Source organism: Hydrogenophaga sp. GW101-3F08 (assembly GCF_059424585.1).
Map to the genome: position 1 here is coordinate 1,007,743 of NZ_JBWKZP010000001.1, position 56,562 is coordinate 1,064,304.

Here is a 56,562-nt window from a genome sequence, read left to right on the forward strand (position 1 = left end):
TGTTTGAAAACATGAGCTTCGCGCTCAAGCTCGCCAAGGTGGACCCGAAGGTCATCGCCGAGAAGGTGAACCGGGCGGCCGACATCCTGAACCTCACGCCCTACCTGCAGCGCACGCCCAAGGAGCTCTCGGGCGGCCAGCGCCAGCGCGTGGCCATCGGCCGCGCCATCGTGCGTGCGCCCAAGGTGTTCCTGTTCGACGAACCGCTCTCCAACCTGGACGCGGCGCTGCGCGGCCAGACCCGCGTGGAGATCGCCAAGCTGCACCGCGACCTGGGCGCCACCACCATCTACGTGACGCACGACCAGGTGGAAGCCATGACGCTGGCCGACCGCGTGGTGGTGCTGCGCGACGGCCTGATCGAACAGGTGGGCACGCCGCTGGAGCTGTACGACAAGCCGGCCAACCAGTTCGTGGCGCAGTTCATCGGCACGCCGCAGATGAACGTGGTGCCCAGCGCGCAGCTGCCCGCCGCCGCGATGCCACTGGTGCCGCCCGGGGCCCAGGGCGGCTCGATCGGCCTGCGCCCGGAAACGGTGGTGGTGCGGCAGGACGACCAAGGCCTGGTGCGGGGCCGGGTCGATCTGGTGGAGGCGCTCGGCGCCGAGACGCTGATCTACGTGCACACAGCCGAGGGCGCGCAGCTGGTGGCGCGCCAGAGCGAGCGCACCCACCTGAGCCCCGGCGACGCCGTGACGCTGGACGTGGCGACCGGCCAGGCCCACTGGTTCGACAGCAGCGGCCGCGTGGTCAACGCCTGAGCCGCCCCCTTCTTCCTCTCTCTACCCGCGCCTTCCCTTCGCCACCATGAGCACGCCTTCTTCCTCCGCCGAGCTGACCATCCTGCACCTGGGGCTGGGCTCGTTCCACCGCGCCCACCAGGCGCTCTACCTGCACCGGTTGCACCAGTTGGGCGACACCCGCTGGGTGATCGCGGGCGGCAACCTGCGGCCCGACATGCCCGAGACCATGGCCGCGCTGCGCGCCCAGGGCGGTGCCTACACGCTGGAGACCGTCACGCCGCAGGGCGAGCGCAGCTACACGCGCATCGAATCGATCCGCCGCGTGCTGCCCTACCAGGCCGATCTGGCGCCGCTGATCGCCCTGGCCGTGGCGCCGTCCACGCGCATCATCTCCTTCACCGTCACCGAAGCCGGCTACTACCTCGACGCGAACGACCGCCTCGACTGGCCCAGCTTCCCCGACCTGCGCGCCGACCTGGAGGCCGTGCGCGCCGGCCAGGCCGGCCACACCCTTTACGGCGCGCTCGCCACCCTGCTGCGCGCGCGCATGCGGCACCACGGCGGCCCCGTCACCCTGCTCAACTGCGACAACCTGCGCCACAACGGCGAGCGCTCGCGCGGTGGCCTGCTGCAGTTCATCGAAGCCCTGGGCGACACCGCGCTGGCCGACTGGGTGAAGACCCACACCACCAGCCCCAACGCCATGGTGGACCGCATCACGCCGCGCCCCACGCCCGACGTGGCCGAGCGCGTGCGGGCCGCCACCGGCTGGGACGACCGCGCCCCGGTCATGGGCGAGAGCTTCATCCAGTGGGTGATCGAAGACCACTTCATCGCCGGCCGGCCCGACTGGGCGCGCGTGGGTGTGGAACTGGTGGACTCGGTGCAGCCCTACGAGGAAGCCAAGATCCGCCTGCTCAACGCCACCCACAGCTGCATCGCCTGGGCCGGCACGCTGGTGGGTCACCGCTACATCCACGAGGGCACGCACGACCCGGCGATCCGGAAGATGGCCCACGACTACGTCAGCGACGACGCGATTCCCGTGCTGCTGCCCAGCCCGATCGATCTGGCGGCCTACCGCGACGTGGTGCTCGACCGCTTCGGCAACCCCGCCATCCAGGACACCAACCAGCGCGTGGCCATGGACGGTTTCGCCAAGATCCCCGGCATGATCGCGCCCACCATCCGCGACAGGCTCGCGCGCGCCGACAGCATCGCCAGCGTGGCCCTGCTGCCCGCCCTCTTCCTGGCCTGCCTGCAGCGCTGGCACCAGGGCACGCTGCCCTACGCCTACCAGGACCAGGCCATGGACCCGGCCGCGGCCCACGCCATCTGCGACGCCGCCGACCCGGTGGCCGCCTTCGCCGCCGACCCCACGCTCTGGGGCGAGCTGGCCAGCGATCCCCGCCTCGTCCAAGCCCTGCGCGATGCCTTCGCGCGCGTTCAATCCTTCATCCGCGAACACACCGCACCATGAGCCTTCGACTGACCCACAAACATGCCCTGCTCACCGGCGCCGCGGGCGGCATCGGCCTGGCCGTGGCCACCGCCTACCTGCAACAGGGCGCACGCTGCACCGTGGCCGACATCGGCAAAGCCGCGTCGCCCGAGCTGACCCGGCTGCTCCAGGCCTACCCCGACAGCCTGCAATACCAACCCACCGACGTGACCCGGCCCGAACAGGTGGACGCGCTGATCCACGCGGCCAGCGCCCGCTTCGGCGCCATCACCACGCTGTTCAACAACGCCGCCATCTTCGACATGGCGCCGCTGCTGGAAAGCGATGAAGCCATGTACGACCGGATCTTCGCGGTCAACGTCAAGGGCGCGTTCTTCGTCATGCAGAAGGTGCTGGCCCACATGGTGGCCAACCAGGTGCAGGGCGGCGCGGTGATCAACATGGCCTCGCAGGCCGGTCGCCGCGGCGAGGCGCTGGTGTCGCACTACTGCGCGAGCAAGGCCGCCATCATCAGCTACACCCAGAGCGCCGCGCTCGCCATGGCGCCGCACCGGATCCGCGTCAACGGCATCGCCCCCGGCGTGATCGCCACGCCCATGTGGAAAGACGTGGACGCGCTGTTCGCCAAATACGAGAACCTGCCGATCGGCGAGAAGAAAAAGCGCGTCGGCGAGGCCGTGCCCCTGGGCCACATGGGCGATCCCACCGACCTGTGCGGCGCCGCGATTTTCCTCGCCAGCGACGAGGCCTCGTACATCACGGCGCAGACGCTGAATGTGGACGGTGGTAACGTCATGAACTGAAGCATGACCACCAAGATGCACGCCACCCCGCGCCAGCTCAGGCCCGAGCTGGAACACGAGTACGCGCGCTCGCCCGACCTGGGCTATGAGTCGCCGACCGAGGTGGGTTTCGTGCGCTGCCTGGCCCACGGTTTTCCCACCCCGCTGGCACGCTGGCACTACCACGACGAATACGAGCTGCACCTGATCACCGCCACCAGCGGCAAGGTCTTCGTGGGCGACTGGATCGGGCCGTTCCAGCCCGGCCAGCTGGTGCTCACCGGCCCGCGCCTGCCGCACAACTGGGTCAGCATGGACCTGCCCCAGGGTGGGGTGCCGCTGCGCGACCTGGTGATCCAGTTTTCACACGAGCCGCTGGTGCGCGCCAGCGACACCATCCCCGAACTGGCCGAGGTGCTGCCGCTGCTGGAGCGCGCCAAACACGGCATCGAATTCTTCGGCCTGTCCGAGGCCGCCGAGGCCCACTGGCACAAGGTCAAGAACACACGCGGCCTGCGCCGCTTCACCGCGTTCTGCGACTTCATGTGCGACCTGGCCGCCTGCACCGACTACCGGCTGCTGTCGGCCGTGCAGTTGCAGAGCACCGACGACGATGCCTCGCTCGACCAGATCGACGCCGTCGTCAGTCGCATCACCGAGCACCTGTCGGAAGAACACTCCGCCGCCGCGCTGGCCGCCGAACTGGGCATGAGCGAGAGCAGGTTCAGCCGCTTTTTCCGCCGCGCCACCGGCAACACCTTCACCGATTTCGTCAACCGCGTGCGCATCAGCCGCGCCTGCCAGCTGCTGATGGACAGCGAGCAGCAGGTCACCCACATCTGCTACGAGGTGGGCTTCAACAACGTGGCCAACTTCAACCGCCGCTTCCTCGAAATCAAGGGCATGACGCCGAGCGAGTTCCGCAAGCAGTCGCTCACCCGGTTTCGTGGAGCTGTTTGACCCCCCTGCAGCGCTTCGCGCTACCCCCCAGGGGGCGGCACTGGCCGTCCGGCGGAGCCGGCCCGGCGGTGCCCTGGGATAAGTCCCTTCTTGCGTGGCGGGTCGCGCTCCCGCTCAGCCGTGCGCCTGGTTGAGCTGGCGGGCGATGATGTCGTGGTTGAGCCAGAGCACCGGGCCGCTGGGGGCTGAGCATTCGCGGAACATCAGGGCGCCGGAGGCTTCGATCACCAGGGCGCTGAGCAGGTCGGTGATGAGGGCTGTGCGCTCCTTGTGCATGGCCACGATGTCGTCGGAGGCGCCGATCATCAGGTCGGCCAGGCCCTGGCTGTTGGGCATGGGCCAGGCGGCGAAGTTGCCGTAGCCCTTCATCACGTCGGTGGCGTAGAAGTCGGCGATCTTCTGCATCACGGTGTCGAGCGCGCCAGCGTCGCTCAGCAGCTCGCGGCAGGCCTGCCACTGGGTTTCGGCCCAGGCGCCGCCGTTTTCCCGCTTGAGCGCGCGCAGCAGCGAGAACAGCGGCAGCTCGACGCCAACGAAGATGTCCGACGAATTGGTGCGGATCTCGGGGCAGTTGTAAACCGTGGCGCGAATGCCCTGCTCCCACGCGGCCTGGGCGATGCGCTCCAGCCGCATCTTGGCGTAGCCCTGGGTGTAGTTGCTGTAGGTCTGCCACAGGTACTCGTCGCCAATGAGGATGCTGGTGCCGTGGTAGCCGTAGGCGCTGTAGCGGACCTGGCCGCCGGTGCGCTCGGCGCGCTCCCGGATGGCCGCGCTGGCTTCGATGAGGTGGCCGAAGGTGTTGGCCGAGACTTCGTCGAAGTTCTGCAGGATCAGCTTGCCCAGATCGCTGTCGAGCAGCACCTGCGAGGACTGGTGGCGATCGCCCCGGCCCTTGTAGACGCGGTTGGCGATGGCGAGAAAGACCTTGGCCTTGGGGATGCCACCGGCCATGGTGTGGGCGAAAAAGACGTTGCGGCCGTCGGGGATCATGCCGTCGAGCGTGGCCATGACCTGGGCCAGCGAGGTCTTGAAGCGCTCCACGCCGACCTCGCGGCACTTCGCGATGTGGTCCCAGTCGAGCTTGTCCTCGGTCCAGGTCTTGAGGGTGAGCTTGCCCAGCATTTCCGTGGGCGTGGGGGTGCCGGCCGGGGCGTCCATGTCAAAACCGGCCATCAGCGGCACGTTGATGATCTTGCCGCCCAGGTTGGCTTCGCCCGCGGCGAGCTCTTCGTCGGTCAGCGGGCGCAGCGTGCCGTCGGCTTCGCGGCGGCCCACGGTAATGCCGATGACCGTCATGCCCGCCTGGCGTGCTTCGTTGACCAGGCCGTTGGCATAGCCGCGGCCGAACAGTTCACCGAACAGCACGAACACGTCGCCTGCGCGAAAGATGTTTTTCTGGGGAAGTTGAGTCAGGGCGATAGGACCGTTCATGTCGATTCTGTGGGTGTGTGAAGAGGGAGCACCGCGGCCGCAGCCGGGTCGGTCTCGCGGCAGTCCGGGGCCACCAAGGCTACCCCCAAACGTGCGAACCGTTTGAGGGGCGTACTCTACCGGAGAGCGGGCGCCGCCGTTTCCGCCCGGTTACAGGCCCGCCGGCACCGGTCCGCAGCCGGATCGCGCAATCGCCCCTCAAACCAGAAAGAAGAAAGCCGGCCTTGGGCAAGGCCGGCTTCACCGCAGCGCAGGGGCAGCGATTATTTGCCGCCGCGCGCCTGCGCCACGGCGCCCTGCACCTCTTTCCACAGGCCTTCACCCACGTTGGCGGCAATGCCGGTGTTCACCGCCTCCAGCTTCGCACGCATGCGGTTGGCTTCGGCGGGCGAGAGCTGGTTGATCTGCATGCCCTTGCCCTTCAGATCGGCCAGCGCCTTGTCGGCCTCGGCGCGCGTGTCCTGGCGCTCGAAGTCGCGGCTCTTTTTCGCGGCATTGAGCAAGACCGTGCGCTCGGCCTGGCTCAGGGCATCCCAGTACTTCTTGCTCACCAGCACGATCCAGGGGCTGTAGACGTGGTTGGTCACGGTCAGGTACTTCTGCACCTCGTAGAACTTGCTGGAAAGAATGGTGTTGTACGGGTTCTCCTGGCCGTCGACGGTCTTGGTTTCCAGTGCGGTGAACAGCTCGGAGAACGGCAGCGGCACGGCGTTGGCGCCCAGGGTCTTGAAGCTGTCGATGAACACTGTGTTCTGCATCACGCGCAGCTTGATGCCGTCCATGTCTTCGAGCTTGGTCACGGCGCGCTTGTTGTTGGTGAGGTTGCGGAAACCGTTCTCCCAGTACACCAGGCCGACCAGCCCCTTTTCCTGCAGCTTGTCCATCACCTTCTGGCCCACCGGGCCGTCGAGCACGGCGTCGGCTTCCTTGGCATTGTCGAACAGGAAGGGCGTATCCCAGATCGCCATCTCCTTGGTGATGCCCACCAGCGTGGCGGTGGAGCCCACCATCATTTCCTGCGCGCCGCCGATCAGGGCCTGCTGCATCTGCACGTCCGAGCCGAGCGCGGCCGCGCCGATGGCACGGACTTTCATCTTGCCGCCCGAGGCTTTTTCCACCTCGTCGGCGAACACCTTGGTGGCACGGCCCTGGTTGGAGATTTCGTTCAGGCCGTAGCCGAAGCGGATGATGCGCGGCTTGATGTCCTGCGCCCAACTGGCGGTGAACGGGGTGGCGAGCGCGGCCGCGGCGGTGGCGGCGATGAGGGTGCGACGAAACAGGGTCATGACAGTCTCCTTGGAGCAGTGGGTAAGGTTGAAACGTCAGCGCATCCAGGCCACGGGCGCGGTGACGATCTGCGGGAACACGATGAACAGGCCGAGAACGATGAGGTAGGCGAGCAGGAACGGGTTGACGCCCTTGATGACCTGGTGCATGGGCAGGCGCCCCACACCGGCCACCACGTTGAGCACCGTGCCCACGGGCGGCGTGACCAGGCCGATCGCGCCGTTGAGCACGAACATCAGCCCGAAGTACACCGGGTCGATGCCCGCCTTCACGGCGATGGGCAGCATCACCGGCGCGAAGATCAGGATGGTGGGCGTGAGGTCGAGCGCGGTGCCGATCAGCACCAGCACCAGCATCATGGTGACCATGAGCACGCGCGGGTGCTCCACCAGCGGCCCCAGCCAGCCGGTGAGTGTGGACGGCAGGTCGGCCAGCGTGATCATGTAGCTGGCCACGGCGGCACCGGCGCACAGGAACATCACCACCGAGGTGGTGCTCGCGGCGCGCACCAACACCCCATACAGCTCGGGCAGGCGCATCTCGCGGTGCACGAAGAGCGCGATCACCAGCGCGTAGGCCGCGGCCACCACGGCGGCCTCGGTCGGGGTGAACACGCCGCTTTTCATGCCGCCGATGATGATCACCGGCATGAACAGCGCCCAGACCGCGCGGCCGGTGAGGCGCAGACGCTCGGCCATGGGCACGGGCGGGTGGCTCTGCAACGCCATCTTGCGCAGCACCACGCGCCAGGTCACCACCAGCGCGGCGCCCATGATCAGGCCGGGCACGATGCCCGAGATGAACAGCGCCGAGATCGAGGTGTTGGTCGTCACGCCGTAGATCACGAAGGCCATCGACGGCGGGATGATCGGGCCGATCACGCTGCCCGCGGCAATCAGCCCGGCGGACGAGGCCACCGGGTAGCCGTGCTTGCGCATCATGGGCAGCAGGATGGCGGACATGGCCGCGGCGTCGGCCAGCGCCGAGCCCGACATGGCCGAGAGCAGCACCGCTGCGCCGATGGCCACGTAGCCCAGCCCGCCCCGCACGTGGCCGACCCAGGCCTGCGCCATGTCGATGATGCGGCGGCTGATGCCGCCCGTGTTCATCAGTTCGCCCGCGAGGATGAAGAAAGGCACGGCCAGCAGCGGAAAGCTGTCGACGCCGGCCACCATGTTCTGGGCCAGCAGCTGGGTGTCCCAGAAATCCATCACCCAGGCCATGGCGGCCCCGGTGAGCAGCAACGCGAACGCCATGTTCATGCCGATGCCCATGAGCACCACCATGCCGGCGATGAAGACCACGAAGGCCATTGCTTCAACGGTCATCGTGTCACTCCATCTCGGCCTGGTGGCCCAGGTCGAGCGGCGCGCGCCGCACGATCTCGATCAGCACCATGCACCCGATGGCCAGCGCGCACAGCAGCGCCGGCAGCGGCAGCAGCGCCACCGGGTAACCGAGCACCACGGAGTTGCTGTCCATGCCCACCACCACTTGCTGCCAGGCGCCACGGCCCAGCAGCACGCAGGCCAGCAGCACCAGCAGGCGGATGGCCAGCGTGGCGATGGCGAACACCACGGGCCGGTCGCGCAGCACCCCCACCAGACTGGTGAAAGCCATGTGCTGGCCCATCGGGTAGGCGGCGGTCGCGCCCAGGAACACCATCCAGACGAACAGCAGGCGCGACAGTTCTTCGGTCGCGTTGATGCCGCTGTTGAAGCCGTAGCGAAGCACCACGTTGCCGAACACGCAGACCACCATGCCCAGCAGACACAGCGCCAGCAGGGCCTCGGCCCCGTGTTTGAGCAAATGACCCGGTTTCATGGTTTGGTCTCCAGGGGTTGCGCCAGGGCGCTGGCCTCGGTGCCATGCATCCAGCGCACGACGGCGGCGCCCAGCTCGGGCAGCGGGCGGGTGGCGTCCAGCCGCAGCACACCGGGCTCTTCGCTCGGGTCTTCCAGCGTGGCGAACTGGCTCGCCACCAGGCTCACCGGAAACAGGTGCTCGGACCGGGCGGCCACTCGTTCGCGCGCCTGTTCCTGCGTGAGGTCGAGAAAGGCGAAGCGCAGACCGGGCGCTGCGGCGCGCAGCCGGTCGCGGTAGCGCTGTCTGAGTGCCGAACAGGTGAGCACCACCCCCTGCGGATGGGCCTGCAACTGTCCGGCCAGGGTGTCGAGCCAGGCGGCGCGGTCGTCGTCACTCAGCGGCGTGCCACTGCGCATCCGGCTCACGTTCGAGGGGGAATGGAAATCGTCGCCTTCGAGCAGCGGCAGACCGAGCGCTTCGGCGCAGAGCTGGCCCAGGCTGGACTTGCCGCAACCCGCCACGCCCATCACGACCAGGCTGCCGTTTTCGGGGAAATTTTTCATTTGGTAGCGCTATCCCATCGATTCAAAAAAAAAGCGGCGACAAGAGACCCGCTGCAGATCGGCATGGTGGATGTTTTGCGGCAACATACGGGGGAGCGTTCAGGGTAAGTTCGGGGGTGAAATCCATTGGACAGCGCTATCCTAACGCCAACGTCTCCTCCACACATACCGGGAAAACCCTTGGAACCCACCGAACGCAAGCGCCGCCACAGCGGCCGCACCACCCTGAGCGACGTGGCCCGCGCGGCCGATGTGAGCCCCATCACCGCCTCGCGGGCGCTGCGCGGCGAACGCGGCGTGGCCGCCGGGCTGGTGGAGCGCGTGAAGCAGGCCGCGCAGCAACTGGGCTATGTGCCCGACCCGGCCGCGCGCGCCCTGGCCTCGCAACGCAGCACGCAAGTGCCGGTGCTGGTGCCCCTGTTGTCCAACGCGCTGTTCGTCGATGTGCTCGAAGCCGTGCACCGCACCCTGCTGCCCCACGGCTACCAGATGCTCATTGGCGTGACGCACTACGAACCCTTGCAGGAAGAGCAACTGCTGCGCAGCTACCTGGCGCATCGCCCGGCCGGCCTGCTGCTCACCGGATTCGACCGCACCGAGGCCGCGCGGGCCCTGCTCGCCACCAGTGGCGTGCCCTGCGTGCACCTGATGGAGCTGACCACCGCGCCCGGCGTGCACTGCGTGGGGTTTTCGCAGATCGACGCGGGTTACGCCATCGCCGAACACCTGCTGCAGCGCGGGCGCCAGCGCATCGCGTTCGTGGCGGCCCAGCTCGACCCCCGCACCATGCAGCGCGCCGAGGGCTACCGGCGCTGCCTGCGCCAACACGGCGTGTACGACGCGCGGCTGGAACTGCTCAGCCCACAGCCCTCCTCCATGCGCCTGGGCGGTGAACTGCTTGAGGATCTGTTGCGCACCCGGCCCGAGGTGGACGCCGTGTTCTTCTGCAACGACGACCTGGCCCAGGGCGGCCTGCTCGCGGCGCTGCGCCTGAAGATCGCCGTGCCCGAGCGCATCGCGGTGGCCGGCTTCAACGACCTCTCGGGCAGCGATCTCATGGTGCCCCCGCTCACCACCGTGCGCACCCCGCGGCGCGCCATGGGCGAAGCCAGCGCGCAGATGCTGCTGGAGCTCATGCGGGGCGACTCCCCCTCGCCGGGTGCGCTCGACCTGGGCTTCGAGCTGGTGGTGCGCGGCAGCACCTGACCCGGACGCGCCCGCCAGGGCGGACACCGCCGCCGGATGGGACGTGCAGCGGCCCTCCTGCACGACAATCACGCCCGGATACCGGAAATCTCGGCCGCTCCTTATTCGCTTCACACACATCCCGGACAATTCCGTCCCATGTTCCAGTTTTTCCCGCACCGCGCATGGCTCGCCCTGGTGCTGCTGCCCACCGCGCTCGCCCTGCCCCCCGCAGCGGCGTCCACCTTCGAGCTGCCGCCCCTGGACCGCATCGTCCACTACACGCCCAAGCTGCCGCTGCAGGTGTTCACCGCCGACGGCGTGGAGATCGCGCAGTTCGGCGCCGAGCGGCGCGAATACGTGCCGCTGGCACAAACGCCCAAGCTGCTGCAGGACGCGGTGCTGGCCGTGGAAGACGCGCGCTTTCGCGAACATTCCGGGGTGGACCCCAAAGGCATGGCGCGCGCGGTGGTGGCCGCGCTCACGGGCGGGCGCCGACAGGGCGCCTCCACCATCACGCAGCAACTGGTGCGCACCATGCTGCTCACGCGCGAGTTCACCGCCGAGCGCAAGGCCAAGGAAATCGTGCTCGCGCTCAAGCTGGAGCAGGCCATCTCCAAAGACCGCATCCTGGAGATCTACCTCAACGAAATCTTCCTCGGCCAGCGTGCCTACGGCTTTGCTGCGGCGGCGCAGACCTATTTCGGCAAACCCATGGACCAGCTCTCGCTGGCCGAGACCGCCCTGCTCGCCGGCCTGCCGCAGAACCCCTACTACGCCAACCCGGTGAGCAACTTCGAGCGCGCCATCAAGCGCCAGCGCGTGGTGCTCTCGCGCATGCGCACCGTGGGTGTGATCACCGACCAGGAGCTGGCCGCCGCCCGCGCCGAAGAGATCGTGGTGCGCCCGCAGGGCCTGCGCAGCGTGCACGCCGGGCATGTGGCCGAAATGGCGCGCCGCGCGGTGGTGGAGCGTTTTGGCACCGACGCCTATTCGCGGGGGCTGCGCGTGACGACCTCGCTGCGCGCGGCCGACCAGCGCGCCGCCCACGAAGCGGTGCAGCGCGGCGTGCTGGCCTTCGACCGCCGTGGCGCCTGGCGTGGCCCGGAAGACCACGAAACCCTGCCCGACGACAACGACGGCCCCGAGCTGGAGCGCGCGGCCGCGCAAGCGCTGAAAGACCACCCCGACGACGAGACGCTGCGCGTGGGCGTGGTGTTGACGGCCAGCCCGAAGCTGCTGAAAGTGCAGCTCGCCAGCGGGGAACACATCAGCCTGCAGGGCGAGGGCCTGCGCTGGGCACAGGCGGGGCTCGCGCCCAAGGCCCAGGCACCGCTGAAGCTGGAGCGCGGCTCCATCGTGCGGGTGGTGAACACGGGCAACGGCAAGGGCAAGACCGAGCCGACGTGGGCGATCTCGCAATGGCCCGAGGCCGAGGCCGCGCTGGTGGCGCTGGACACGCACACCGGCCGCGTGCGTGCGCTCGTCGGCGGTTTCGATTTCACACGCCAGCCCTTCAACCACGTGACGCAGGGCTGGCGCCAGCCCGGCTCGGCCTTCAAGCCGCTGCTGTACTCGGCCGCGCTGGAAGAGCGCGTGATGCCCGCCACCCTGGTGGACGACACGCCCTACACCGCGGCCAACGGCTGGAGCCCGGACAACAGCAGCGGTCAGCACGCCGGCCCGATCACGCTGCGGGAAGCGCTGACGAAGTCGAGCAACCTGGCGAGCGTGCGCGTGCTGCAGCATGTGGGCACGCAACGCGCGCGCGAGTGGGTCACCCGGTTTGGCCTGGAAGCGCAGCGCCAGCCCGACAACCTCACGCTGGCGCTGGGCACGGGCAGCGCCACGCCGCTGCAGATGGCGCGGGCCTACGCCACGCTGGCCAACGGTGGCTGGCGCGTGGCGCCGGTGGTGGTGGAAAAGATCACCGACGCCCAGGGCAAGCTGCTGTTCGAGGCACCGCCGCCGGAACCCCTGACCGACGACAACCGCGCCATCCCCGCGCGCAATGCGTTCGTGATGAACAGCCTGCTGAACGACGTGGCCCGCGTGGGCACAGGGGCCAGGGCCCAGGCCACGCTCAAGCGCGCCGACATTTATGGCAAGACTGGCACCACCAACGACGCGGTGGACGCCTGGTTCGTCGGCCACCAGCCCACGCTGGCCACCGCGGTCTGGATGGGCTTCGACAACCCGCGCAGCCTGGGCGAGCGCGAATCCGGCGGTCGGCTGGCGCTGCCGATCTGGACCGACTACATGGCCGCGGCGCTCAAGGGCGTGCCCGAGGCCCCGCCCGCCGAACCACCCGCCGGGCTGGCGTACGCGGGCAGCGACTGGCTCTACAGCGAGTGGCTGGGCGGCCACTGGGTCAGCAGCATTTCCGACACCGGCGGCACGCAGTACGCCGCGCCCCCGCAGCCCCCTGAAACGGAGCGGCCCAAGAGCCTGCTGGAGTTGCTGCAGGGCGTGATCACGCCCTGAGCGCGCCAGCCGGGACCACCGCGCGGCCGACACGAAAAAGCCGGCCCAAGGCCGGCTTTTTCAAACGGTCCGCGACGCGCTCAGCCCATGCAGATGCGCGCCTTGGCCTCGGCGTATTCGCGCTTGAAGCGCACCACCAGATCGGCCGCCGGCATCACCTCGCGGATCGCGCCGATGCCCTGACCACAGCCCCAGATGTCTTTCCAGGCCTTGGCCGCGTTGGCGCCTTCGCCGGTGGAGAAGTTCATCTTGCTCGGGTCGCTCTCGGGCAGGTGGTCGGGGTCCATGCCGGCGTTGCGGATGCTGCCCTTCAGGTAGTTGCCGTGGATGCCGGTGTAGAAGTTGCTGTAGACGATGTCGTCCGAATTGCACTCGGTGATCATCTGCTTGTAGCCGTCCACGGCGCGGGCCTCCTCGGTGGCGATGAAGGCCGAGCCGATGTAGGCGAAGTCGGCGCCCATGGCCTGCGCGGCCAGGATCGCGCCGCCCGAGGCGATGGCGCCCGAGAGCGCGATCGGGCCGTCGAACCACTCGCGGATCTCCTGCACCATGGCAAACGGGCTCTTCACGCTGGCGTGGCCGCCAGCACCGGCCGCCACCGGGATCAGACCGTCCGCGCCCTTCTCGATCGCCTTGTGCGCGAACACGTTGTTGATCACGTCGTGCAGCACCACGCCGCCCCAGCTGTGCACGGCCTGGTTCACGTCTTCGCGCGCCCCCAGGCTGGTGATGATGATCGGCACCTTGTACTTGGCGCACAGGCCCATGTCGTGTTCCAGCCGGTCGTTGCTCTTGTGCACGATCTGATTGATGGCGAAGGGTGCGGCCTTGTTGTCCGGGTTGGCGGCGTCGTGCGCGGCCAGGGCCTCGGTGATCTCGGCCAGCCAGTCTTCCAGTTGCGCGGCAGGGCGCGCGTTGAGCGCCGGCATGGCGCCCACCACGCCGGCCTTGCACTGAGCAATGACGAGCTTGGGGTTGCTGATGATGAACAGCGGCGAGCCGATCACCGGGAACCGGATGTTCTTCAGCACCGGGGGCAGGTAGCGTTGGCGGGTGGTCATGGTGTCTCCGTGGTGGATCGAAAAGCTGGCTGGATTCTGGGTCAGCGAGCCCGAACGCCCTGTCACCGCAGCAACAGGGTGCAGGGGGTCTAGAACGCGTCGACCGCCATGGCCGTGACCGCGTCGGCGCCTTCGCAGATGCTGTCGCGCACGCCCGGAGCGCGGCTCAGGATGTGGTCGGCGTAGAAGCGCGCGGTGGTGATCTTGGCCTGCATGAAGGCTACATCGGTGCCGGCGGCCAGCTGGTCTTCGGCCACCAGCAGCGCACGCGCCAGCTGCCAGCCCGCCACCACGTTGCCCGCGAGCATGAGGTAGGGCACGCTGCCGGCGAAGGCGGCGTTGGGGTTGCTCTTGGTGTTGGCGGCGATGAACTCCACCACCTCCACGAAGGCCTGGCGCGCGGCCGTGAGGCGCTTGGCCACGGCCAGCGCGTTGGCACTGCCGCGGGCCGTGAGTTCGGCTTCGGTTTTCTCGATCTGCGCCGCGATGGCCTTGGCGTTGGTGCCACCGTCGCGCGCCGTCTTGCGGCCCACCAGGTCGTTGGCCTGGATCGCGGTCGTGCCTTCGTAGATGGTCAGGATCTTGGCGTCGCGGTAGTACTGGGCGGCGCCGGTTTCTTCGATGAAGCCCATGCCACCGTGCACCTGCACGCCCAGCGAGGTGACCTCCAGGCTCATCTCGGTGCTGTAGCCCTTGACCAGCGGCACCAGGTACTCGTAGAACGCCGCGTTGTCCTTGCGGGCATCGGCGTCCGGGTGGTGGTGCGCCGCGTCGTAGGCGGCGGCGGCCACGCTGGCCATGGCGCGGCAACCTTCGGTGCTGGCGCGCATGGTCATGAGCATGCGCTTCACATCGGGGTGGTGGATGATGGGCGCGGCAGCGCTGAGCGAGCCATCGACCGGGCGGCTCTGCACGCGGTCCTTCGCGTAGCCCACGGCCTTCTGGTAGGCGCGCTCGGCGATCGCGATGCCCTGCACGCCCACGGCGTAACGCGCGGCGTTCATCATGATGAACATGTATTCGAGGCCGCGGTTTTCCTGGCCCACGAGGTAGCCCACGGCGCCGCCATGGTCGCCGTACTGCAGCACGGCGGTGGGCGAGGCCTTGATGCCCATCTTGTGTTCGATGCTCACGCAATGCACGTCGTTGCGCGCGCCCAGCGAGCCATCGGCGTTCACCATGAACTTCGGCACCACGAACAGGCTGATGCCCTTCACGCCCTCGGGCGCGCCGGTCACGCGGGCCAGCACGAGGTGCACGATGTTCTGTGCCATGTCGTGCTCACCGTAGGTGATGAAGATCTTGGTGCCGAACACCTTGTAGCTGCCGTCCGGCTGGGGTTCGGCGCGGCTGCGCACGGCGGCCAGATCGCTGCCGGCCTGCGGCTCGGTCAGGTTCATGGTGCCGGTCCATTCGCCGCTCACCAGTTTTTCCAGGTAGATGGCTTTCAGGTCGTCGCTGCCGGCGGTGATCAGCGCTTCAATGGCGCCGTCGGTCAGCAGCGGGCACAGCGCGAAGCTCATGTTGGCGCTGTTGAGCATTTCGGTGCAGGCCGAACCGATGGTCTTGGGCAGGCCCTGGCCGCCGAAGTCCACCGGGTGTTGCAGGCCCTGCCAGCCGCCTTCGGCGTACTGCCGGAAGGCGTCCTTGAAGCCGGGCGTGGTGGTAACCTGGCCGTCCTTAAAGAAAGAGGGGTTCTTGTCGCCCTCGAAATTCAGCGGCGCGATCACCCCCTCGTTGAGCTTGGCGCACTCCTCCAGCACGGCCTGCGCCGTTTCAAACCCGGCGTCTTCAAAACCGGGCAGTTGCGCCACCTGGTCGATGCGCGCCAGGTGCTGGATGTTGAACAGCATGTCCTTGAGGGGTGCGGTGTAGCTCATGTGGTGCGTCTCCGTGGATATTCAGCAGATACAACAAGGGCATCGCGAACGATGCCCTCGCCGGTGGCGCGGTATTTACAGCGCCTTGATCAGCTCGGGCACGGCCTCGAACAGATCGGCCTCCAGGCCGTAGTCGGCCACCGAGAAGATCGGGGCTTCGGGGTCCTTGTTGATCGCCACGATCACCTTGGAATCTTTCATGCCGGCCAGGTGCTGGATCGCACCCGAGATGCCGCAGGCCACGTAGAGCTGGGGCGCGACGATCTTGCCGGTCTGGCCGACCTGCCAGTCGTTCGGGGCGTAGCCCGCGTCCACCGCGGCACGGCTCGCGCCCAGGGCGGCGCCGAGCTTGTCGGCCAGCGGGGTCATGACTTCGTTGAACTTCTCGGCGCTGCCCAGCGCCCGGCCGCCCGAGACGATGATCTTGGCGGCGGTGAGTTCGGGGCGGTCGCTCTTGGCGATTTCGCTGCCCAGGAACGTGCTCTTGCCGCTGTCGGCCTGGGCTGCCTGGGTTTCCACGGCGGCCGATCCACCGGTGGCGGCGGCCGGGTCGAAGCCGGTGGTGCGCACCGTGATGACCTTGGTGGCATCGGCGCTCTGCACGGTGGCAATCGCGTTGCCGGCGTAGATCGGGCGTTCAAACGTGTCGGCGGCGATCACCTTGGTGATGTCGCTGATCTGGCCCACGTCGAGCTTGGCGGCCACGCGCGGGGCGATGTTCTTGCCGCTGGCGGTGGCGGGGAACAGGATGTGGCTGTAGTTGCCGGCGATGGCCAGCACCTGGGCGGCCATGTTCTCGGCCAGGCCGTGCGCGAGGTACTCGGCGTCGGCGTGGATGACTTTGGACACGCCGACGATCTGGGCAGCGGCAGCGGCGGCCGGGCCAGCGTTGTGGCCTGCGATCAGCACGTGCACCTCACCCCCGCACTGGGCGGCGGCGGCGACGGTGTTGAGCGTGGTGCCCTTGATGGTGGCGTTGTCGTGTTCGGCAATGACGAGTGCGGTCATGACTTGAATTCCTTAAAACCAGATACGGATCAAATGAGGTGTCTTTTTCCAGGCGCCCGTGGAACCGGCTTTGCCGGGCCACCAGGCGCGCCCCCTGGGGGGTGACGCCGCAGGCGGCGCGGGGGGGCCGGTCCCGCGGCGCGGGGGGTCAAATCACCTTCGCCTCGTTTTTCAGCTTCTCGACCAAGGTCGCCACATCCGGCACCTTGATGCCAGCACCGCGCTTGGGCGGCTCGCTGACCTTCAAGGTCTTGATGCGCGGGCTCACGTCCACGCCGAGGTCTTCGGGTTTGACGATGTCCATCTGCTTCTTCTTGGCCTTCATGATGTTGGGCAGGGTCACGTAGCGCGGCTCGTTCAGGCGCAGGTCGGTGGTGACGATGGCCGGCAGCGACAGGCTCAGGGTTTCCAGACCGCCGTCGACTTCACGGGTCACGTTCACCTTGCCGTCGACCACTTCGACCTTGTTGGCGAAGGTGCCTTGCGGCAGGTCGGCCAGGGCGGCGAGCATCTGGCCGGTCTGGTTGCAGTCGTCGTCGATGGCCTGCTTGCCCAGGATCACGAGACCGGGCTGTTCCTTGTCCACCAGGGCCTTGAGCAGCTTGGCCACGGCCAGGGGCTGCAGTTCTTCGGCGGTTTCCACCAGGATGGCGCGGTCCGCGCCGATGGCCATGGCGGTGCGCAGGGTTTCCTGGCACTGGGTCACGCCGCAGGAGACGGCGATGATTTCGGTGACGACGCCCTTCTCCTTCAGGCGCACGGCTTCTTCCACCGCGATCTCGTCAAACGGGTTCATGCTCATCTTGACGTTGGCGATGTCCACGCCCGTACCGTCGCTCTTGACGCGCACCTTGACGTTGTAATCCACCACGCGTTTGACGGGGACGATGACCTTCATGTTGGGTTGCTCCAGATGGTTGTGAAAACAGGGTCCGAATTGACGTGCACGTCAATTCCAGGGATTGTATGACGCCCCTTTGTATGGGCACGGAAGGAACCGGTTGAAACCGCCCGCCGGTGCCGCCCATGCGTCAGCACCAAAAAACGAACGGTCGTGCTTTTTCAGGATTATAGGGGAACGCTGGCGCGACACAAAGCCCCTTGGTCTTCGCAGGTTCAAAACGGTGGCTTCGGAACACATTAACCAACCATTCGGTCGGCTAATTCGGGTAAGTCTGGAGTTGGAGCGCCGGGGTCTTCGCCTATATTGAATCGGACCATTCTATGGACGTCCCGCACGCTCGTTCCACCGCCCCGCCGATCATCGGAGACCCTGCATGAAACTTCGCCACCTGTTCGCCGCCGCCCTGTCCACCACGGTACTGACCAGCGGGCTCGCGTCTGCCCAGACCGTCTTCACCGTCTCCAGCTGGCTGCCTCCCACGCACACGCTGAGCACGGTGCAGAAGAACTGGTGCGATCTGCTGGAGAAAGAAAGCGCGGGCCGCATGAAGTGCAACATCCTGCCCAAGAGCGTGGCCGCGCCTCCCGGCACGTTTGACGCGGTGCGCGACGGTCTGGCCGACATTTCATACACCGTGGACGGCTACACGCCGGGCCGCTTCATCAACACCCAGGTGGCCGAGTTTCCGTTCCTGGGCGACAGCTCGGTGGCGACTTCGGTGGCCTACCAGCGCATCTACAGCAAGTACTTCGCGCCGCTGGGCGAGCACCGCGGTGTGAAGGCGCTGGCGGTGTTCACGCACGGCCCCGGCATCATCTTCAACAGCAAGAAGCCGGTGGCCTCGGCCGCCGACGCGGCCACGCTGAAGTTCCGCATTGGCGGGGGCAACATCAACGAGCTCTCCAAAGCCATGGGCTGGAACACCACGCTCAAGCCGGCGCCCGAGTCTTTCGAGCTGCTTTCCACCGGTGTGATGGACGGCACCTTTTTCCCCGACGAATCCGTGGCGTCGTTCAAGCTCGGCATGGTCAAACACGCCACCACCTTCCCTGGCGGTCTGTACAACACCAGCTTCGTGTTCATGATGAACGAGGGCAAGTACAAGGGCCTGTCGCCGCAGGACAAGGCCGTGGTGGACAGACTCTCCGGCGAAGTCGCCGCGCGCATGTTCGGCGAGGGTTGGGACAAGGTGGATGCGGCCAGCCGCGACATGCAGAAGTCCATGGGGGTGACCCGCGTCGCCGCCGACAAGGCGTTCGTGAAGGCGGTCATGGACAAGCAGGACTACCTGGAAACCAAGTGGGCCGCCGCCGCGCAGGTCAAGGGGCTGAAGAACCCCAAGGGTGTGCTGGCCGAGTTCCGCGCCGAAATCGCCAAGGCGAAATAGACAGACGTCGAGCACGTTTCTTGCATTGGCTCGCATCTGCAGGCCGATGGGACCGACAGCCCGAGCTGTCACCCATCGGCTTCTTTACATCCTGAAAGCACGACATGCTGAAAAAACTCGACCGGTTGCTGTACTGGTCCACCGGCATCATGGCCGCCATGGCGCTCTTTTCCCTGATGTGGCTCACCCTCGTGGACGTGATCGGGCGCAAGTTCTTTGACCACTCGGTCCCGGGCGGGCTGGAGATCACCGAAGTGCTGATGGTGATCGTGATCTTTGCCGCGCTGCCCCTGGTGTCGTGGCGCAACGAACACGTGGTGTTCGACTCCTTTGATGGCTACATCCCCGAATGGCTGCGATCGGTGCAGGCCCGTCTGGTCAACCTGGTGTGTGCCGGAGCCTTCGGCTTCCTGGGACGGCTCATGGCCATGCGCGCCGAGCGTTTCGAGGAGTACGGTGACACCACGGTGCACCTTCAGCTGTCAATTGCGCCCGTGGCCTGGCTGATGGCCGGATTGTTGGTGGTCACCGCCCTGATCCATCTGGTGTTCGTGTTCGCGCCTCATGTCCGCGAAAGTGCCGGCGGCCACCCGGGAGCGGCCACATGATCGAAGCCGGACTGGGGTTCATCGCTGTTTTCATGCTCGCGCTGGCGCGCATTCCGTTGGCCATCTCCATGTCCATCGTGGGTCTGGCCGGGCTGGGTATCCTGCGCGGCTGGCAACCCGCCTTCGCCAGCACCAGCCAGGTGATTTTCGAAACCGGCTTTCACTACGTGCTCTCGGTGATCCCGCTGTTCATCCTGATGGGCAACTTCGTGGCCCGAGCCGGCATGGCGCGCGAACTGTATTCGGCCGCCAACTCCTTTGTGGGCCACAAACGCGGCGGCCTGGCCATGGCGAGCATCATTGCCTCGGGCGGCTTCGGGGCCATCTGTGGCTCGTCCATCGCCACGGCGGCCACCATGACACGCGTGGCCTATCCGGAGATGAAGGCGCACGGCTACAAGGACTCGCTGAGCACGGGCGCCATCGCGGCCGGTGGCACGCTGGGCATCATGATCCCGCCGTCCACCATCATGGTGATCTACGGGATCATCACCGAGACCGACATCGGCAAGCTGTTCGTGGCGGGCATCCTTCCGGGCATCCTGGCCATCGTCTGTCTTTGCCTGGCCGTGGTGTTCATCACGTGGCGCGATCCATCGGCCGGTCCGCGTGCCGAACGCAGCACCTGGAGCCAGCGTCTCAAGGCGCTGAGCGGCATCTGGGGTGTGGCGGTGCTGTTCGGGCTGGTCATCGGCGGCATCTATGGTGGCGTGTTCACCGCCACCGAAGGCGCGGGCATCGGCGCCTCGGGCGCCTTCCTGTTCGCCCTGCTGCGTGGCACGCTGAGCCCGCGCGAGGTGCTGGAAATCCTGGTGGAAAGTACCCGCACCACCGCCATGCTGTTCACCATCCTGATCGGTGCCATGATCTTCAGCAACTTCGTCAACTTCACCAGCATGCCCGGCGATCTGCGCGATTTCATCGTGCAATTCAGCCCGAACCCCATCATGGTGGTGATCGTGATGATGGCCATCTACATCGTGTTGGGCCTGGCCATGGAAGAGCTGTCCATGGTCTTGCTGACCATTCCGGTGTTCTACCCGGTGATCACCGCGCTCGGCTTTGATCCCGTGTGGTTCGGCATCCTGATCGTGACCATCGTGGAGATCGGCATGATCTCGCCACCGGTGGGCATGAACCTGTTCGTCATCAACTCGCTGCTGCCGGGCGTTCGGTTGCGCAGCATCTTTCAGGGCGTGTGGCCCTTCGTGATGGCCGACGTGGTGCGGCTGGGCATCCTGATCGCGTTCCCGGCCATCGCCTTGTGGCTGCCCGGCTTCATGAGTCGCTAGCGGGCGGGATGGACGCCACCTCCGCCGCGGCCCGCGCCTGGATGTGCAGCACGCGCTGCGGGTACGGAATTTCGATGCGGTGGGCGCGCAGCGCCTGCAGAACGCTGCGGTTGATCAGCGAGCGGATGTTGAGCGTGCCGTTTTCGGGGTCCGCGATCCAGTAGCCCAGCGTGAACTCCAGCCCGTCGGCACCGAAGGCCGACAGCGCCACCGAAGGCGCCGGTTCGATCAGCACGCGCTGGTGGGCCATGGCGGACTCCATCAGCAGGCGCGAGACCAGCTCCACATCGCTGTCGTAGGCCACCGACACCACCGTCGACTGCCACAGGCGGCCGTCGGCCAGGGACAGGTTCTCCACCCGGTTGGTGATCAGGATCTCGTTGGGCACGATGGACTCGCGGCCCGTGGTCGAACGGATCACCGTGTAGCGCGCATTGATGTCGGTGATGCGCCCCTCGAAGCCATCCACCTTGACGTTGTCGCCGATGCGCATGCTGCGCTCGGCCAGGATCACGAAGCCACTGACGTAGTTGGCCGCCAGTTTCTGCAGGCCAAAGCCGATGCCCACGCCGATGGCGCCGCCCAGCACCGAGAGCGCCGTGAGGTCGATACCCACCGCCGACAGGGCCAGGATGAGCCCCAGGAACATGAGCAGCGCACGCGTGGCATTGCTCACTGCCTTGCGCAGCGAGAGGTCTCCGCCGACCGCCTTGCGCAACAACCGCCGCTCGATGGCGGAGGACACCCACAGCGAGAGGATGAGCACCGCACCGGCGGTGAGCGCGCCTTCGATCATGGTGCGCAGGCTGATGGTGGAGGCGCCGATCTTCCACTGGATCTGGTCCAGCTCGTTGAGGACCACCGGCAGCAGGCCGCTGACCCACAGGACCATCGCCAGCCAGGCCAGCCAGGAGATGGTGCGCTCCAGCACCTTCACCCAGGGCGCGCTGGCAAAAGCGACCTGCAGCACCTTCACGCCCACGCGGATCACCACCAGCGAGACCAGCACCGGAATGGCCACCTTGAACACCGCCAGCGGCACCGTCTGGGTGAGCAGGGCACGCGCGATGTACCCCAGCGTGAGCAGCAGCAGCGGAAACATCACCCCGTCAACGAGGTGCCGGCCAAACAGCACGGAGGTCTTCTCGTCCTGCATGACCAGCGAGCGGCGCAGCAGCCAGGTCAGGCCGCTGGCCAGGGCGATGCACAGGGCCAGGGCACCAAGCTCGATCAGCACGGTGGGCTGGGTGAAACCCGCGATCCAGAGGTCGAAGTCGTCGATGGGCTGGGGGGTGGTGGAAACGGTAATGGACATGAAGCAGGAAAACGGGAAATGTTCAGGCGCGCCAGCGGGGCGCGCGTTTGTCGATGAAGGCCTGCACGCCTTCCTGGGCCACCTCGTGGGCCATGTTGCAGGCCATGGTCTGCCCGGCGAGCTGGTAGGCCGACTCCATGCCGGTCTCCAGTTGGCGGTAGAACAGCGCCTTGCCCATGGCCAGGGCCTCGCGCGGTTTGGCCACGATGCGATCCACCAGCGTGGCCAGCTCCGCGTCGAGCGCGTCGGCGGCCACCACGCGGTTCACCAGGCCCCGGCTTTTCGCTTCCTCGGCCGAGATGAAATCGCCGGTGAGCAGCATCTCCATCGCCTGTTTGGGCAGCATGTTGCGCGACAGGGCCACGCTGGGCGTGGCGCAGAACAGGCCGACGTCGATGCCGTTCACGCCGAAACTGGCCTCGCTCACCGCCACCGCCAGATCGCACTGCGCCACCAGTTGGCAGCCCGCGGCCGTGGCCAGGCCCTGCACCCGCGCGATCACCGGCACCTCCAGTTTGCGGATGCTCATCATCAGTTTCGAGCAGGTGGCAAACAACGCCTGGTAGTACGCCACGTCAGGCCGGGCCTTCATTTCCTTCAGATCGTGTCCGGCGCAGAAGGCGCGGCCGTTGGCGGCGATCACCACCGCGCGCGCCTGCGGGTCGGCGGCCACCGCGTCCAGCGCGGCCTGCATCGCGGCCATCATGGCTTCGGAGAGCACGTTGAAGCTGCGCGGCGCGTTCAGCGTGAGGGTGTGCACGCCGCGCGCATCGTGGTGCGTCAACAGCAGGGGGGTATGGGTGGTGTCAGACATCGGCAAGAACCCTCAGGTGGGCTTCCACGCTGCGCGCCAGCGCGCTCAGGTCGTAGCCGCCTTCGAGGCAACTGACGATGCGGCCCCGGGCGTGGCGCTGCGCCACTTCCTTGATGCGCTGCGTGATCCAGGCGTAGTCCTGCTCCACCAGGCCGAGCTGGCCCATGTCATCTTCGCGGTGGGCGTCGAAGCCGGCGCTGATGAAAATCAGCTCGGGCCGGTGCGCGTCCAGCCGCGGCAGCCACATCGTGTCGATCAGCTCGCGGATGTCCATGCCCTTGGTGTAGGCCGGCACCGGCAGGTTGACCAGATTGCTGGCGGTGGAGTGTTCGCACACCGGGTAGAACGGGTGCTGGTAGAAGCTGCACATGAGGATGCGCTCGTCGCCGGCCACGATGTCCTCGGTGCCGTTGCCGTGGTGCACGTCGAAATCGACGATGGCCACGCGTTTCAGGCCGTGGCGCTCCAGCGCGTACTTGGCGGCCACCGCCACGTTGTTGACGAAACAGAAGCCCATGGCCTGGTTGCGGGTGGCGTGGTGGCCGGGCGGGCGCACGGCGCAGAAGGCGTTGAGCAGTTCGCCGGCGAGCACCGCGTCGGTGGCGTCGATGGCGGCGCCAGCGGCCACCAGGATCGCGTCCCAGGAGTGGATGTTGATGGAGGTGTCCGGATCGACCTGCGCGTGCGTCGGGCCGCCAGCGGCGATCTCGTCGCGCAGCCCGTCGGAGAGGCCGCGCAGCGACGCCAGGTGCATGCGCCCGTGGGCCAGTTCCAGGTCGGCCATGGAGGCGGGAGTCGCCTCGCGGCGCTCCAGCGCGTGGTCGAGTCCGGTGATGAGCAGGCGGTCTTCGATCGCGTCGAGCCGCTGAGGGCATTCGGGGTGCCCGTCGCCCATCTCGTGTCTCCAACAATTCTTGTGTGTGAAAAAGCCGGTGGCCTGACTCATGGTGGTTTTACGGTATGGTTCGCGGCATGCACGCCGACACAAAAATACACCAACTTCTGGTTCAGCTTAACACGGTCATTGTGGGCAAATCGGCCCAGGTTTCCGACTGCGTGGCCTGTCTGCTCGCGGGTGGCCACCTGCTCATCGAAGACGTGCCGGGGGTGGGAAAAACCACGCTCGCGCACGCGCTTTCCAGGTCTTTCGGGCTGCAGTTTTCGCGCGTGCAGTTCACCGCCGACCTGATGCCCAGCGACCTGGTGGGGGTGTCCATCTACGAGCGCGGCCGCGAGAATTTCGTGTTCCACCCCGGCCCGGTGTTCGCCCAGGTGCTGCTGGCCGACGAGATCAACCGCGCCAGCCCCAAGACCCAGAGCGCCTTGCTCGAGGCCATGGAGGAAAAGCAGGTCACGGTGGAAGGCGAGACGCGCGCCCTGCCGCACCCCTTCTTCGTGATCGCCACGCAAAACCCGCACGACCAGCTGGGCACCTACGCGCTGCCCGAGTCGCAGCTCGACCGTTTCCACATGCGGCTCTCGCTCGGTTACCCGGACCGCGCCGCCGAACGCGAACTGCTTCGCGGCGCCGACCGGCGCGACATGCTCGAACACCTGCAGCCGGTGCTGACCCCGGCCGACCTGGCCCGGCTGCAACAGGCCGTGGCCGAGGTGCACACCGCCGAGCCGGTGCTGGAGTACCTGCAGGACCTGGTGGCCGCCACGCGCTCGGGGCGCTGGTTCGCTCAGGGGCTCTCGCCCCGCGCCGCACTTGCCGTGGTGCGCTCGGCCAAGGCGCAGGCCTACCTGAGCGGGCGCGACTACGTGGCGCCCGATGACATCGCCTCCATCCTGCCCCAGACCGTGGCGCACCGGCTGATCCCCGTGAGCAGCGCCGGGCGCGGCGCGGTGGAGCAGGTGCGCGCGATGCTGGAAGCGACGCCGCTACCGTGATGTGGAACACCCCCGCCGCGCTGCGCGCGACCCCCTCAAGGGGGCAACACCAGCGGCCTGGCAAAGCCAGTTCCGCGGTGTTTCTGGGTTTGGACACTTCGCTCCGGCAGGGTGGCTGGCTTTTGAGTGCCTTTCCAAGAGATCGACATATGCGGCCTGGTAAAGCCAGTTCTGCGGTGTTTCTGGGTTCGGGCACTTCGCTCCGGCGGGGTGGCTGGTTGTTCCCTTTTGAACCGACATGAGCCCTGCCGCCCTGCGCCGTCCCGCTGCCGCTCCGGGCAACGCTGCTGTACCGGCTGGCTGGCGCCACCCGCTGCGGGCCTTGCGTGGGCGACTGCAACGCTGGTGGCACAGCCGGCTGCCGCTGACCGACACCCTGGTCCTGACCCAGCGCAACGTCTACATCCTGCCGACCCGGCCGGGCTGGATGCTGGCCCTCACCCTGCTTCTGCTGCTGGTCGCAAGCATCAACTACCAGCTCAACCTGGGCTACCTGCTCACTTTCCTGCTGGCGGGCTGCGCGGTGGTGGGCGTTTACGTGTGCCACGCCAATCTGCGTGGCCTCACCCTGCACCTGGGGACGCCCGCACCGGTGCACGCCGGCCAGGCCGCGGCGCTGGACATCCGGCTGTCCAGCGAGCGGCGCCGACCGCGCTACGGCATTGGCCTGGGGGTGCTGGGCGACCGCATCGCCGGCCCCGCCGACGCCCACCTGGCCTGGACCGACGTGCCCGCGCAGGGCAGCGCGCTGCTGCAGGTGGCCTGGGCGCCCCCCACTCGCGGGCTGCACCGCCTGCCCCCGCTGACCGCGCTCACGCTGTTTCCGCTCGGCACCTTCCGTGTCTGGACGGTCTGGCGCCCGGCGGCGCAGGTGCTGGTCTACCCGGCGCCCGAAGCGCACCCGCCGCCGCTGCCCCCGGGTGAACCGCTCGCCGGCAGCTCGGGCGCCGCGCGGGTACAGAGCACGGGCGAGTTCGACGGCGTGCGCGCCTACCGGCGCGGCGATCCGCTCAAGGCGGTGGTGTGGAAAAAAGCCGCCCAGACCTTTGCCACCGGGCGCGACGATCTGGTCAGCCGCGACGCCCTGTCCACCCAGCGCCAGCAACTCTGGCTCGATTTCGCCCACACGGGCGCGTCCGACGTTGAGGCCCGCCTTTCGCGCCTGACCGCCTGGGTGCTCATGGCCGAGGGCCTGGGGCTCGACTACGGCCTGCGGCTGCCCGGCCGCGAGCTTGCGCCCGACCAGGGCCCGGGTCACCGTGCCGATTGCCTGGAGGCGCTGGCGTTGGTATGAAGCACCCCCGCAGCGCTTCGCGCTACCCCCTCAAGGGGGCAAGCCGATGCGGCCCGGCAAAGCCGGTTCCGCCGGCTTCTCGGATCGGACACTGCGGCCCGGTGGTGTCCTGGGCTGGACCGCTTCATGCGTTGCGGGTGTCGCTCCGGCACCTTGGAAAACTGACATGAAATTCCCGCGCCGCTTCGCGTCGTCCCCCATTCGCCCGGCCTCGTCTCTGCCCCGGGACACCCGCGACACGCTGTTCCTGCTGGCCGTGATCGCCTGGGTCGTGATGATGCAGATCGGCCAGATTCCGTGGTGGTGCACGGCGCTCACCGCCGGGGTGCTGGCCTGGCGCACCACCTTGGCGCTGCGCGGGCTGCCGTTGCCGGGCTGGGCCTGGCGCATGGGTTTGCTGGCACTCACCGTGGCGGCCACCTGGTGGACCCACCGCACCCTTTTGGGGCGAGAGGCCGGCGTCACGCTCATCGTGGTGCTGCTGGCGCTCAAGACGTTGGAGCTGCGCGCCCGGCGCGACGCCTTCGTGGTGTTCTTCCTCGCCTTCTTCACCCTGCTCACGCACTTTTTCCATTCGCAGTCGCTGCTCACCGCGGCCGGCATCCTGATCGCGCTGCTGGGCCTGCTGACCGCGCTGGTCAACGCCCACATGCCGGTGGGCCGCCCGCCCCTGGCCCAGGCGGCCCGCATCGCCGCGGGCATGGCGGCCATGGGCGCGCCCATCATGCTGGTGCTGTTCCTGCTGTTCCCCCGGCTGTCGCCGCTGTGGGGCATGCCCGGTCAGGACGAGACCGGCCGCAGTGGCCTGTCGAGCAGCATGCGGGTGGGCCGTTTCGCCGAACTGGCGCTCGACGATGGCATTGCGCTGCGCGTGCGGTTCGACGACGCGCCGCCGCCCCAGGGCCAGCTGTATTTCCGCGGCCCGGTGCTCAGCGACTTCGACGGCATCGAATGGCGCGCCCTGCGTTCGGGGTTTCCAACCTCGATGGCGCTGCCGGCCGACCTCAGCGTCTCGGGCCCACCGGTGCGCTACGAAGTCACCATGGAGCCGAACCGCCGGCCCTGGCTGTTCGTGCTGGAGGCCGCCACGCAGGTCTCCGAGGTGCCGGGCACGCGCGCGCGCATGAACAGCGACCTGCAGTGGATCACCATGCGGCCCATGGACACCCTGGTGCGCTACCGGGCCGAGAGCCACGTGAACTTCCGCCACGGTCCGCTCACCCCGGTGGTGGCCCTGCAGGACCACATCGAACTGCCGGGCGGCTACAACCCGCGCACGCTGGCGCTGGCGCAGGCGCTGCGCCGCGAACACGGCAGCGGGCCGCAGGCCAACGCGGCGCTGATCGACGCCGTGATGCAGCGCCTGCGCACCGGCGGATACACCTACACCCTCGATCCCGGCGTGTACGGCCAGCACACGGCCGACGAATTCTGGTTCGACAAACGCGAAGGCTTCTGCGAACACATCGCCAGCAGCTTCGTGATCCTGATGCGCGCGATGGACATCCCGGCGCGCATCGTCACCGGCTACCAGGGCGGCGAGCTCAACGCCGTGGACGGCTACTGGACGGTGCGCCAGCGCGACGCCCACGCCTGGGCCGAGGTCTGGCTGCAGGGCCGGGGCTGGGTGCGCGTGGACCCGACCTCGGCGGTGTCGCCGGGCCGCATCGGCTCGTTCGAGCGCCTGCGGGCGCCCGAGGGCGCCATCGCAGGCGCCTTCCGCAACCTCAGCCCCACGCTCACGACCCAGCTGCGCGCGGCCTGGGAAGCGGTGAACAACCGCTGGAACCAGTGGGTGCTGAACTACACCCAGGGCCAGCAGCTCGACCTGCTGAAGAAGCTGGGCTTTTCTTCGCCCAGCTGGACCGACCTGGCCTATGTGCTCATCGGCGTGGTGGTGGGCGTGAGCCTGCTCGGCGCGGCCTGGACGCTCTGGGAACGCCAGCAGCACGACCCCTGGCTGCGCCTGCTGCAGCGCAGCCGCAAACGGCTGCGGCAGCTGGGCCTGGACAGCGGCGACCACCTGCCCCCGCGCGAATTGGCCGCCCAGGTGCAGCGGCACTTTGGCTCCACCGAATTCAGCAACCGCCTCGCACAATGGCTGCTGCGCCTCGAAGCGCAGCGCTACAGCCGCCACAGCCCGCTCACGCTGGCCGCGCTGCAACGCGAATTCCAGCAACTCACCTGGCCCCGGAAACCCCTCCATTGACCATCACCTTTCGCCTCTCTTCCGCCGCGCGGCGCGCGGCGTCGAGCGCGTCGGCACTGCTCGTGGCGCTGTGCCTGCACAGCGCCACCGCCCTGGCCCAGAACGGCAACCACGGCAACGCCAGCCCGCCGCCCCCCTTCACCTACGACCAGCACGAGGCCGCCATGGCCTTCGCCGACGACCTGGCCAGCCGCCGCAACCTTGACCCGGCCTGGGTGCGCCAGCAGATCGGCGCGGCCCAGCGGCTGCCGGCCGTGATCCGGCTGACCACCCCCGCCCCCAGCGGCACGGCCAAGAACTGGGCGGCCTACCGCGCCCGCTTCATCGAGCCGGTGCGCTTGCAGGCCGGGCTGCAGTTCTGGCAGACCCACCGCGAGCCGCTGGAGCGCGCCGAGCGCGAGTTCGGCGTGCCCGCGAGCCTGATCGTGGGTGTGCTGGGCGTGGAATCGCTGTATGGGCGGCACACCGGCAACTTCCGCGTGATGGACACGCTCACCACGCTCGCCTTCGACTTCCCCGCCAGCCACCCCCGGGCGGCCGCGCGCGCCGAGTTCTTCCGCAGCGAGCTGGAGCAATACCTCAGCCTGGCCCAGCGCACCGGCCAGGACCCGCTGGCCCTGCGCGGCAGCTACGCCGGTGCCATGGGCTGGCCCCAGTTCATGCCCAGCAGCTGGAGCAAGTACGCCATCGACTTCGACGGCGACAGCCGGATCGACCTCTCTGGCAGCCCGGCCGACGCGATCGGTTCGGTGGCCAACTATTTCAAGCACTTCGGCTGGCAGACCGGCCTGCCCACCCACTACCCGGTGGCGTTCGACCCGGCCACGCTGGACCTGGACGCCCTGCTCGCGCCCGACATCCTGCCCACCTTCAGCGTGGAACGCTTCACCGCCCACGGCGCCGTGCTCGAAGGCGCGGCCCTGCAACACAGCGGCAAGCTGGCCCTGATCGAGCTGCAGAACGGCGACCCGGCCAACGGCGGCGCCCCACCGAGCTACCTGGCCGGCACCGAGAATTTCTACGTGGTGACGCGCTACAACTGGAGCAGCTACTACGCGCTCGCGGTGATCGAGCTGGGGCAGGCCGTGCAGGCGCTGGTGGAAGGGCGGTAGCCCGGGAAGCGGCCGCTTCCCGGTTCGCTCAATGCACCGTGGGCACGAGGAAGTCCTGGCTGATGCGGCCACCGAGTTCGTTCACGCGGTCCAGGAACTGCGTGAGGAAAGCGTGCAGGCCGGTGGCGAGGATTTCGTCGATGCGCGCGTACTGCAGATCGGCCTTGAGCTTGCCGGCGCGGCGCAGCGTTTCACCCGAGATCTCGTTGGCCACCACGCTCAGGTTGGCCACCACCTCGTTCATGCTGGCGGCCAGGCTGCGCGGCATGTCGGGCCGCAGGATCAGCAGCTCGGCCACGCGCTCGGGCGTGATCACGTCGCGGTAGACCTTGCGGTAGACCTCAAAGCCGGAGACCGAGCGCAGGATGGCGCTCCAGTGGTAGAAGTCGTATTCCTGATCCTGCTCGCTGGCGGCGCCGAAGAAGTCGCTCTGCACCGCGTGAAACTTCACGTCCAGCAGACGGGCCGTGTTGTCGGACCGCTCCAGGAACGAGCCCATGCGGTAGAAATGGAAGGCTTCATCCTGCAGCATGGTGCCCACCGCCACCCCGCGCGAAAGGTGCGAGCGGTGCTTGACCCACTCGAAGAACGCGCCGGGGTCGCGCTCGAAGTCCTTGGACTTGAGGTAACTGGAGAGCTTCAGCCAGGTGCTGTTCTGGGTTTCCCACAGCTCGGTGGTCAGCGCCCCGCGCACGGCCCGCGCGTTCTCGCGCGCGGCGCGCAGGCAGGAGATGATGCTCGATGGGTTGGACTCGTCGCGCACCATGAAGTCCATGACGTTGCGCGGCGTGATGTCCTTGCCGTACTTGGTGGTGTAGGCCGGCATGAGCTCGCTGATGACGAGCAGGCCCTCCCACCCCACCTGCGCCACGGCGGCGGACTGCGGCAGCAGCGAAGTCTGGTAGTTGACATCGAGCATGCGCGCGGTGTTTTCGGCGCGCTCGGTGTAACGGGACATCCAGAACAAATGATCGGCGGTGCGTGAAAGCATGTGTCAGTCCTCAAGTATCCAGGTGTCTTTGGTACCGCCGCCCTGTGACGAGTTGACGACGAGCGAGCCTTCTTTGAGCGCCACGCGCGTCAGGCCGCCGGGCACCATCTGCACCTCCTTGCCGCTGAGCACGAAGGGCCGCAGGTCGATGTGGCGCGGCGCCACGCCACTCTGCACATAGGTGGGGCAGGTGGACAGGCTCAGCGTGGGCTGGGCGATGTAGCCGTCGGGCTTGGCCTTCACCACGGCGCGAAATTCTTCGACTTCGGCCTTGGTGGACGCCGGCCCCACCAGCATGCCGTAGCCGCCGGCGCCGTGCACCTCCTTGACCACCAGCTCCTCCATGTGGGCGAGCATGTATTTCAGGTCTTCGGGGTTGCGGCCCATGAAGGTGGGCACGTTGCTCAGGATCGGCTTCTGGCCCAGGTAGAACTCGATCATCTTGGGCACATAGGGGTAGATCGATTTGTCGTCGGCGATGCCGGTGCCCACCGCGTTGCAGATGGTCACGTTGCCACTGCGGTACACGCCCAGCAGGCCGGCGCAGCCCAGCGTGGAGGTGGGACGGAACACCAGCGGGTCGAGGAAGTCGTCGTCCACGCGGCGGTAGATCACGTCCACGCGCTTGGGGCCGCGCGTGGTGCGCATGTAGACGAAGTTGTCCTTGACGAACAGGTCCTGCCCTTCGACCAGCTCCACGCCCATCTGCTGCGCGAGGAAGGCGTGTTCGAAATAGGCGCTGTTGTACATGCCGGGCGTGAGCACCACCACGGTGGGCTCGGCCGTGGTGGCCGGGCTGACCGCGCGCAGGGTTTCGAGCAGCAGGTCGGGGTAGTGGGCCACCGGGGCCACGCGGTTCTGACCGAAGAGTTCGGGGAACAGCCGCATCATCATCTTGCGGTCTTCCAGCATGTAGCTCACGCCGCTGGGCACGCGCAGGTTGTCTTCGAGCACGTAGTACTCGCCCACGCCCTCGGCGTTGGGTGCGCGCACGATGTCGATGCCCGAGATGTGCGAATAGATCTGGTTGGGAACGTCAACGCCCATCATCTCCGGGCGGAACTGCGCGTTCTGGAAAATCTGCTCGGACGGGATGAGGCCGGCCTTGATGATTTCCTGGTCGTGGTAGACGTCGTGGATGAAGCGGTTGAGCGCCGTCACGCGCTGCACCAGCCCCTCCTCCATGCTCTTCCACTCGTGGGCCGGGATGATGCGCGGGATCAGATCGAAGGGGATCAGCCGCTCGGTGCCGGCGCCGTCCTCGTCCTTGGCACCGTAAACGGCGAAGGTGATGCCGACGCGCCGGAAGATCATTTCGGCCTCTTCGCGCCGGGCCGCCATCACCTCCTCGGGTTGCTGCGCCAACCATCGGGCGTAGTTCTGATAGTGGGCCCGTACCTCGCTGGGCGAGGCGTTCATTTCGTCAAACATCGGTTGGCTCATGGGCATTTTTCTCCTGACCACAGCATAGCAAGGACTGGGCCAGGGAGTGCGTTGTGGCGCGCCCAACCGGGCCTCTTAACCCCCTGAATTTCCAACCAACTCAATCGGCACCGCCCGATCCCGGCGCAATGGCACCCTCCTCCCTGGCGGGCAGCGGCGCGTCGGGCACCGGGCGGTGGTGCCAGTAGCGGCGGTGCTCTTCGCGGTGGCAATGCACCACGTCGGGCTCGGCGCTGTGCCAGCGCGCGGCCCCGCAGTCGGGAGACGTCACCCAGCGGATGCCGCGCTGGCGGTAGCGCTCCAGCACGGTGGCGGCCGGGTGGTCAAAGCGGTTGCGGTAGCCGGACTGCACCAGCACCCAGCGGGGCTGCAGGGTGTTGAGCAGCACCGGGCTGGACGAGGTGCGGCTGCCATGGTGCGGCGCCAGCAGCACGCTGGCGCGCAGTTCCGGGCGGGCCAGCGCCAGACGGGTTTCGCGCTCGGCGTCCAGGTCACCGCTCAGCCAGGCGCTCTGGCCCGCGCCGCTCACCCGCAACACGCACGACATGGCGTTGCTCGAGAGCCGCCCGCTGCCATCGGGCGCGTAATGCTCGGGCGTGGGGTGCAGCAGCTCGAAGTCCACACCGTCCCAGTGCCAGCGCTGGCCCGCCAGGCAGCGCCGCTGCGGGTCGCGGTCAAAGGACGAGAGCCAGCGCGCCTGCGGCCAGGCCGTCTGCACCGCCACGGAGCCGCCGGCATGGTCGCTGTCGCGGTGGCTCACCACCACCGCGTCGGGCCGCTCGCCCAGGGCGCGCAGCACCGGCACGACGATGCGCTGCCCGGCGTCGCTCTCGGGGCTGTAGCGTGGCCCGGTGTCGTAGAGCAGGCTGTGGCTCGCGGTGCGCACCAGCACCGCGCTGCCCTGCCCCACGTCCAGCGCCAGCAGCTCGAACTGGCCCGGCGCCGGACGCGCAGGCGTCCAGAGCAGCGCGGGCCACACCAGCAGCAGGCCGGCGCCGCGCAGCGCCCAGGGCAGGCGCAACACCAGCAGGGCACCGCCCAGCACGGCCGCGAGCGCCAGCGGCGCCGGCGGTATCGCGCGGTGGATCGAAACCCAGGGCCACTGGGCCAGCCACTGCAGCCCCACGCCCAGCCACTGCACCGCCAGCGCCGCCGCGTCCCACAACGGCGGCAGCGCCACGCCCAGCATCGCCAGTGGCGTGATCACCAGCGTGACCCAGGGAATGGCCAGCAGGTTGGCCAGCAGGCCGACCACCGAGAACTGGCCAAACAGCAGCAGCGACAAGGGCGCGAGCGCCACCGTCACCACCGCCTGCTCGCGCAGCAGCAGGGCCCCGCCCGCGCGCAGCGCACGCTGCGGGCGCGCCCCGTCGTCTACAGCCTGGCGGGCGGTGCGCCGGCCCGGGTCGGTGGCAAACAAGATGCCCACCGCCACGAAGCTGAGCCAGAAGCCCGGTTGCAGCAAGGCCCAGGGGTCGAGCAGCAGCACCGCCACCATGGCCAGCAGCCACACCACGGGCCAGGGCCAGTGCCGGCCCGAGAGCCGCAGGCCGACCACCACGGCCAGCATGACCACGGTGCGCTGCGAGGGCACGCCCCAGCCAGAGAACAGCGCATAGGCCGCCGCCAGCGCCACCCCGCCCAGGCCCGCCGCCAGCGGCGTGGGCACGGCCAGCAGCGCGCCAGGCCAGACCCGGGCCAGCCGCCGCCACAGGCCACCGATCAGCGCCGTGGCCAGCCAGGCGAACATGGTCACGTGCAGGCCGGAGATGCTCATCAAATGGGCCACCCCGGTGCTGCGGTACAGGTCCCAGTCGGCACGCTCGATGGCACTCTGCTCGCCCACCACCAGGGCGGCGAGCACGCCGGCGCTGCGCCCATCGTCCACGCGCTGCGCGATGCGCTCGCTGACCCACTGGCGTGCCGCCTCCACCGGGTGCCAGCGGGTGCGGCCCAGCCGCTGTGGCCGTGGATCGCGTGGGCCGTCACGCACATAGCCGGTGGCGCCCACGCCCTGCTCCCACAGCCAGCGTTCGCGGTCAAAACCATGGGGGTTGGCGTCGCCGTGCGGGCTGCGCAGGCGCACCGTGAAGCGCCAGCGCTCGCCGGCGAACAGGTTGGGGGCGGGGCGCTCGGCCGCTGCCGGCGCCACGCCGGGCCCGGCGCCGCGGAACCAGCTCAGTTGCAACAGGCCGGGCAGCGGCACCGGGTGTCCGTTGCGCGTGGCCGTCTCCACCGCCAATTCGAAGCGTTCGCCCAGCGAAGTGCGCTGCGGCAGCGAGGCCACGCGGCCGGTCACCTCGATGTCCAGGCCCTGCAGGCCGGGCCGCAGCGCCCCGGCCGCGAAGTGGACCGCGCGCACGCCGGTCAGGCCAAAGCCGGTCAACGCGCCCGCAGTGATCACCACCACCAGGCCCAGCGCCGCGCCGACCCGTCCCCGCCCGAGCGCGGCCCGCCCGGACAGCAAGCGCCACCACAACCAGCCCACCAGCAGCAGGCCCGCGCACAAGGCACCGAGGTACCCACCCCAGGGCCACAGGCCAGCCTGCTGCAACTGCAGGGCCACGCCCGCCACACCGGCCGGCAGCCCGGCCTGGGCGCTGCGCCGCAGGCTCATTGGTCGCACCCCGGCCCACTGCGAACGGCAGGGTTGTCATCACCATTTGGCGCAAGACTTGCTAGCATGCCTGCCAGCCGCGCGTACCAATGCCTGGCCTGCGAATCCATTGTTTTCTCACCCCCCTGTTGAAAGACACCAGCATGGCCATTCATGTTGCCCTGAGCCACATCACCCATTATCGGTACGACCGCTTGGTCAAACTCGGTCCCCAGGTGGTGCGTCTGCGCCCGGCGCCGCACAGCCGCACCAAGGTGCTGTCGTACTCGCAGAAGATCGAACCGGCGGGCCACTTCATCAACTGGCAGCAGGACCCGTTCGCCAACTACCAGGCGCGCCTGGTGTTTCCCGAGCCCACCACCGAGTTCAAGGTCACGATCGACCTGGTGGTGGAAATGGCGGTGCACAACCCGTTCGACTTTTTCCTGGAGCCGCGCGCCGAGGAATTCCCGTTCAGCTACGACGCCTCGCAACAGCAGGAACTCGCGCCCTACCTCGCCACAGCGCCGCTGACCGAAGAGCTCAAGGCCTACCTGGCCCGGGTGGACGTGAAGAAGCGCCGCACCATCGACTTCCTGGTGGACATCAACCAGATGCTCCAGCGCGACATCTCGTACACCATCCGCATGGAGCCGGGCGTGCAGACACCCGAAGAAACGCTCAAGCTCAAGAGCGGCTCCTGCCGCGACACCGGCTGGCTGCTGGTGCAGATGCTGCGCCACCTCGGCCTGGCCGCGCGCTTCGTCTCGGGCTATCTGATCCAGCTGACCCCGGACGTGAAAGCCATCGACGGCCCCAGCGGCCCTGAGAAAGACTTCACCGACCTGCACGCCTGGTGCGAGGTGTTCCTGCCCGGCGCCGGCTGGATCGGCCTGGACCCGACCTCGGGCCTGCTGGCCGGTGAAGGCCACATTCCGCTGGCCTGCACGCCGCAGCCCTCGAGCGCCGCGCCGGTCGAAGGCGCCATGGACAAGTGCGAGGTCGAGTTCGAGCACCACATGGGCGTGACGCGCGTCTACGAATCACCGCGCGTGACCAAGCCCTACACCGAAGAACAGTGGGCCGGTGTGGTGGCGCTGGGCCAGAAGGTGGACGCCGACCTGGAGAAACACGACGTGCGCCTGACCATGGGCGGTGAACCCACCTACGTGGCCACGGCCGACCGCGACGCCGCCGAATGGAACACCGACGCGCTCGGCCCCACCAAACGCGGCTACGCCACCGAGCTGCTGGGCCGGCTGCGCGAGCACTACGGCGCGGGCGGCTTCGTGCACATGGGCCAGGGCAAGTGGTACCCGGGCGAACAGCTGCCGCGCTGGGCGCTTTCGGTGTTCTGGCGCGCCGACGGCGAGCCCTGCTGGAACAACCCGGCCCTGCTGGCCGACGAACGCGACGCCGCGACATACGACGCCGACGATGCGCGCCGCTTCACGCAGGCACTGGCTCGCCAGCTCGGCCTGTCCACGCAGTACATCACCCCCGGCTACGAGGACACCTGGTACTACCTCTGGCGCGAACGCCGCCTGCCGGTGAACGTGGACCCTTTCGACGCCAAGCTCGACGACGAGCTGGAGCGTGCGCGCCTGCGCCGCGTGTTCACCCAGGGACTGGACGCCACCGTGGGCTTCGTGCTGCCGCTGATGGCCAATGGCCACGGCCCGCTGACGAACAACGGCAAGAGCGAGGGCTACCACCGCGTCTCGGGCACGGTGTGGTCCACCGGCCCCTGGTTCTTCCGCGACGAGCGCATGTACCTCGTGCCCGGCGACTCGCCCATGGGCTACCGCCTGCCGCTCGATTCCCTGCCCTGGGTCTCAGCCGCCGACTACCCGTACCACATCGAGCAGGACCCGCACGCCCCGCGCGACCCGCTGCCCAAGGGCGCCACCGTGCTGCACCAGCTCTCGCCGCACCAAGTGGGCGGTGGCTTTGCCGAAGGCGGCACGGTGTCGCTGCAGGGCACCGACTTTGGCCCCGCCGGTGGGCCGGCCATCGACGGCCAGCCCGGCACGGGCGCTGCGCCCGCCCAGGCGCTGTCGTCCAAGCTCCCGCAGCGCGGTGAATCGGCGGCCTGGCTCACGCGCACCGCGCTCTGCGTGGAAGCGCGCGACCCGCACCGCGCCAACGGCCCGAAGGCGGAAAAGGCCCACGGCGGCAAGAACCAGCACCTGTATGTGTTCATGCCGCCCATGCAGCGGCTCGAAGACTACCTGGACCTGCTGGCCGCCGTGGAGGCCACGGCCGAGATGCTGGGCATGAGCATCGTGCTCGAAGGCTACCCGCCGCCGCGAGACCCGCGCCTGAAGATGCTGCAGGTCACGCCCGACCCCGGCGTGATCGAGGTCAACATCCACCCCAGCAGCAGCTGGGACGAGCTGGTCGAGCGCACCGAGTTCCTGTACGACGCGGCCTACCAGACGCGCCTGTGCGCCGAGAAGTTCATGACCGACGGCCGCCACACCGGCACCGGCGGCGGCAACCACTTCGTGCTCGGTGGCGCCACGCCGGCCGACTCGCCCTTCCTGCGCCGCCCCGAGCTGCTGGGCAGCCTGGTCGCCTACTGGCACAACCACCCCTCGCTGTCCTACCTGTTCAGCGGCCTCTTCATCGGCCCGACCAGCCAGGCGCCGCGCGTGGACGAAGCCCGCAACGACCAGCTCTACGAACTGGAGATCGCGCTCGCGCAAATCGAGAAAAACCGCGAGACCCACGGTCAGGACATGCCGCCTTGGCTGGTGGACCGCACGCTGCGCAACATCCTGATCGACGTCACCGGCAACACCCACCGCAGCGAGTTCTGCATCGACAAGCTCTTTTCACCCGACTCGTCCACCGGCCGCCTGGGCCTGCTGGAACTGCGGGCGTTTGAAATGCCGCCGCACGCCCGCATGAGCATCGCCCAGCAGCTGCTGCTGCGCGCCCTGGTCTCGCGTTTCTGGCAACAGCCCTTCGCCCACAAGCTCACGCGCTGGGGCACCGAGCTGCACGACCGCTTCCTGCTGCCCACCTTCATCCGCATGGACTTCGAAGACGTGCTGGCCGACCTGGCCGAGTTCGGCTACCCGCTGGACATGGCCTGGTTCGAGCCGCACTTCGAGTTCCGCTTCCCGCTGGTGGGCGAGGTCTCGGCGCGTGGCATCGAACTCACGCTGCGCAGCGCGCTGGAACCCTGGCACGTGATGGGCGAAGAAGGCGCGCCCGGTGGCACCGTGCGCTATGTCGATTCGTCGCTGGAGCGCATCGAGGTGCGCGTGAGTGGCTACAACGACAGCCGTTACGTCATCACCTGCAATGGCCGCGCCATTCCCCTGCAAAGCACCGGCACCGTGGGCGAATTCGTCTCGGGCGTGCGCTACAAGGCCTGGAGCCCGCCGTCGGCGCTGCACCCGTCGATCCCCGCGCACGCGCCGCTCACCTTCGACATCGTGGACACCTGGATGCAGCGCTCGCTCGGCGGCTGCCAGTACCACGTGGCCCACCCGGGCGGTCGCAACTACGACACCTTCCCGATCAACGCCTACGAAGCGGAGAGCCGGCGCATGTCGCGCTTCTTCCAGATGGGCCACACCCCGGGCAAGCTGGTGGTGGCCCCCGCCACGCCGAGCCGCGAGTTCCCGTTCACACTGGATTTGCGGTATTGACCCCCCCGCGCCGCCTGCGGCGTCACCCCCCAGGGGGCGCCAGCAGCGGCCCGGCAAAGCCGGTTCCGCGCTGGCCTGGGTTGGCGTCGCCTCATGCGTTTCATATCGCGCTCCGTCGTCCTTGAACCCCACCTAACGGCGAACACACCAACGTGAAGGACGGCACACGCCCCCCCCCCCACGGATCGGGTTTCGCCCCAGGCCCTTGCTCGGCCAGCGAAGGCATACTCGGAACCCGTGAACCACGACGCCCCCGACACCCTGTTTGACGAGCTCAGCCCCGAATCGCCCGGCGACTGGGCGCTGTCCCTGTCCGTCCCGGCCGATGAAGGCCACCGGGACGAGCTGCGCCTGCCCCCGTCCGCGGGTGGCGAGGGCGGCAGCGGCCTGTCGGCGCCCTGGGCCAGTTTTTTTGAACACATCGGCGCCGATGGTTTTGCCGAGCTGAACCGCCGCTCCGACAACCTGCAACGCCAGATCCGCGACAACGGCGTGACCTACAACGTCTACGCCGACGCGTCGGGCCAGGAGCGTCCCTGGGCGCTGGACCTGTTCCCGATGATCGTTCCCCCGCAGGACTGGGCCCGGATCGAGGCCGGCGTGATGCAGCGCACCCGCCTGCTCAACGCCGTGATGGCCGATCTCTACGGAGAACGCGAACTGCTCAAGCAGGCGCTGCTGCCGGCCGCGCTGGTGCAGGGCCACCCGGGCTACCTGCGGTCCATGCAGGGGGTCAAACCGCCGGGCGACACCTGGCTGCACATCGTGGCCTTCGACCTCGCCCACGGGCCCGATGGCCGCTGGTGGGTGGTGGGCCAGCGCACCCAGGCGCCCTCGGGTCTGGGCTACCTGCTGGAAAACCGCATCGCCATTTCGCGCCAGTTCCCCAAGGCCTTCGCCGGCATGAAGGTGCAGCGCCTGGCCGCGAGCTACCGCGCGCTGATGGACGGCATCAAGGCCATGGCGCCCGAGGGCGAAAACGCCCGCATCGCCCTGCTCACGCCCGGCCCCTACAACGAAACCTATTTCGAACACGCCTACCTGGCGCGTTACCTCGGCCTCACCCTGGTCGAAGGCCACGACCTCACCGTGCGCGACCAGCGCCTGTACCTCAAGACCCTGAGCGGCCTGGAGCCGGTGCACGCTTTGATCAAGCGGCTGGACGACGAGTGGCTGGACCCGCTGGAGCTGCGCTCGGACTCGCGCCTGGGCGTGCCCGGCCTGCTGCAGGTGCTGCGCGCGGGCAACCTGCTGCTGGCCAACGCGCCCGGCTCGGCCCCGCTGGAATCCAGCGCGCTGCTGGGCTTCCTGCCCGCGATCAGCCGCCACCTGCTGGGGGAAGAACTCAGCCTGCCTTCACTGGCCACCTGGTGGTGCGGCGAAAGCGCGGCGCTGCGAGAGGTGCTGCCGCTGCTGAAAGACAGCGTGATCAAGCCCACCTACCCGAGTTCGGGCCTGGAAACGGCCATGGGCCAGTGCCTGAACCCGCGCGAACTCAACGAGTGGTCGGGTCGCATGGCACGCCACCCCGACGACTACACCGTGCAGTCCTGGATGCCACTGTCGCAGACGCCCACCTGGTCGGGCGAGCGATTGATGCCGCGCTCGGCCATCCTGCGCGTGTTCGCGCTGGCCGACGGCCCGCAGTCCTGGCGCGTGCTGCCCGGCGGCCTGGTGCGGCTGGCGCCGCGCGGCCAGCTCATGGCCTCCATGCAGCGCGGCGGCAGCAGCGCCGACTGCTGGGTGCAGACCGAAGGCCTGGTCGATCACACCAGCCTGCTTCAGTCCGCGCCGAGCACGCTGGCGCTGGCGCACCAGAAACGCCCGGTGACCAGCCGCGCCGCCGAAAACCTGTTCTGGCTGGGCCGCTACACCGAGCGTGCTGAAAACAGCATCCGCCTGGCCCAGATCGCGCTCAACCACCTGGCCGGTGAAGAACCGAGCTCGCGCCCGCTGATGGCCTGGCTCTCGGCCGCCGCGCGCGAAAACTCGCTGGTGCTGCCCGACGTGCCCGGGGCCGAACAATCGGCCCGCGTGTTCGCGCGCAGCCTCATGGCCGGCCTGTCGCCCGAACCGGGCACGCCGCTGGCCGGCCAGACCTACAGCGTGGGCTTCAACCTGCGCGCGCTCAAGGCCGCCGCCGCGCAGGTGCGCGAACGCCTGTCGCAGGAACACTGGAACCTGATCGAACGCACCGAGGCCGAATTCGCCCACGACTGCGCCGACATGGCCGCCGACGCCGAATACGGCACTGCCGAAGCCCTGGCCGCGTTGCAGAACGCCAGCGAACTGCTCGCCGCCATCACCGGCGCGCAGACCGACCGCATGGTGCGCGACAACGGTTGGCGCCTGCTCTCGGTGGGCCGCCACATCGAACGTCTCATCACCCTCTCGCGTGCGCTCGCGCTCGGGCTCGAACACCACTGCGTGCACGACCCGGCGGGCTTTGAAGCGCTGGTGGCGCTGTTCGACAGCACCATCACCTTCCACGCCCTGTACCAGCAGCGCCGCGACATGGTGGCGCTGATCGACCTCCTGGTGATGGACCGCGACAACCCGCGGTCGCTGGCCTGGGTGGTGCAGACCCTGCGCTCGCGCCTGGCCAAACTTTCGCTGAGCGCCATGCCGCAGGACGCGGCGCTGGCGATGGACCTGCCCGACCCCGACACCTGGGTGCTGGCCGACCTGAGCAACTGGCAGCGCGCGCCCGACGGCCAGCGCACCTGGAGCGAACTGGCCGGGCTGCTCGACGACTGCGAGGCCTCCGCGGGCGCGCTGTCCGAAGACATCACGCGCCTGCACTTCAGCCACGCCGACCGCGGCAACCAGAGCCTCGGAGCATAGGATGTTGCTTCGCATTCTTCACCGCACCCGCTACCGCTACCACGGCACCATCGACATGGCGCAGCACATGGTGCATCTCTCGCCGCGCGACACGCCCACGCAAAAGTTGCTGGCGCACACCCTGCACGTGCGCCCCGAGCCGTCGGCGCGCAGCCAGACCACCGACGCGTTTGGCAACCTGCGCACCTTCTTTTCGCTGCAGGCACCACACGACACCCTGACCGTGGAGGCCGACAGCCTGGTCGAGACCCAGGCGCCGCGGCCGCTGCCCGACAGCCCGGCCTGGCAACAGACCGGCTGGGAGAGCGTGCGCAAACACTTCCGCTACCGTGCGCACGCGCCCTACGACCCGGCCTGCGAATTCCTGTTCGCCTCGCCCTACGTGCCGCGCGACGATGCTTTCGCGGCCTTTGCGCGCCCGGCGTTCACCGCCGGCCTGCCGGTGCTGGAGGCCGCGCGCGCGCTGATGGAGCGCATCCACACCCAGCTGCGGTACGAGACCGACAGCACCGAGGTCAACACCCCTGCGCTGCAGGCGCTGGAGCAAGGCAAGGGCGTGTGCCAGGACTTCGCCCACATCATGCTCGGCTGCCTGCGCAGCCTGGGCCTGCCCGCGCGCTACGTGAGCGGCTACCTGCTGACCCAACCGCCGCCCGGCAAGCCGCGCCTGATCGGTGCCGATGCGTCGCACGCCTGGGTCTCGGTCTATGTGCCGCTGCCGGCCGGCGCCAGCGCTGATGGGGGAGCCGATGCCGATGACGAAGCCCCCGCCGCCAGCGAAGAAGCTGTGGCTGCGGCCCTCGGCGGCGCCTGGTTCGATTTCGACCCCACCAACAACCGCTGCGGCTGGGGCAGCCCGGGTGAGGACTACGTGACCCTTGCCATCGGCCGCGACTTTTCCGACGTCTCACCCATGCGCGGCGTGATCCAGGGCGGTGCCCGGCACACGCTGCACGTGGGCGTGACCGTGGCGCCGCCCGACGAGATCGCCGACCTGCTGGACGGGGCCTGACTCAGCGCCCCTGCCGCCCCAACGCGCGCAACTTGCCCTGCCACTTCGCCACGCCCGGCGTGCCCAGCTGATCCACCAAGCCGATCAGCGTTTCGTGCACCGGGGCGATGCCGACAAACCCCAGGATGTTGCGCTCCAGCGATTTGACGCTGTGGGCACGGAAATACCAGCGGTAGACCAGCGCGGGCATGCCCATGGTCACCACGATGCGCGCCGAGCGCCCTCCCAGTGCCTTGCGGCCAAACGGATTCTTTTCATCGCGGTGAAACGCGAACCCGGGCCGCGCCACCTGCTCCAGAAAGCCCTTGAGCATGGCCGGCATGTCGCCCATCCAGAGCGGGAACAACAGCACCAGGTGCTGCGCCCAGGCAATGGCGTCCTGCGCGGGCCGCAGCGCGGGCGGCAACTCGCCGTGTTCCCATTCGTGCTGGCTTTTGAGCAGTGCAAAGTCCAGTGCCGACACCTCCACGCGACGCAGCGCATGTCCGCCGGCTTGCGCGCCCTCGGCGTAGGCGTCGGCCAGGGTGTGGATGAGATGGTGCGCCCCGGCATCGGGGTGGCCGTTGATGAGCAGGATGCGACGCGGATCGGACATGGAAACACCTCCGTTCAGGAAAGGACCATGCTGGCACCACCGCGGTCTGCGCGGGTTGACCCGCGTCAAGCCAACTCCGAACCGGGATCAGCCCTTGTCGAACACCGGGTCCACCGGCACCTGCAGCGCGGTGGCGAGCTGGTTGGTCTTGGCGGCGAGCGCCACGATGGACAGCAGCTCGGCGTGCTGCTCGCGCGTCATGCCCTTGGCGCTGGCCGCGGCGGTGTGCGAGTGCACGCAGTAGCTGCAGCCGTTGATGATGGACGCGGTGATGTAGACCAGCTCCTTGGTCAGCGGGTCCAGGCTGGAGGGCGTGGCCATGACGCGCTTGACCTCGGCCCAGGTCTGCTCCAGCAGCGCCGGATCAAACGCCAGGTAGCGCCACATGTTGTTGATGAAGTCCGTGTTGCGCGTGGCACGGATGTCGTCGAACACCGCCTTGACGCGGGGATCGTTCTCGGGGTGGATCGGCGGGGCGGTGGTGGACATGGGTTGCTCCTGGGTGATGGGCCGGCGCCTCAGCGTTTGTCGGGCTTGGCGGGTTTCTTGTTGCGTTCCTTCTTGCGCGCCTGGCGCTGCGCATCGGCCTCCTGGCCCGCGTGCAGCCAGCGCTGGAACTGCTCGGGCGTCTCCAGCGTGATGCGGCCCAGAATGCCGCCGCGGAAATCGGCGATCACCAGTTCGGCGGCCTTTTGCCAGTTGATGCTGCCGCCCGACCCGATGGCGCCGCGCTTGCGCGCGATGGCGGCCATCAGCTCTTCGTCGGGCAGTTCGGCGATGGCCTGCGGCGACAGGCCCAGCTTGTAGCGCGCGTCAAGCTCGGCACCGTAGGCGGCCTTGATCTTGTCCAGCAACTCCAGCGCCACCTCCTGGTCGTCGTAGGCGTTGCGCCCTACGGCGCCGCTGGCAGCCAGGTTGAAGCCGCTCTCGGGCACGACGATGCGCGGCCAGAGCATGCCCGGCGTGTCGTACAGATAGAAGCCGTCGGCCAGGACGATGCGCGACTCGGTGCGTGTGATGCCGGCCTCGTCACCGGTCTTGGCCGCGCGTTTGCCTTTGAGCGTGTTGATGAGCGTGGACTTGCCCACGTTGGGAATGCCACAGATCAGCACCCGCATGGGCTTGACCATGTCGCCGCGCAGCGGCGCCAGCGCGTGGCAGGCGTCGATGAGGGCACGCGCGGGCGCGGTGACGCTGGCGTCGAGCGCGATCGCGCGGGTGTTGGCCTGGGCGTTGTAGTGCGCCAGCCAGAGCGCGGTGCGCTCGGGGTCGGCCATGTCCTGCTTGTTCACCACCTTGAGCGTGGGCCGCCCGCTGGTGAGCTCGGCCAGCAGCGGGTTGGCGCTGGAGCCGGGCAGGCGCGCGTCCAGCATTTCGATCACGACGTCGATCTCTTTCACGCGCTCGGTGATGGCCTTGCGCGTGAGGTGCATGTGCCCGGGAAACCACTGGATGCTCATGGGTTGGTGTTCTTTCGGTGAGACGGGGATTGTGCTCTGGGTAGCGCACTCTATCGGCGCGCCGGGGTCGCCATGCCACAATGATTTCCCCCTTCCCACACCCCCAAGAGGAGACACATGAGCATCACCGTCAAGATTGATCTGGGTTACGAATTCGACGTCAAGGCCAAGGCCGCCGAGGTGTTCGAGCTGCTCTCGGACGTGCCGGCCTCGGTCAGCCATTTTCCCAAAGTCGAGCAACTCACCGATCTGGGCGACGGCGTCTACCAGTGGGAGATGGAAAAGGTGGGCACGGCGCAGGTCAACATCCAGACCGTGTACGCCAGCAAATACGTCAGCGACAAAACCAAGGGCTCGGTGAAGTGGACCCCCGTCAAAGGGGTGGGCAACGCGCTGGTGGGCGGCCACTGGAAGATCGTGGACAACAAGAAGTCCACCGGCCTCACGCTCGCCATCCAGGGCGAGATCGAGGTGCCGCTGCCCGGCCTGATGAAGATGATCGTGGTGCCCGTGGTGCAGGGCGAGTTCGAGAAGCTGGTGGAAAAGTACATCGACAACCTGATCCAGCGTTTCGGCGGCGAGGCCTGAGCCTCGTCTCTTCTTCCGTGAGTTGTCCAGCGAAACACTGGATAAGTTTGTGCATAACCCGGGGTCAGCCGTGTACGGGGCGCGCAAGTGCTTGTGGCCCTAAGTGCTTCTTCAAACTGCCTGCACAACGGGCACCCGGGCCAGTGCATTTATCCACTTGTCCAGCGAAACCTTGGACAAGGCTGTGCATAAGTGATGGCAAGTTCTGTACGGTCAACCTAAGTGCTTGTCACACAATGAAGTTCTTCAGATTGCCCATTCAACAGGCAGTGCGTGCAGCATCCCCGAACCGCCCATGAGCAAGCCGCCGTGTCTGGATTTGTGCACATGAGCGCCGCGCCGGGCCTCTCCCAAGCAAGCTCGCACCGCAGCCCGCAGGGCGAAGGTACTCCAGTGAGCGCCGCCCGGCCGTTCCGAAGGCGCTCAGCCCCGCAGTGCACTGCACGGAGGGCAGTCCAGTGAGCACTCCGCCCCAGCCCACCGTCTTCCAGTTGCACCTGCCCGAGACGGGCCAGACCCTGGCCGCCCGCGCCGACGACACGCTGCTGCAGACCCTGCTGCGCGCGGGCGTGGCTTGGCCTGCCTCGTGCCGCAACGGCAGTTGCCGCGCCTGCATCGGTCGGCTGCTGCGGGGGAGCGTGCGCTACGGCATCGAATGGCCCGGGCTGCTGCCCGAGGAAAAAGCCGCGGGCTGCGTATTGCCCTGCGCGGCCTACCCGCTGGAGGACGTGACGCTCATCGGCCCCGGCGACTGAGGTCCACCCCAACACCCGCGACGCATGAGACGGTCCAGCCCCAGGGCACCGCCGGGCCGGCTTTGCCGGACGGCCAGTGCCGCCCCCTGGGGGTAGCGCGAAGCGCTGCGGGGGGGATCATGTCAAGCTCTGCTTGAAAAAACCCAGGGTGCGATCCCAGGCCAGTTGGGCGGCGTTGGTGTCGTAGCGCGGCGTGGTGTCGTTGTGGAAGCCGTGCTGGGTGGCCGGGTATTGGTAGGCGGTGTAGCGCACGCCCGCGGCCTTGAGCGCGGCCTCGTAGGCGGGCCAGGCGGCGTTGATGCGCTCGTCGATGCCGGCGAAGTGGATCAGCAGCGGCGCCTTGACTTTTGCCGCGTCCTGGACCGGGGGCAGGTTGCCGTAAAACGGCACCGCCGCGGCCAGGTCGGGCAGTTGGGTGGCCAGCATGTGCGCGATGCCGCCGCCATAACAGAAGCCCACCACGCCGATGCGGCCCGTGCAGTCGGGGCGGCCTTTCAGCGCCTCGGCCGCGGCGATGAAGTCCTGCCGGGTCTTGGTCTGATCGAGTTGCGCGAACAGGGCGCGTGCCTTGTCCTCGTCGCCCGGGTAGCCGCCCAATGGCGTGAGCGCGTCGGGCGCGAGCGCCAGATAGCCCTCCAGGGCCAGGCGCCGGGCGATGTCTTCGATGTGGGGATTGAGGCCCCGGTTTTCGTGCACCACCAGCACCCCGGGCAGCTTGGCCGTGCCCGTGGCGGGTTTGGCCAGATAAGCCTTGACGGTGCCCGACCCCGACGGCGAGGGCACGTCCACCACCAGGGTCAAGACGCGCTTGTCGTCCTTGGGCACCACCTGGGCGGCCGCGAAATCGGGGCTGAGCGTGGCCAGCAACCCGGCCGCCGTGACGCCACCCACGGCGAAGCGGCTGGCCCGCTCCAGAAAGGCACGGCGGTCGATGTCGCCATGCACATAGGCGTCAAACAGGATCAGCAGTTCCTGGTCAAAGTCCGCTGCGGTCAATCGTGCCATGTGTGCCCCTTGTCAACGACCCCGCAGCTTAGCGCCGGGCACCGCCGCGATGAACACACGCAGGCGAAACGCGGGTTTCAAGGGGTAACCGGCGCGGGGCCCGCCCCTCCGCTCAGACAGCGGCGGCGAGTGGCGAAGCGTTGGGCCTGCCCAGGCGCGCGGGCGAGGTGTATTCCTGCAGATAGATGTCGAACGGCATGGTGTCGGCCGCTTCGATCGCGCGCTGGTCCAGCACCGACTGCGCGGCCATGGCTTCATAGCGGGCCTGCTGCTTGGCGCTCCAGGGCAGGCCCAGCAGGTGGGCATGGATCTGTTGCGACTGCGTGCGCACGAACGCCACGAAGGAATCGCCGTGCTCCTGGCGCATCGCGGCGAGCACCCGCGCCGAGGGCAGGGTCTGGGGCGCCAGCAACCCGGCGCGGGCCTGGTTCACCGCCTCGGCATGGGCGTCGCCCCCCTGGGACAGATCGAGCGCACGGGCGATGGGATCGAGCTGGTCCAGGATCTCGCTGCCCCATTGCACCAGCGGCACGCTCTGGCCCCGGCGCTCCAGGCGCAGGCCGGGCTCGCGCCCACGCGCCGCGGTGAGGTGCTGGTTGCGCTTGAGTTCGTGGATTTCGTCCGGCGTGTCGGGCGGGCTGTCGCTGAGCAGGCAGTGCAGCAGGAACACGTCGAGAAAACGCAGGGTGGGCGCGCCAATGCCGATGGGCTCGAACGGGTCGAGGTCCATCAGCCGCACCTCGACGTATTCCACGCCGCGTTCGCGCAGCGCGTGCAGCGGGCGTTCGCCGGGGTAGATCACGCGCTTGGGCCGGATCGTGCCGTAGAACTCGTTTTCGATCTGCAGCAGCGTGGTGGCAAGCTGGTTGTAGTCACCGCCCGGGTTGCGGATGCCCAGCGCCTCGTAGGCCGGCCAGGGCCGGGTGAGCGCGTCGTGCAGCGAGGCCGCGTAACCTTCGAGCCCGTTGTAGCTCACGTCCAGCGTGGCCTGCGCGTCGCTCTGGTAGCCCAGGCGGCCCATGCGCAGCGAGGTGCCGTAGGGCATGTGCAGGCTGCCGCCACTGCCCAGCGGCAACAGCTCGTGCTCGCGGCCTTCGACGAAGGTGGAGCACACCGCGGGCGAGGCGCCAAACAGTGTGAGCAGCAAGAAGGCATGCCGGCGGAAGTTGCGGATCAGCGCGAAGTAGCCGTCGTTGTCGACGCCCGGCAGCGACCAGTTGTAGTGGATGCCCGAGATGGTCTGCATGCGCCGGCCGTAGCGGTGGCCCAGGCCCATGCGGTACACGCTCTTGGCGCGTCCGACGTTGGACGAGCCGTAGCGGCCCAGCGGAATGGTCTCGTCGGTGGGCAGACCGCAGGGCATGCTGGAGGCCCAGAGCATTTCCTCGCCCGAGGTGTCGCCGGCCTTGCGCAGGCTGCGCACGGTGTACTGGTGGATCTCGGTGAGTTCGGCCAGGCACGAGGCCACGCTGTCGTGCACACCGGTGATCAGCTCCAGCTGCGATTCGCTGTAGTCGGTGGTGATGTGCGGGTGCGTCAGCGCGCTGCCCAGCGCGGCGGGGTGCGGCGTCAGGGCCAGTTTGCCGTCGGGCTGCGCACGCAGACTTTCTTTCTCGATGCCGCGACGCATGCCGCGCAGGCGCTCAGCCGTGAGGGCATCCAGCCGGGGTTTTACAGAGGTCATACAGGCGTCGTGGTTCAGGTCCGGGGCCGGAAGTTAACACGGCTGCGCCAACTCCGCTGCCAGCGCCGGGATCGGCTCTGTGGTAATAGGCGGGCGGATTTGCGCCTGCCGCAGCCAGGCCTCGATGGCGGCGGGGTCGTGCACCAGGCGCAGTTCGTCGAACGCGTCCTGGGCCTGCGGGTAACGCTGGCGCAGGTAGTTGAGCCACTGTTTGAGCCGCCCGGCGCGGTGGCGGCGCTCCACGCGCACGCTCACCTGTTGCCAGAATGCCAACAGCAGCGGCGGTAGCTGCTGCCAGGGCACACCGCCCAGCCCTTTGATGGCCAGCGCCAGGCCCGGGTCGGTCACCATGCCGCGGCCGATCATGAGCGCGTCGCAACCGGTGACGGCGCGGCAGCGTTCGGCATCGGCCACGTTCCAGATGTCGCCGTTGGCGATCACGGTGATGGGCGCGCCCGCCGGCAGCGAGGCCCGCACCTGCGCGATGCGCTCCCAGTAGGCGGGTGGGCGGTAGCCGTGCGCCTTGGTGCGGGCGTGGATGACCAGTTCGTCGGCCCCCGCTCCGGCGATGGCGTGCGCGCAGTCCTCGGCCCGGTGGTCGTCGTTGAAGCCCAGGCGCATCTTGGCCGACACCGGCACCTGGGCCGGCACCGCGCGGCGCACGGCGGCCACGATGCGGCCGATCAGCTCGGGTTCGTCCAGCAGCACCGCGCCGCCCCGGCTCTGGTTCACCGTCTTGGCCGGGCAGCCGAAATTGAGGTCCACACCGAACGGGCTCAGGCCCGCGAGCCGCGCCGCGTTCTCGGCCAGGCAGGCCGGGTCCGACCCCAGCAACTGCGGGCGCACCGGCACGCCCGCGCGGGTGCGCCCGCCGTTGAGCAGCTCGGGCACCACCCGCAGGAACGCACGCTCGGGCAGCAGGGTCTGGGTGACGCGGATGAACTCGCTCACGCAGCGGTCGATGCCACCGGTGCGCGTGAGCACGTCGCGCAAGGTCGCGTCGAGCAGGCCTTCCATGGGCGCGAGCAGCAGGGTCATGGGTGGGTGGAGGGTGTGGGCGGCCGTGGGCGGCGAAGGGCCGCGACGGTGCGGGTAGACCCTGGGGATTCTATCGAGACACCCGTCGTCGCGCATGGGCCGCGGCCGAGCGCCGTCCGGTACCATCGCGGGTTGTTTCGTACACCCCGGAGTTCTCCATGCGTGCGCCCCTCTCCCTGTTTCTGGCCGCCTTCCTGATGGCGGTGCTGCCCCAGGCCGGGGCGCAGCAGCCGCCACCGGCCGCGGCGGTCAACGCGGGCCGTGTGGGCACCTTCAAACACGTGGAAGGCGAGATCTGGGTCGGCCCGGCCGAGGCGCGCCGCACGCCCGTGCCCGGTGACGGCCTGCACGAGGCCGAGCGCCTGCGCACCGGCAAGACCGGCGCGGCCACCATCACCCTCAAGGACGGCACCGTGGTCACCATGGGCCCCGACACCCTGGTGGAACTGAGCAAATTCCAGTACAACCCCACGACCCAGTCGGGCAACCTCGCGCTGGAGCTGCTGCAGGGCTCGATCCGCGTCGTCACCGGCCTGCTGGCCAAGATCAACCCCGATCTGTTCAAGATCACCACCCCCACCTCGGTGGTGGGCGTGCGCGGCACCGACTTCATCGTGGACGCCCCGGCGCAACCCTGAACCACCCGAACCCCAGCCCCATGCAATCCAGCCATCCGCTGCACCACCGATCCACCGCCCTCCTCGCGATGCTGCTGGGCAGCGTGCTGTCGGCCTGCGCGCCGACCACGCGCGTGATCCTGCTGCCCCAGGCCAACGGCGCGCCCAGCGCGGTGGCGGTCAGCACCGCCCGGGGCGAACAGGTGATCGACCGCCCCTACCAGGTGGCCAACGTGGGCGCGCGCGGTGCGCTCAGCGTGGACACCACCACGGCCGAGAAGGTGCGCGAAGCCTACCCGCGCCTGATCGCGCTGCAGCCGCCGCCGCCCGAGCGCTTCGTGCTGGAATTCGAGCCCGCCACCCCGCAACTCACCCCCGAGTCGCAGGCGCAGCTGGACCACGTGGTGGCCCGCGCCAAGGCCCGCCCCGGCGGCGAGATCGTGGTGACCGGCCACACCGACCGCCAGGGCCCGCTGGAAGCCAACGACGCGCTCTCGTTGGAACGCGCCCAGGCCATCCGCGACCAACTGATCGAGCGCGGCCTGCGGGCCGACCTGATCGAGGCCGTGGGCCGCGGTGAGCGCGAACCGCTGGTGCCCACCGACGACGAGGTCGCCGAGCCCCGCAACCGCCGCGCCGTGATCGACGTGCGCTGAGCACGCCCCCACCCCATGGCCACCGAACACAGCCTGACCCGCGCCCTGCGTGAACTGCTGGCCAGCCAGCGCACCGCCGCGCTCGGCACGCTGGACGAACACGGTGCGCCCTTTGTCTCCATGGTCCCGTTTGCGGTGGACCGGGTCGACCACAGCCTGGTGATCCACGTCAGCGGCCTGGCCGCGCACAGCCGCAACCTGCAGCGCTCGCCCCGCGTGTCGCTGCTGGTCTGCCAGGCCGAGGTGGCGGGTGAATCGGTGCACGCCCTGCCGCGCGTCACGCTCGACGCCACCACCCTCGTGGCCGAACCCGGCAGCCCCGAGGCGCTGGCCTGCCGCGCGGTCTATCTGGCGCGTTTCCCAGACGCCGAACCCATGACCGCGCTCGGCGACTTCCGCTTCGTGCGCCTGCGCGCCAGCGGCGCCCGCCAGGTGGCCGGCTTTGGCGCGGCGCGCAGCCTGGACGCCGCCGAGCTGACGCGGGCCCTCGGCCCCGCGCCCTGACCGGTGGCCGCGCGGTGGACGACCACGGCCTGAACCCGCTGTACGCCGACGAGGCGATGCTGGTGTTCGACAAGCCCTCCGGCCTGCTGAGCGTGCCCGGGCGCGGCCCGGACAAACAGGACTGCCTGAGCACCCGCGCCCAGGCGGTCTGGCCCGACGCCCTGGTGGTGCACCGGCTGGACATGGCCACCTCCGGCATCGTGGTCATGGCGCGCGGCATCGAAGCCCAGCGCACCCTGAGCACGGCGTTCGAAAAGCGCCGCGTGCACAAGCGCTACACGGCGGTGGTGGTCGGCGCGCTAGACAACCCGCAGCCCGACAACGGCTGGAACACCATCGACCTGCCCCTGATCCTGGACTGGCTCGCCCGACCGCGCAGCATCGTGCACCACGAGTTCGGCAAACCCAGCATCACACACTGGCGGCTGGCCGCGGCGCCCGCGCCCGGGCCGGACATGACCCGGCTGGACCTCAAACCCGTCACCGGCCGTTCGCACCAGCTGCGTGTGCACCTGCAGGCCATTGGCCACCCCATCGTGGGCGACCCGCTCTACGCCAGCCCGGCCCAGGAGGCGCTGGCCAACCGCCTGCTGCTGCACGCGCAAGCGCTGGAGTTGCCACACCCGGTCACGGGCGAGACACTGCGGTTCGAATGTCCCTGTCCGTTCTGAGCCCAGGAGCCGCCATGAACCCAGTCACGCAACACCTCACCATCCTCACCGGCGCCTCGCGCGGCATGGGTCTGGCCATGGCGCGCCAGTTGCTCACGCCCGGGCGCCTGCTGCTGTGCATCTCGCGCCACGCAGCGCCCGCGCTGGAGTCCGAAGCCGCGCGGCACGGTGCCAGCTTGCTCCAATGGTCGCAGGACCTGGCCGACACCGTCGCCGCGGCCGCGCGGCTGCGGCACTGGCTCGAAAGCCAACAACCGCCTGCGCTGGCCAGCGCCACGCTGATCAACAACGCCGGGGTGATCCCGCGCATCGGCCCGCTCGACGCCTGCCCGCCCGACGAACTGGCCAACGCGCTGCGCGTGGGACTGGAAGCCCCGATGCAGCTCACCGCGGCGTTTCTGGCCGCGACCGCCGCCTGGGTGGACGCGGGCTGGCGCGGCCCGCGCAAGGTGCTCAACATTTCGTCGGGACTGGGCCGAACCCCCATGGCCGCCCAGGCGCCCTACTGCGCGGCCAAGGCCGGCATGGACCACTTCACCCGCTGCAGCGCGCTCGACGAAGCCCGGCGCGCGCACGGCGCCAGGCTGGTGTCGCTGGCACCGGGCGTGATCGACACCGACATGCAGGTGCAGCTGCGCGCGGGCGACCCCACCGCCTTCCCCGACCGGCAGCGTTTCGTGGAACTGCAAAGCCAGGGCCAGCTCGCCGCCCCCGAGGCCGCCGCCGCGCGCGTGCTGGCCTGGCTGGAGCGGCCGGACTTTGGCGAGCAGCCGGTGGCCGACGTGCGCGACTGAGCCCGGCGCACGCCCTTTGGCATCGAAGCTGCGGGGGTACGATGTGTTGTTTTCCGTGGCGTGGCCGCCCGGCCCCGAGCGGAACCATCCATCCCAACCTGTCTGGAGACCCCCATGAGCCGAGAAGTCGTCATCGTCAGCGCCGCCCGCACCGCCATTGGCACCTTTGGTGGCAGCCTGAAAGACGTGCCCCCCACCGAACTCGGCGCGCTGGTCGTCAAGGAAACCCTGGCCCGCGCCCAGCTCGACGGCAAGGACGTGGGCCACGTGGTGTTCGGCCACGTGGTCAACACCGAACCCAAGGACATGTACCTCTCGCGCGTGGCCGCCATCAACGGCGGCTGCGCCGAAGGCACGCCCGCCTTCAACGTCAACCGCCTCTGCGGCTCGGGCCTGCAGGCCATCGTCTCGGCCTCGCAGTCCATCTTGCTGGGCGATGCCGACATCGCCATTGGTGGCGGCGCCGAGTGCATGAGCCGCGCGCCGTTTGCCTCGCTCAACATGCGCTGGGGCGCCCGCATGGGCGACACCAAGATGGTGGACATGATGGTCGGCGCGCTGCACGACCCGTTCCACACCATCCACATGGGCGTGACGGCCGAAAACATCGCCGCCAAGTGGGGCATCAGCCGCGAAGACCAGGACCAGCTGGCCCTGGAAAGCCACAACCGCGCCCAGCGCGCCACCGAAGAAGGCCGCTTCAAGGAACAGATCGTTCCGGTCATGCTCAAGAGCCGCAAGGGTGAAGTGGCCTACGCCACCGACGAGCACTTCCGCCCCAACTGCGGCATGGAAGAACTGGCCAAGCTCAAACCGGTGTTCGTGAAGGAAAACGGCACCGTCACCGCCGGCAACGCCTCGGGCATCAACGACGCGGCCGCCGCCGTGGTGCTGATGGAGGCCGCCACCGCCAAGGCGCGCGGCCTGGCGCCGCTGGCGCGACTGGTGGCCTACGCCCACGCCGGCGTGGACCCGAAGTACATGGGCATCGGCCCGGTGCCGGCCTCGAAGCTGGCGCTGCAGAAGGCCGGCCTGACCGTCAACGACCTCGACGTGATCGAAGCCAACGAAGCCTTCGCCGCCCAGGCCTGCGCCGTGTCCAGAGACCTCGGCCTGGACCCGGCCAAGGTCAACCCCAACGGCTCGGGCATTTCACTCGGCCACCCCATCGGCGCCACCGGCGCGTTGATCACCGTGAAGGCGCTGTACGAGCTGCAGCGCATCAACGGCCGCTACGCGCTGGTGACGATGTGCATCGGTGGCGGTCAGGGTATCGCCGCGGTGTTCGAGCGGGTGTGAACACCCGCCCCCCCCGCGCCGCTTCGCGTCACCCCCCGGAGGGGGGCGATGCGAGTGGCCCGGCAAAGCCGGTTCCACCGCATCCTGGGTGGGGCACGCGCTCCGGACACTCTGAGTTTTTTGTGAAACCGTTCGCACCCGCTTCAAATGACGAGTGAACACACCACTGGCGCTACCTGGGCGCCCATGCTGGACGAACTGGAGCGCGGCCTGTTGCAGCGCGACGTGGCCGCCCGTGCGCTGCTGCTGGCGGCGCTGGCGGGCGAGCACGTGCTGCTGCTGGGCCCGCCCGGCACCGCCAAGAGCGAGCTCGCGCGCCGCCTGCAGCGCCTGTTGCCCGGCGCGCACTACTTTGAGCGCCTGCTCACCCGCTTCACCGTGCCCGAGGAGCTGTTCGGTCCGTTGTCGCTGCGCGCGCTCGAAGAGGACCGCTACGAGCGCCTGACCGAGGGCTACCTGCCGAGCGCCGAGGTGGCGTTTCTCGACGAGGTGTTCAAGGCCAACTCGGCCATCCTCAACACCCTGCTCGGCCTGCTGCATGAGCGCCAGTTCGACAACGGCAGCCAGCGCCTGCCGGTGCCGCTGGTGTGCCTGGTGGGCGCCAGCAACGAGGTGCCGCAGGACGAAAGCCTGCACGCGTTCTACGACCGCTTCCTGCTGCGCGTGCCGGTGCAGCCGGTGGACGACGCGCATTTCACCGCCCTGCTGCTGGCCGATGCGCCAGGCGCGGGCGGCACCCCGGCCAATGCGCTGATCGACCCTGCGGTGGTGGACGCCCTGCGCGAGCGTGCGCCGCAAGTCCCGCTGGGGGAGGCCGCGCTGGCGCTGCTGCTGCAGGCCCGACAACACGCCAGCGAGAGCGGGCAGACCGTGTCCGACCGGCGCTGGCGCCAGTTGGTCGCGCTGCTGCAGCTGCAGGCCGCGAGCCGCCAGGCCAGCGAGGTCGGCCCCTGGGACCTGTGGCTGCTGCCCTTCGTGCTGGCCGCCGACCCGGCGCAGGTGCCCGGCTGGACCGGGTTGTTCCTGCACAGCGTGGCCCGGACCGCACCGATTGCCGTGCAGGGTCTGGAGCGCGCGGTGCAGGCGTTCGAACAGCAGCTCGACACCGAGCGCCGCGCCCCGCCCGACGCGCAGGACGACAGCGCGGGCAAGCTGGCACTGGCGCGCGCCATCAGCCGGCCGGGCGAAGAAAGCGAGATGCTGCGCATCACCAGCGAGCGCGCCCAGCGCCGCTACAGCCCCGTGCACATCGAAGCGCGTGTGGCGCAGTGCGACGAACTGCTGGAGCGGCTGATGGCACTGCACGGCGAGTGGCTGGCGGTGGCGCGCGAGGTGCTGGCCCAGGCCCGCGCGCACGCCTGGCTGCCACCGTCCTGGCTGCTGGAGATCGAGGCCGTGCACGCCGAGCGCTGCGGCCACCTGGCCAGCCTGTGCGCGCAGCACCAGTCCACGCGCAACGGCTTCGCGGCCTTGCCGGTGGAGGTGGATGCCGCCGCGCCATCATCGGCACCGGCGCCGGTACAGTGGGAATCCCCGTGAAGGCTTCGACAGGCTCGGCCCGAACGAGTGGATCGGTCGACACCGCGCCAACGCCCACCGTTCGCCCTGTGCCTGTCGAAGGGCAGAACTTTCCCGACCAGCCCTACCACCACCTCGACGCCCTGCCGCGCGAACTCTGGCGCTGGGCCGTGGTGTGCAGCAGCGGCCACGCGGCGCGGCGCGTCCCCGAGCTGGCGCAGTGGGCGCGTGCGCTGATGGACGGCGCCCTGCCCGATGCGGCGCACGACTTCGGCGACGCCGCCGCCACCCAGGCGCTGCGCCCGCTGCTGACCGAGCTCGATCTGCTCACCCTCACGCGCCAGAGCGCGCCGCTCACCCGGCAGCTGCTGCAAAGTCTGATGTGGCACTTGGACAGCCTGATCGACCGACCCGCCGACGAACCCCGCGCACAGGCCATCACCCGCATGCAGGCGGTGTTCCGCGAGAGCTGGGACCTGCAGCGCAAAGGCTGGGACGAGGCGCTGGCGCTGCTGCAGTCGCTGGGCGATCTGGCGCACCTGCGCTGGGACGACCTGGCCGGCCAGCTCAACCGGCGCGAGTGGCAGGAAGCGCGCCGCATCGGCGAGCTGCTGCAGCGTCTGCCGGCGCTGGCGGCGTTCATCGACGGCGTGGGCCGGCGCGCGTACGAACCCCGGCACCCGCCGGCCCACACCGCCCGGCCCGACCCGGCGCCCGACGCGCAAGCCGCGCAGCGCCCCGCCGACGACGAAGAACGCCGCCCCGAGCCCACCGCGGTGGACGGCGTGCGCCGCTCACGCAACCTCGCCCGCATGACCGGCGGCGAAAGCCTGAACCTCACCCACCCGGTGCTGCACCGACTGTGGCGCGCGCGTTTTGCCGAAGCCCAGTTGCTGAGCTACGACGACCGCGCCCGCGAACATTCCCCGCGCCCCCTGCCGCGCCCCGAACCGCAGCCCCAGCGCCGACAAGCGGCGCACGCCGGGCGTGGCCCGCTGATCGTCTGCCTGGACACCTCGGGCTCGATGCGCGGCGCACCGGAAAACGTGGCCAAGGCCTGCGTGCTGCAGGCCCTGCGCAGCGCCCACACCGGCCAGCGCGCCTGCCGGCTGCTGGCCTTTGGCGGCCCCAGCGAGCTGCTGGAGCGCGACCTCACGCTCGACGCCGCCGGGCTGGAACACCTGCTGGACCTGATGGGCCAGAGCTTCGACGGCGGCACCGACGTGCAATCTCCCATCGAACGCGCCATCGAACTGGTGCAGACCGCCGGCTGGCAGGAAGCCGACCTGCTGATCGTGAGCGACGGCGAGTTCGGCGTCACGCCCGCCACCCTGCAGCGTCTGCGCGCGG

General features: G+C 68.8%; 47 protein-coding genes (2 of these 47 cut by a window edge). 26 read left to right on the plus strand and 21 right to left on the minus strand.

Annotation, left to right across the window (positions count from 1 at the left end):
* The 4 genes in view from AC07YZ_RS05035 to AC07YZ_RS05050 are tightly spaced (at most 46 nt apart) and all read left to right on the plus strand, a layout consistent with a single transcriptional unit that may run on beyond the window.
* Positions 1 to 761, plus strand: the 3' portion of a protein-coding gene (locus AC07YZ_RS05035) for an ABC transporter ATP-binding protein (protein ID WP_494793944.1). The gene continues 274 nt to the left of window position 1, outside the view; 761 of the gene's 1,035 nt are visible here — the last part of the coding sequence; the start codon falls outside the window, past its left edge; the stop codon is at positions 759 to 761.
* A 46-nt stretch (positions 762 to 807) separates the two neighbouring features.
* Positions 808 to 2,223, plus strand: a complete 1,416-nt coding sequence (dalD, locus tag AC07YZ_RS05040; RefSeq protein ID WP_494793945.1) for a D-arabinitol 4-dehydrogenase — start codon at positions 808 to 810, stop codon at positions 2,221 to 2,223.
* Positions 2,220 to 3,008: an L-iditol 2-dehydrogenase gene (locus AC07YZ_RS05045; RefSeq protein ID WP_494793946.1), complete on the plus strand. Its 789-nt coding sequence runs from the start codon at positions 2,220 to 2,222 to the stop codon at positions 3,006 to 3,008. The genes dalD and AC07YZ_RS05045 overlap by 4 nt, the downstream gene beginning before the upstream one ends.
* A 3-nt stretch (positions 3,009 to 3,011) precedes the next feature.
* Complete coding sequence (locus AC07YZ_RS05050; RefSeq protein WP_494793947.1) at positions 3,012 to 3,947, plus strand: AraC family transcriptional regulator; 936 nt, start codon at positions 3,012 to 3,014, stop codon at positions 3,945 to 3,947.
* Positions 3,948 to 4,061: 114 nt separating this feature from the next.
* Here AC07YZ_RS05050 and AC07YZ_RS05055 read toward each other — a convergent pair whose 3' ends face one another.
* The 5 genes from AC07YZ_RS05055 to AC07YZ_RS05075 all read right to left on the minus strand — a co-directional run bounded on the left by AC07YZ_RS05055 (position 4,062) and on the right by AC07YZ_RS05075 (position 9,034).
* A complete protein-coding gene (locus AC07YZ_RS05055) occupies positions 4,062 to 5,378 on the minus strand; it encodes an enoyl ACP reductase FabMG family protein (protein ID WP_494793948.1) in 1,317 nt (438 codons plus the stop codon).
* 263 nt (positions 5,379 to 5,641) lie between these two features.
* Complete coding sequence (locus AC07YZ_RS05060) at positions 5,642 to 6,664, minus strand: TRAP transporter substrate-binding protein (protein ID WP_494793949.1); 1,023 nt, start codon at positions 6,662 to 6,664, stop codon at positions 5,642 to 5,644.
* A gap of 36 nt (positions 6,665 to 6,700) precedes the next feature.
* Entirely contained in the window at positions 6,701 to 7,993 is a 1,293-nt protein-coding gene (locus AC07YZ_RS05065; protein WP_494793950.1) for a TRAP transporter large permease, read from the minus strand.
* 4 nt (positions 7,994 to 7,997) lie between these two features.
* Entirely contained in the window at positions 7,998 to 8,489 is a 492-nt protein-coding gene (locus AC07YZ_RS05070) for a TRAP transporter small permease (RefSeq protein ID WP_494793951.1), read from the minus strand.
* Complete coding sequence (locus tag AC07YZ_RS05075) at positions 8,486 to 9,034, minus strand: gluconokinase (protein WP_494793952.1); 549 nt, start codon at positions 9,032 to 9,034, stop codon at positions 8,486 to 8,488. Before AC07YZ_RS05075 ends, AC07YZ_RS05070 begins: the two co-directional genes overlap by 4 nt.
* Before the next feature lie 180 nt (positions 9,035 to 9,214).
* Between AC07YZ_RS05075 and gntR the strand changes: the two genes are divergently transcribed.
* Together gntR and AC07YZ_RS05085 are read left to right on the plus strand one after the other, a co-directional pair.
* The gene (gene gntR / locus AC07YZ_RS05080; RefSeq protein WP_494793953.1) at positions 9,215 to 10,240 is read left to right on the plus strand and encodes an HTH-type transcriptional regulator GntR; all 1,026 of its coding nucleotides are present in this window, start codon (positions 9,215 to 9,217) and stop codon (positions 10,238 to 10,240) included.
* Between the two features lie 138 nt (positions 10,241 to 10,378).
* Positions 10,379 to 12,703 (plus strand): penicillin-binding protein 1A, encoded by a 2,325-nt coding sequence (locus AC07YZ_RS05085; RefSeq protein WP_494793954.1) that lies wholly within the window; start codon positions 10,379 to 10,381, stop codon positions 12,701 to 12,703.
* Between the two features lie 80 nt (positions 12,704 to 12,783).
* On the opposite strand, the gene AC07YZ_RS05090 is transcribed toward AC07YZ_RS05085, so the two are convergent.
* The 4 genes from AC07YZ_RS05090 to AC07YZ_RS05105 form a co-directional block, all read right to left on the minus strand.
* Positions 12,784 to 13,764: an NAD(P)H-dependent flavin oxidoreductase gene (locus AC07YZ_RS05090; protein WP_494793955.1), complete on the minus strand. Its 981-nt coding sequence runs from the start codon at positions 13,762 to 13,764 to the stop codon at positions 12,784 to 12,786.
* Between the two features lie 89 nt (positions 13,765 to 13,853).
* Positions 13,854 to 15,644 carry an acyl-CoA dehydrogenase gene (locus AC07YZ_RS05095; RefSeq protein WP_494793956.1) on the minus strand — a complete coding sequence of 597 codons (1,791 nt, stop codon included), beginning with the start codon at positions 15,642 to 15,644 and terminating at the stop codon, positions 13,854 to 13,856.
* Positions 15,645 to 15,719: 75 nt separating this feature from the next.
* A complete protein-coding gene (locus AC07YZ_RS05100; RefSeq protein ID WP_494793957.1) occupies positions 15,720 to 16,652 on the minus strand; it encodes an electron transfer flavoprotein subunit alpha/FixB family protein in 933 nt (310 codons plus the stop codon).
* A gap of 148 nt (positions 16,653 to 16,800) precedes the next feature.
* A complete protein-coding gene (locus AC07YZ_RS05105) occupies positions 16,801 to 17,550 on the minus strand; it encodes an electron transfer flavoprotein subunit beta/FixA family protein (RefSeq protein WP_494793958.1) in 750 nt (249 codons plus the stop codon).
* Positions 17,551 to 17,929: 379 nt separating this feature from the next.
* Between AC07YZ_RS05105 and AC07YZ_RS05110 the strand changes: the two genes are divergently transcribed.
* The 3 genes from AC07YZ_RS05110 to AC07YZ_RS05120 all read left to right on the plus strand — a co-directional run bounded on the left by AC07YZ_RS05110 (position 17,930) and on the right by AC07YZ_RS05120 (position 20,843).
* A complete protein-coding gene (locus AC07YZ_RS05110; RefSeq protein ID WP_494793959.1) occupies positions 17,930 to 18,943 on the plus strand; it encodes a TRAP transporter substrate-binding protein in 1,014 nt (337 codons plus the stop codon).
* 104 nt (positions 18,944 to 19,047) lie between these two features.
* A complete protein-coding gene (locus tag AC07YZ_RS05115; RefSeq protein WP_226492487.1) occupies positions 19,048 to 19,551 on the plus strand; it encodes a TRAP transporter small permease in 504 nt (167 codons plus the stop codon).
* Complete coding sequence (locus AC07YZ_RS05120) at positions 19,548 to 20,843, plus strand: TRAP transporter large permease (protein WP_226492486.1); 1,296 nt, start codon at positions 19,548 to 19,550, stop codon at positions 20,841 to 20,843. Before AC07YZ_RS05115 ends, AC07YZ_RS05120 begins: the two co-directional genes overlap by 4 nt.
* Here AC07YZ_RS05120 and AC07YZ_RS05125 read toward each other — a convergent pair.
* From AC07YZ_RS05125 to AC07YZ_RS05135, 3 genes are read right to left on the minus strand one after another with little or no spacing between them, the layout of a single operon-like run.
* Positions 20,830 to 22,158, minus strand: a complete 1,329-nt coding sequence (locus tag AC07YZ_RS05125) for a mechanosensitive ion channel family protein (RefSeq protein ID WP_494793960.1) — start codon at positions 22,156 to 22,158, stop codon at positions 20,830 to 20,832. The genes AC07YZ_RS05120 and AC07YZ_RS05125 overlap by 14 nt on opposite strands.
* A 22-nt stretch (positions 22,159 to 22,180) precedes the next feature.
* A complete protein-coding gene (locus AC07YZ_RS05130; protein ID WP_494793961.1) occupies positions 22,181 to 22,972 on the minus strand; it encodes an enoyl-CoA hydratase in 792 nt (263 codons plus the stop codon).
* The gene (locus AC07YZ_RS05135) at positions 22,965 to 23,918 is read right to left on the minus strand and encodes a histone deacetylase family protein (RefSeq protein WP_226492483.1); all 954 of its coding nucleotides are present in this window, start codon (positions 23,916 to 23,918) and stop codon (positions 22,965 to 22,967) included. The genes AC07YZ_RS05130 and AC07YZ_RS05135 overlap by 8 nt, the downstream gene beginning before the upstream one ends.
* A 26-nt stretch (positions 23,919 to 23,944) precedes the next feature.
* Here AC07YZ_RS05135 and AC07YZ_RS05140 point away from each other — a divergent pair, with 26 nt between their 5' ends.
* The 4 genes from AC07YZ_RS05140 (at position 23,945) to mltB (ending at position 29,480) form a co-directional block, all read left to right on the plus strand.
* Positions 23,945 to 24,865: an AAA family ATPase gene (locus tag AC07YZ_RS05140; protein ID WP_226492482.1), complete on the plus strand. Its 921-nt coding sequence runs from the start codon at positions 23,945 to 23,947 to the stop codon at positions 24,863 to 24,865.
* A gap of 238 nt (positions 24,866 to 25,103) precedes the next feature.
* Positions 25,104 to 26,159, plus strand: coding sequence for a DUF58 domain-containing protein (locus tag AC07YZ_RS05145; protein WP_494793962.1), 1,056 nt, complete (start codon positions 25,104 to 25,106; stop codon positions 26,157 to 26,159).
* Positions 26,160 to 26,325: 166 nt separating this feature from the next.
* A complete protein-coding gene (locus tag AC07YZ_RS05150) occupies positions 26,326 to 28,368 on the plus strand; it encodes a transglutaminase TgpA family protein (RefSeq protein WP_494793963.1) in 2,043 nt (680 codons plus the stop codon).
* 2 nt (positions 28,369 to 28,370) lie between these two features.
* Positions 28,371 to 29,480: a lytic murein transglycosylase B gene (gene mltB / locus AC07YZ_RS05155; protein WP_226494706.1), complete on the plus strand. Its 1,110-nt coding sequence runs from the start codon at positions 28,371 to 28,373 to the stop codon at positions 29,478 to 29,480.
* A gap of 28 nt (positions 29,481 to 29,508) precedes the next feature.
* Here the strand turns inward: mltB and AC07YZ_RS05160 are convergent, their stop codons facing one another.
* From AC07YZ_RS05160 to AC07YZ_RS05170, 3 genes are all read right to left on the minus strand, one after another.
* Positions 29,509 to 30,471, minus strand: coding sequence for an alpha-E domain-containing protein (locus tag AC07YZ_RS05160; RefSeq protein ID WP_226492479.1), 963 nt, complete (start codon positions 30,469 to 30,471; stop codon positions 29,509 to 29,511).
* Positions 30,472 to 30,474: 3 nt separating this feature from the next.
* The gene (locus AC07YZ_RS05165; protein WP_494793964.1) at positions 30,475 to 31,914 is read right to left on the minus strand and encodes a circularly permuted type 2 ATP-grasp protein; all 1,440 of its coding nucleotides are present in this window, start codon (positions 31,912 to 31,914) and stop codon (positions 30,475 to 30,477) included.
* Between the two features lie 100 nt (positions 31,915 to 32,014).
* Positions 32,015 to 34,531, minus strand: coding sequence for a DNA internalization-related competence protein ComEC/Rec2 (locus AC07YZ_RS05170; protein ID WP_494793965.1), 2,517 nt, complete (start codon positions 34,529 to 34,531; stop codon positions 32,015 to 32,017).
* Between the two features lie 143 nt (positions 34,532 to 34,674).
* Between AC07YZ_RS05170 and AC07YZ_RS05175 the strand changes: the two genes are divergently transcribed.
* The 3 genes from AC07YZ_RS05175 (at position 34,675) to AC07YZ_RS05185 (ending at position 42,028) form a co-directional block, all read left to right on the plus strand.
* On the plus strand, positions 34,675 to 38,172 hold the full coding sequence (locus AC07YZ_RS05175; RefSeq protein ID WP_494793966.1) for a transglutaminase family protein: 3,498 nt from the start codon (positions 34,675 to 34,677) through the stop codon (positions 38,170 to 38,172).
* A gap of 237 nt (positions 38,173 to 38,409) precedes the next feature.
* The gene (locus AC07YZ_RS05180) at positions 38,410 to 41,016 is read left to right on the plus strand and encodes a circularly permuted type 2 ATP-grasp protein (RefSeq protein WP_494793967.1); all 2,607 of its coding nucleotides are present in this window, start codon (positions 38,410 to 38,412) and stop codon (positions 41,014 to 41,016) included.
* 1 nt (position 41,017) lies between these two features.
* Positions 41,018 to 42,028: a transglutaminase family protein gene (locus AC07YZ_RS05185; protein WP_226492474.1), complete on the plus strand. Its 1,011-nt coding sequence runs from the start codon at positions 41,018 to 41,020 to the stop codon at positions 42,026 to 42,028.
* A 1-nt stretch (position 42,029) separates the two neighbouring features.
* On the opposite strand, the gene AC07YZ_RS05190 is transcribed toward AC07YZ_RS05185, so the two are convergent.
* The 3 genes from AC07YZ_RS05190 to ylqF all read right to left on the minus strand — a co-directional run bounded on the left by AC07YZ_RS05190 (position 42,030) and on the right by ylqF (position 44,083).
* Complete coding sequence (locus AC07YZ_RS05190) at positions 42,030 to 42,623, minus strand: NAD(P)H-dependent oxidoreductase (RefSeq protein WP_226492473.1); 594 nt, start codon at positions 42,621 to 42,623, stop codon at positions 42,030 to 42,032.
* Between the two features lie 87 nt (positions 42,624 to 42,710).
* Entirely contained in the window at positions 42,711 to 43,112 is a 402-nt protein-coding gene (locus tag AC07YZ_RS05195; protein WP_494793968.1) for a carboxymuconolactone decarboxylase family protein, read from the minus strand.
* Positions 43,113 to 43,141: 29 nt separating this feature from the next.
* Complete coding sequence (ylqF, locus tag AC07YZ_RS05200; protein WP_494793969.1) at positions 43,142 to 44,083, minus strand: ribosome biogenesis GTPase YlqF; 942 nt, start codon at positions 44,081 to 44,083, stop codon at positions 43,142 to 43,144.
* 117 nt (positions 44,084 to 44,200) lie between these two features.
* Here ylqF and AC07YZ_RS05205 point away from each other — a divergent pair, with 117 nt between their 5' ends.
* Positions 44,201 to 44,671 carry an SRPBCC family protein gene (locus AC07YZ_RS05205; protein ID WP_494793970.1) on the plus strand — a complete coding sequence of 157 codons (471 nt, stop codon included), beginning with the start codon at positions 44,201 to 44,203 and terminating at the stop codon, positions 44,669 to 44,671.
* Between the two features lie 458 nt (positions 44,672 to 45,129).
* The gene (locus AC07YZ_RS05210; protein WP_226492469.1) at positions 45,130 to 45,426 is read left to right on the plus strand and encodes a 2Fe-2S iron-sulfur cluster-binding protein; all 297 of its coding nucleotides are present in this window, start codon (positions 45,130 to 45,132) and stop codon (positions 45,424 to 45,426) included.
* Between the two features lie 117 nt (positions 45,427 to 45,543).
* Here AC07YZ_RS05210 and AC07YZ_RS05215 read toward each other — a convergent pair whose 3' ends face one another.
* The 3 genes from AC07YZ_RS05215 to AC07YZ_RS05225 form a co-directional block, all read right to left on the minus strand.
* Positions 45,544 to 46,431 carry a dienelactone hydrolase family protein gene (locus AC07YZ_RS05215; protein WP_494793971.1) on the minus strand — a complete coding sequence of 296 codons (888 nt, stop codon included), beginning with the start codon at positions 46,429 to 46,431 and terminating at the stop codon, positions 45,544 to 45,546.
* A gap of 112 nt (positions 46,432 to 46,543) precedes the next feature.
* Positions 46,544 to 48,115 carry a glutamate--cysteine ligase gene (gene gshA, locus AC07YZ_RS05220; protein ID WP_494793972.1) on the minus strand — a complete coding sequence of 524 codons (1,572 nt, stop codon included), beginning with the start codon at positions 48,113 to 48,115 and terminating at the stop codon, positions 46,544 to 46,546.
* 33 nt (positions 48,116 to 48,148) lie between these two features.
* Positions 48,149 to 49,153, minus strand: a complete 1,005-nt coding sequence (locus AC07YZ_RS05225) for a tRNA dihydrouridine synthase (protein WP_494793973.1) — start codon at positions 49,151 to 49,153, stop codon at positions 48,149 to 48,151.
* Between the two features lie 158 nt (positions 49,154 to 49,311).
* On the opposite strand from AC07YZ_RS05225, the gene AC07YZ_RS05230 reads away from it, so the two are divergent.
* The 8 genes from AC07YZ_RS05230 to AC07YZ_RS05265 all read left to right on the plus strand — a co-directional run.
* Positions 49,312 to 49,791, plus strand: a complete 480-nt coding sequence (locus AC07YZ_RS05230; protein ID WP_494793974.1) for a FecR family protein — start codon at positions 49,312 to 49,314, stop codon at positions 49,789 to 49,791.
* Positions 49,792 to 49,811: 20 nt separating this feature from the next.
* On the plus strand, positions 49,812 to 50,426 hold the full coding sequence (locus AC07YZ_RS05235) for an OmpA family protein (protein WP_226492464.1): 615 nt from the start codon (positions 49,812 to 49,814) through the stop codon (positions 50,424 to 50,426).
* Positions 50,427 to 50,441: 15 nt separating this feature from the next.
* Positions 50,442 to 50,930, plus strand: coding sequence for a HugZ family pyridoxamine 5'-phosphate oxidase (locus AC07YZ_RS05240; protein WP_494793975.1), 489 nt, complete (start codon positions 50,442 to 50,444; stop codon positions 50,928 to 50,930).
* Positions 50,931 to 50,986: 56 nt separating this feature from the next.
* On the plus strand, positions 50,987 to 51,601 hold the full coding sequence (locus tag AC07YZ_RS05245; RefSeq protein ID WP_494794039.1) for an RluA family pseudouridine synthase: 615 nt from the start codon (positions 50,987 to 50,989) through the stop codon (positions 51,599 to 51,601).
* A gap of 14 nt (positions 51,602 to 51,615) precedes the next feature.
* Entirely contained in the window at positions 51,616 to 52,395 is a 780-nt protein-coding gene (locus AC07YZ_RS05250; protein WP_494793976.1) for an SDR family NAD(P)-dependent oxidoreductase, read from the plus strand.
* A 114-nt stretch (positions 52,396 to 52,509) separates the two neighbouring features.
* Positions 52,510 to 53,694, plus strand: a complete 1,185-nt coding sequence (bktB, locus tag AC07YZ_RS05255; protein WP_226492461.1) for a beta-ketothiolase BktB — start codon at positions 52,510 to 52,512, stop codon at positions 53,692 to 53,694.
* A gap of 147 nt (positions 53,695 to 53,841) precedes the next feature.
* On the plus strand, positions 53,842 to 55,233 hold the full coding sequence (locus AC07YZ_RS05260) for an AAA family ATPase (RefSeq protein ID WP_494793977.1): 1,392 nt from the start codon (positions 53,842 to 53,844) through the stop codon (positions 55,231 to 55,233).
* On the plus strand, positions 55,230 to 56,562 hold the 5' portion of the coding sequence (locus tag AC07YZ_RS05265) for a VWA domain-containing protein (protein WP_494793978.1). It continues 206 nt past the right edge of the window; 1,333 of the gene's 1,539 nt are visible here — the first part of the coding sequence; its start codon is at positions 55,230 to 55,232; its stop codon lies beyond the right edge, outside the window. The genes AC07YZ_RS05260 and AC07YZ_RS05265 overlap by 4 nt, the downstream gene beginning before the upstream one ends.

What these genes read in the sequence shown, in the direction of transcription:
- AC07YZ_RS05105 (WP_494793958.1), bottom strand. Translation starts at nt 17,550, where the DNA reads ATGAAGGTCATCGTCCCCGTCAAACGCGTGGTGGATTACAACGTCAAG.
- AC07YZ_RS05245 (WP_494794039.1), top strand. Translation starts at nt 50,987, where the DNA reads ATGCTGGTGTTCGACAAGCCCTCCGGCCTGCTGAGCGTGCCCGGGCGC.
- AC07YZ_RS05115 (WP_226492487.1), top strand. Translation starts at nt 19,048, where the DNA reads ATGCTGAAAAAACTCGACCGGTTGCTGTACTGGTCCACCGGCATCATG.
- AC07YZ_RS05130 (WP_494793961.1), bottom strand. Translation starts at nt 22,972, where the DNA reads ATGTCTGACACCACCCATACCCCCCTGCTGTTGACGCACCACGATGCG.
- AC07YZ_RS05195 (WP_494793968.1), bottom strand. Translation starts at nt 43,112, where the DNA reads ATGTCCACCACCGCCCCGCCGATCCACCCCGAGAACGATCCCCGCGTC.
- AC07YZ_RS05065 (WP_494793950.1), bottom strand. Translation starts at nt 7,993, where the DNA reads ATGACCGTTGAAGCAATGGCCTTCGTGGTCTTCATCGCCGGCATGGTG.
- AC07YZ_RS05165 (WP_494793964.1), bottom strand. Translation starts at nt 31,914, where the DNA reads ATGAGCCAACCGATGTTTGACGAAATGAACGCCTCGCCCAGCGAGGTA.
- bktB (WP_226492461.1), top strand. Translation starts at nt 52,510, where the DNA reads ATGAGCCGAGAAGTCGTCATCGTCAGCGCCGCCCGCACCGCCATTGGC.
- AC07YZ_RS05175 (WP_494793966.1), top strand. Translation starts at nt 34,675, where the DNA reads ATGGCCATTCATGTTGCCCTGAGCCACATCACCCATTATCGGTACGAC.
- AC07YZ_RS05055 (WP_494793948.1), bottom strand. Translation starts at nt 5,378, where the DNA reads ATGAACGGTCCTATCGCCCTGACTCAACTTCCCCAGAAAAACATCTTT.
- AC07YZ_RS05140 (WP_226492482.1), top strand. Translation starts at nt 23,945, where the DNA reads ATGCACGCCGACACAAAAATACACCAACTTCTGGTTCAGCTTAACACG.
- AC07YZ_RS05160 (WP_226492479.1), bottom strand. Translation starts at nt 30,471, where the DNA reads ATGCTTTCACGCACCGCCGATCATTTGTTCTGGATGTCCCGTTACACC.
- AC07YZ_RS05110 (WP_494793959.1), top strand. Translation starts at nt 17,930, where the DNA reads ATGAAACTTCGCCACCTGTTCGCCGCCGCCCTGTCCACCACGGTACTG.
- AC07YZ_RS05135 (WP_226492483.1), bottom strand. Translation starts at nt 23,918, where the DNA reads ATGAGTCAGGCCACCGGCTTTTTCACACACAAGAATTGTTGGAGACAC.
- AC07YZ_RS05235 (WP_226492464.1), top strand. Translation starts at nt 49,812, where the DNA reads ATGCAATCCAGCCATCCGCTGCACCACCGATCCACCGCCCTCCTCGCG.
- dalD (WP_494793945.1), top strand. Translation starts at nt 808, where the DNA reads ATGAGCACGCCTTCTTCCTCCGCCGAGCTGACCATCCTGCACCTGGGG.
- gshA (WP_494793972.1), bottom strand. Translation starts at nt 48,115, where the DNA reads ATGACCTCTGTAAAACCCCGGCTGGATGCCCTCACGGCTGAGCGCCTG.
- AC07YZ_RS05190 (WP_226492473.1), bottom strand. Translation starts at nt 42,623, where the DNA reads ATGTCCGATCCGCGTCGCATCCTGCTCATCAACGGCCACCCCGATGCC.
- AC07YZ_RS05185 (WP_226492474.1), top strand. Translation starts at nt 41,018, where the DNA reads ATGTTGCTTCGCATTCTTCACCGCACCCGCTACCGCTACCACGGCACC.
- AC07YZ_RS05095 (WP_494793956.1), bottom strand. Translation starts at nt 15,644, where the DNA reads ATGAGCTACACCGCACCCCTCAAGGACATGCTGTTCAACATCCAGCAC.
- AC07YZ_RS05060 (WP_494793949.1), bottom strand. Translation starts at nt 6,664, where the DNA reads ATGACCCTGTTTCGTCGCACCCTCATCGCCGCCACCGCCGCGGCCGCG.
- AC07YZ_RS05045 (WP_494793946.1), top strand. Translation starts at nt 2,220, where the DNA reads ATGAGCCTTCGACTGACCCACAAACATGCCCTGCTCACCGGCGCCGCG.
- AC07YZ_RS05150 (WP_494793963.1), top strand. Translation starts at nt 26,326, where the DNA reads ATGAAATTCCCGCGCCGCTTCGCGTCGTCCCCCATTCGCCCGGCCTCG.
- AC07YZ_RS05090 (WP_494793955.1), bottom strand. Translation starts at nt 13,764, where the DNA reads ATGACCACCCGCCAACGCTACCTGCCCCCGGTGCTGAAGAACATCCGG.
- ylqF (WP_494793969.1), bottom strand. Translation starts at nt 44,083, where the DNA reads ATGAGCATCCAGTGGTTTCCCGGGCACATGCACCTCACGCGCAAGGCC.
- AC07YZ_RS05125 (WP_494793960.1), bottom strand. Translation starts at nt 22,158, where the DNA reads ATGTCCATTACCGTTTCCACCACCCCCCAGCCCATCGACGACTTCGAC.
- AC07YZ_RS05230 (WP_494793974.1), top strand. Translation starts at nt 49,312, where the DNA reads ATGCGTGCGCCCCTCTCCCTGTTTCTGGCCGCCTTCCTGATGGCGGTG.
- AC07YZ_RS05050 (WP_494793947.1), top strand. Translation starts at nt 3,012, where the DNA reads ATGACCACCAAGATGCACGCCACCCCGCGCCAGCTCAGGCCCGAGCTG.
- AC07YZ_RS05085 (WP_494793954.1), top strand. Translation starts at nt 10,379, where the DNA reads ATGTTCCAGTTTTTCCCGCACCGCGCATGGCTCGCCCTGGTGCTGCTG.
- AC07YZ_RS05070 (WP_494793951.1), bottom strand. Translation starts at nt 8,489, where the DNA reads ATGAAACCGGGTCATTTGCTCAAACACGGGGCCGAGGCCCTGCTGGCG.
- AC07YZ_RS05205 (WP_494793970.1), top strand. Translation starts at nt 44,201, where the DNA reads ATGAGCATCACCGTCAAGATTGATCTGGGTTACGAATTCGACGTCAAG.
- AC07YZ_RS05100 (WP_494793957.1), bottom strand. Translation starts at nt 16,652, where the DNA reads ATGACCGCACTCGTCATTGCCGAACACGACAACGCCACCATCAAGGGC.
- AC07YZ_RS05215 (WP_494793971.1), bottom strand. Translation starts at nt 46,431, where the DNA reads ATGGCACGATTGACCGCAGCGGACTTTGACCAGGAACTGCTGATCCTG.
- AC07YZ_RS05075 (WP_494793952.1), bottom strand. Translation starts at nt 9,034, where the DNA reads ATGAAAAATTTCCCCGAAAACGGCAGCCTGGTCGTGATGGGCGTGGCG.
- AC07YZ_RS05170 (WP_494793965.1), bottom strand. Translation starts at nt 34,531, where the DNA reads ATGAGCCTGCGGCGCAGCGCCCAGGCCGGGCTGCCGGCCGGTGTGGCG.
- AC07YZ_RS05240 (WP_494793975.1), top strand. Translation starts at nt 50,442, where the DNA reads ATGGCCACCGAACACAGCCTGACCCGCGCCCTGCGTGAACTGCTGGCC.
- AC07YZ_RS05250 (WP_494793976.1), top strand. Translation starts at nt 51,616, where the DNA reads ATGAACCCAGTCACGCAACACCTCACCATCCTCACCGGCGCCTCGCGC.
- AC07YZ_RS05145 (WP_494793962.1), top strand. Translation starts at nt 25,104, where the DNA reads ATGAGCCCTGCCGCCCTGCGCCGTCCCGCTGCCGCTCCGGGCAACGCT.
- AC07YZ_RS05120 (WP_226492486.1), top strand. Translation starts at nt 19,548, where the DNA reads ATGATCGAAGCCGGACTGGGGTTCATCGCTGTTTTCATGCTCGCGCTG.
- AC07YZ_RS05225 (WP_494793973.1), bottom strand. Translation starts at nt 49,153, where the DNA reads ATGACCCTGCTGCTCGCGCCCATGGAAGGCCTGCTCGACGCGACCTTG.
- AC07YZ_RS05260 (WP_494793977.1), top strand. Translation starts at nt 53,842, where the DNA reads ATGACGAGTGAACACACCACTGGCGCTACCTGGGCGCCCATGCTGGAC.